The sequence below is a fragment of the Streptococcus sp. Marseille-P7375 genome, from assembly GCF_902460365.1.
In the GTDB taxonomy this organism is placed as follows: domain Bacteria; phylum Bacillota; class Bacilli; order Lactobacillales; family Streptococcaceae; genus Streptococcus; species Streptococcus cristatus_I.
The window spans coordinates 1-57,671 of record NZ_CABPTR010000003.1; the positions used below are offsets into that span (position 1 = coordinate 1).

Consider the following 57,671-nt stretch of genomic DNA (forward strand, 5'->3'; position numbering starts at 1 on the left):
AGCGTCATTGAGCGCAAGCCAGTCTGTATCAGTAAGCACAAGTGCCTCAGCTTCGTTGAGTGGCAGCCAATCTGTCTCAACAAGCGCAAGTGCTTCAGCGTCAATGAGCTTGAGCCAGTCTGTCTCAGTAAGTGCCAGTGCTTCAGCATCAGTAAGCTTGAGTCAATCTGTTTCAATAAGCGCAAGTGCTTCAGCGTCATTGAGCGCAAGCCAGTCTGTCTCAGCAAGCACAAGCACTTCAGCATCAGTAAGCTTGAGCCAATCCGTTTCAACAAGTGCAAGTGCCTCAGCATCATTGAGCCTTAGCCAATCCGTTTCAGCAAGCGAATCAGCTTCAGCGTCATTGAGCTTGAGCCAGTCTGTCTCAGCAAGCGAATCAGCTTCAGCGTCATTGAGCGCAAGCCAGTCTGTCTCAGCAAGTGCCAGTACTTCAACCTCAATGAGCGCAAGCCAGTCTGTCTCAGCAAGTGCCAGTGCTTCAGCATCAGTAAGCTTGAGCCAATCCGTTTCAACAAGTGCAAGTGCCTCAGCATCATTGAGCCTGAGCCAATCAGTTTCAACAAGCGAGTCTGCTTCAAGCTCATTGAGCTTGAGTCAATCAGTTTCAACAAGCGAGTCTGCTTCAAGCTCATTGAGCACTAGCCAGTCAGTCTCAGTAAGTGCCAGTGCTTCAGCATCGTTGAGCCTGAGCCAATCCGTTTCAGAAAGCACAAGTGCTTCAGCGTCAATGAGCTTGAGTCAGTCAATTTCAGCAAGTGCAAGCGCCTCAGCTTCGTTGAGCTTGAGTCAATCAGTTTCAACAAGTGAGTCAGCCTCAGCTTCGTTGAGTGGCAGCCAATCTGTCTCAGCAAGTGCCAGTGCTTCAGCATCAGTAAGCCTGAGCCAGTCTGTATCAGCAAGTGAATCAGCTTCAACTTCATTGAGCACCAGCCAGTCTGTCTCAGCAAGCACAAGTTTGAGTACTAGCCTCAGTGCCTCAATTAGTGCGTCAGATTCAGCAAGTACCAGCTTGAGCACTAGCCTCAGTGCCTCAATTAGTTCAAGCGACTCATCAAGTACAAGTTTGAGCACTAGCCTCAGTGCCTCAATTAGTGCCTCAGATTCATCAAGTACCAGCTTGAGCACTAGCCTCAGTGCTTCAATTAGCGCATCAGATTCAGCCAGCACCAGCTTGAGTACAAGCCTCAGTGCCTCAATTAGTGCGTCAGATTCAGCCAGCACGAGCCTGAGCACAAGTCTAAGTGCCTCACTCAGTGCCTCAGATTCAGCCAGCACCAGCTTGAGTACAAGCCTCAGTGCCTCAATTAGTGCGTCAGATTCAGCAAGCACAAGTTTGAGCACAAGTCTCAGTGCATCAATCAGTGCCTCAGATTCAGCCAGCACCAGCTTGAGCACGAGCCTCAGTGCCTCACTCAGTGCCTCAGATTCAACAAGTACCAGCTTGAGTACTAGTCTAAGTGCCTCAATTAGTGCCTCAGATTCAGCCAGCACGAGCCTGAGCACAAGTCTAAGTGCCTCACTCAGTGCCTCAGATTCAGCCAGCACCAGCTTGAGTACAAGCCTCAGTGCCTCAATTAGTGCCTCAGATTCAGCAAGCACAAGTTTGAGCACAAGTCTCAGTGCATCAATCAGTGCCTCAGATTCAGCCAGCACCAGCTTGAGCACAAGTCTCAGTGCATCAATCAGTGCCTCAGATTCAACAAGTACCAGCTTGAGTACTAGTCTCAGTGCCTCAATTAGCGCTTCAGATTCATCAAGCACCAGCTTGAGTACAAGCCTCAGTGCTTCGATCAGTGCCTCAGATTCATCAAGCACCAGCTTGAGCACGAGCCTCAGTGCCTCAATTAGTGCTTCAGATTCAGCAAGTACAAGTTTGAGCACAAGTCTAAGTGCTTCACTCAGTGCCTCAGATTCAGCAAGTACAAGTTTGAGTACGAGCCTCAGTGCCTCAATTAGCGCTTCAGATTCAGTAAGTACAAGTTTGAGCACGAGCCTCAGTGCCTCAATTAGCGCTTCAGATTCAGCAAGTACCAGCTTGAGTACGAGCCTCAGTGCCTCAATTAGTGCAAGCGACTCATCAAGCACCAGCTTGAGTACAAGCCTCAGTGCCTCAATTAGCGCCTCAGATTCATCAAGCACCAGCTTGAGTACAAGCCTCAGTGCTTCAATTAGTGCCTCAGATTCATCAAGCACAAGTTTGAGTACGAGCCTCAGTGCCTCAATTAGTGTTTCAGATTCATCAAGCACGAGCTTGAGCACTAGCCTCAGTGCCTCAATTAGTGCTTCAGATTCATCAAGCACCAGCTTGAGTACAAGCCTCAGTGCTTCACTCAGCGCCTCAGATTCATCAAGCACCAGCTTGAGTACAAGCCTCAGTGCTTCAATTAGTGCCTCAGATTCAGCAAGCACAAGTTTGAGTACGAGCCTCAGTGCCTCAATTAGTGTTTCAGATTCATCAAGCACGAGCTTGAGCACTAGCCTCAGTGCCTCAATTAGTGCTTCAGATTCATCAAGCACCAGCTTGAGTACAAGCCTCAGTGCTTCACTCAGCGCCTCAGATTCATCAAGCACCAGCTTGAGTACAAGCCTCAGTGCTTCAATTAGTGCCTCAGATTCAGCAAGCACAAGTTTGAGTACGAGCCTCAATGCCTCAATTAGTGCTTCAGATTCATCAAGTACCAGCTTGAGCACGAGCCTCAGTGCATCAATCAGTGCAAGCGACTCAGCCAGCACAAGTTTGAGCACCAGCCTCAGTGCCTCAATTAGTGCTTCAGATTCATCAAGCACCAGCTTGAGTACGAGCCTCAGTGCCTCAATTAGTGCCTCAGATTCAACAAGTACAAGTGTAAGTACCTCTACATCGCTTAGTGATAGCCTTTCAAGCAGCTTGAGTACAAGTGTGTCACAAGAGTCAAACTCATTCAGCTACAGTAAGGGTGATCCAACCAGCGAGTCTAAGCCAGAGTTTAACCTGCCAAGCTACCTCGCATCTGTAAGTGCAAGTACTTCAGCTTCTGTAAGTGATAGTCAGTCTATCTCTACTTCATTGAGTACAAGTGCAAGCATTTCAGGTTCAATCAGTGCCAGTCATGCCATCGCCGACGATTCACTTTCAGCAAGTGCCTACTTGAGCATGAGTGTTTCTGCTTCATTGAGCACATCTGAAAGTGTGTCACTGAGTGATAGCGCAAGCATCTCTACTAGTCTGTCTGAAAGTGCAACTGTATCTAGTGCGACAAATCACTCTCAAGCACCTAAGCCACAGCCTGCACAACCAGAAAAAGTCAAGGTTACTCCAGACACTAAAGCTTTGCCAAATACAGGAACTGCCAATAATCCATTAGCAGCGCTTGGATTAGGAATAGCAACGTTGGCATCAGCCTTTCTTAAGAATAAAAAGAAGAAAGAATCAACATCTGATGTGAATTTGGAAGACTAATCTTAAAACCTAGCTAAAATGATACCAGCACTTTAGCGATGGAAAGCAAATCCCAGATAGCCATAGGCTATCTGGGATTTTTGCTTTTTGCATGCATAGAATGTGAGTTATGCTGAGATAAAAGATAAACTGGGCAATTTAGATGTTTTGAGCCTGAGACTAGAAAGCGATGAACCAAGCTAAATATTTTGAAATTTAGCTCTTCCTGCTTGTCTTTTATTGTGGTGAGAGGGGCTTGCCGCCTGTTCTAGTTTGCTCTTGAGTATGAAGAAAATAAAAGTTTCAAAATGAGCAAAAATAATTCAATTCTTTTTTAGAAAAGGCTTGTGAGATTAGGCTGGATGTTTTAAAATAGTATAGGAGATTATCCGCTATTTATTTTTCGGAGGAAAAGAAATGTCCATTAATTGGCAAGAAATTATATTTAGCTTTTTAGGAGGCTTGGGGCTGTTCCTGTATAGTATTCGTATGATGGGGGACGGCTTGCAGCAGGCAGCGGGAGACCGACTGCGCTATTTCATTGATAAGTACACGAGCAATCCTTTTTTAGGTGTGCTAGTTGGGATCGGGATGACAGCCCTAATCCAGTCTAGTTCAGGTGTGACGGTGATTACAGTTGGGCTGGTTAGTGCGGGGCTGTTGACCCTGCGTCAGGCTATCGGGATTGTTATGGGGGCCAATATTGGTACGACCGTGACTTCCTTCATCATTGGTTTTAAGTTGGGTGATTATGCACTTCCCCTGCTCTTTATCGGTGCGGTTTGCCTCTTTTTCACCAAAAATCGCTCTGTTAACAATATCGGGCGCATCTTCTTTGGTGTTGGCGGGATCTTTTTCGCCCTAAATCTCATGAGTGGAGCCATGGAGCCGCTTAAAGATCTGCAAGTCTTTCGCGACTATATGGTTCAGCTGAGTAAAAATCCAGTTTTAGGTGTCTTTGTCGGAACGGGTTTGACCCTGCTCATCCAGGCATCATCAGCGACTATTGGTATTCTACAAAATCTCTATGCCAGCAATCTCATTGATTTGCATGGAGCCTTGCCTGTTCTCTTCGGTGACAATATCGGAACGACGATTACAGCGATCATCGCTTCCTTGGGTGCTAATATTGCAGCCAAGCGTGTTGCTGGCGCCCATGTGGCCTTTAACGTTTTGGGGACAATCATCTGTATGATTTTCTTGTTGCCTTTTACATCGCTGATTCAGTGGTTTGAGACAGCCTTACACTTGTCACCAGAAATGACCATTGCCTTTGCCCACGGAACTTTTAATATTACCAATACCATTATCCAGTTTCCTTTTATTGGCTTTTTAGCATATTTGGTTACCAAGTTGATTCCGGGTGAGGATGAGACCGTTAAATACGAATCTCTCTACCTAGATACGATTTTGATTGACCAAGCGCCATCATTGGCTCTGGGAAATGCTAAAAAGGAACTCCTTCACTTGGGTGGCTACGCGGCTAAATCTTTCGAATTGGCCTATGATTATATTATTAATTACGAAGAAAAATCAGCTGAGAAGGGCCATAAGACTGAGGAAGCTATCAACGCTATTGATGATGAATTGACTCGCTATCTGATTGTCCTATCTGGTCAGCAGCTCAATCCAAAAGAGAGTGAAGTCTTGACCAGCATTCTGGACTCTAGTCGTGATTTGGAGAGAATCGGTGACCACTCAGAAGCTTTGTTGAATTTGACAGACTACTTGCACCGCAAGAAGGTGGAATTCTCACCGGCTGCCTTGGAAGAGTTGGAAAACATTTATCAACTGACCTTGGACTTTATCAAAGAAGCTTTGACTTCTGTGGAAACAAATGATGTAGAATTGGCCAATACTTTAGAAGCCAAGCATGCAGCTATTGACAAGCTAGAACGCAGCCTGCGCAAGACCCACATTGCCCGTCTCAACAAGGGAGAATGTACGCCTCAAGCTGGGGTCAACTTCATCGATATTATTTCCCACTATACCAGAGTTGCTGACCACGCCATGAATTTGGCTGAGAAAGTACAGATGGAACAAATTTAAGACAGAAAGAGGCTGGGACAGAAGTCCTAGCCTCTCAATTGTCTTTGGATTGTCGAGTAAGACGCAGTGGTTGAGTGGGCTCTACTACGCTGATTTCATCAGCTTTTACAGCCCTACTCAACTGTGCGGAGGTGGGACGACGAAATTGAATTCTAACGAATTCCCGATTTCTGTCCCCCTCTCTTTTCTTGCTTTACATAATATAATAAATTTTTCCAAAAAAGAGGTATAGACCATTTACAAATAAAATAGAAAGCGTTATAATAGAGTCAATAGAAATAGAACAAGAGGAGGCAGTCAAATGCCTAAATATATAAAAGCCGATCAGTTCTTCTACCCTCAAGGGATTCGCAAGGGTGGATTTTTGGAAGTGATTGATGGAAAATTTGGAAAATTAGTACAGGAAGTCCCTGCGGATGCGGAAGTGGTGGATTACACAGGCTACTCTGTCGCACCGGGTCTGGTGGATACCCATATCCATGGTTTTGGTGGGGTCGATGTCATGGACAATAACATCGAAGGTACCCTCCATACCATGAGTGAAGGTCTTTTGACGACTGGGGTGACCAGTTTCTTGCCGACTACGCTGACATCATCTTACGAGCAACTCTTGGCTGTGACAGAAAATATCGGTGCTCGCTATCAAGAAGCAAGTGGTGCCAAGATTCGCGGTCTCTACTTTGAAGGGCCTTACTTCACTGAAAAGTACAAGGGTGCCCAAAACCCAGCCTACATGAAGGACCCTCGTATGGATGAATTTCGTGCTTGGCAAAAGGCAGCCAATGGCCTGCTAAATAAAATTGCTTTGGCACCTGAGCGTGATGGCGTGGAAGAATTTGTCCGCACCATCACTGATGAAGGTGTGACAGTTGCTTTGGGGCACTCTAATGCGACCTATGACGAAGCAAAGGCAGCAGTAGAAGCAGGAGCCAGTGTCTGGGTACATGCCTACAATGGTATGCGAGGCTTGACCCACCGTGAGCTAGGTATGGTTGGGGCTATGTACGAGCTGCCCCACACTTATGCAGAGTTGATTTGTGATGGTCACCACGTAGATCCCAAGGCCTGTGATATTTTGCTCAAGCAAAAGGGCCATGAACATGTAGCCCTCATCACAGACTGTATGACTGCAGGTGGGCTAGAAGACGGCGACTATATGCTGGGAGAATTTCCAGTGGTGGTAGCCAATGGCACAGCTCGTCTCAAATCGACTGGCAACTTGGCAGGATCAATCCTGCAGCTCAAAGACGGTCTGAAAAATGTAGTTGAATGGGGCATCGCAAATCCTCACCAAGCAGTCATGATGGCCAGTCTCATACCAGCAAAATCCGTCCACATTGACGATGTCTGTGGCCAGATCAAGGAAGGCTATGATGCTGACTTTATCGTGCTGGACAAGGATTTAGAGCTGGTTGCTACTTATCTGGATGGCGAAAAACGCTTTGAAGCTGCCTCCAGTGTTCTTTAATTGAGTCTCCTTATATTTTTAGAAAGGATGGGGTAACCTGTCCTTTTTAATGTGGGGTTGCTGCTTTTTCCCTAGGATTTGCTAGAGGGACTTAGGCAAAGCTAGAATAGTTGGTGCAACTAGAAAGTCTCTGAGAAATTTTTCTTAACAGATGGTAGGGCTTTCTCAATGAAAGAGAAGATGTTATAATAGGGTTATCACAGACGAGGAGGACAGGATGAAAAAGATTGATTATAAATTTATGGGAATGGGCTTGGTGTTCCTCTTCTTTGGATTGCTACTGCATCGTTTCTTGATATTTATTGCTGGGTTGGCCTTTATCATTTACAGCTTTTTCAGCCGAGGCATGGCTCCAACCAAGGAAAATATCTTTAAGCCAAAATTGTCCAAAAGAAAGAAAAAATAAGGAGAACAGATATGCAAAATTATACCCTTAACAATGGCGTCAAGATTCCAGTCTTAGGCTTTGGTACTTGGAAGGCTCAGGACGGAGAAGAGGCTTATCAGTCAGTCTTAGCCGCTCTTAAGGCTGGCTATCGCCATATTGATACGGCAGCTATCTACAAGAATGAGGAGAGTGTTGGTCGAGCAATTAAAGACAGCGGCATTCCGCGTGAAGAGCTCTTCATCACAACTAAGCTCTGGAATAGCAAGCATACCTATGAAGAGGCCTTAGAAGCCTTTGACAGCTCTATGGAGCGGTTGGGGCTGGATTATCTGGATCTCTACCTCATCCACTGGCCAAATCCTAAGCCTGTACGAGAAGACGGGGCTTGGCAAAAGCGCAATGCAGAGGTTTGGCGGGCTATGGAAGACCTCTATCAAGCTGGTAAGATCCGAGCGATCGGCGTCAGCAATTTCCTGCCTCACCACCTAGAGGCTCTCCTAGAAACAGCGCGCGTCACTCCAGCCGTCAACCAAATCCGCCTAGCGCCAGGTGTCTATCAGACAGAGGCAGTGGACTTCTGCCGTGCCCATGATATCCTCCTTGAAGCTTGGGGACCATTTGGCCAGGGCGAACTCTTCCAAAATCCAGCCGTGCAAGCTATGGCAGATAAGTATGGCAAGACCGTTGCCCAAATCGCTCTAGCTTGGAGCTTGCAGGAAGGCTTCCTGCCTCTGCCTAAGTCAGTCACTCCGAGTCGGATTGCTAGCAATCTGGACTGCTTTGACATTGAATTGAGTCCAGCTGACCTAGAGATTCTCAAAAATATCAGCGGTTTGGAAGGCGGAGCACCTAATCCAGATGGGATGGATTTTTAAGCGATAGACGAACATCTTTTTAGTTGAAATCAAGCTACTCGATATGTTAGTTATTAGTCTTTAATGAAGTTTTATAGTGACCTAGGCCTCGGCCGGTCACTTTTCCTATAGTTTCGTGGCAACTTAGGTCTCAGCCGGTTACTTTTCCTATAGAATAATGGCAACTTAGGTCTCGGCTGGTTACTTTTCCTATAGATTCATGGTAATCTAGGCCTCGGACGATCTTTTCATTGCTATTTATAAGAACCATCGCCCCTCGGCCATTTGTCGTCAAAAACAAGTGCCAGATGAGGGTCTCTCAAGAGACTATAGTTTCTTGAAAAGAAGAATTAGTTTTTATAGGTTCTTTTGAGGATTATAAGGGTATTGCTATTGCAGTTATACCGAATCGGAAGTTATGATTTTTTATCATAGGTTTAAAACAAAAGTATTGATAAAATATGGTTACAAAGCATAGTTGTCTATTTCGCTAACCTTGCTAATCTTATTAGTTCTCACAAAGATAAAAACTGTCCTCATTGGCACCAATAAGGGCGCTATTTTCGAATTATATAAATGAGTCCCCTTTTGAATATTTCAAAGGGGACTTATCAGTATTTGATAACTTAAAAGTATTTACTTTCGATAGCTTTTGAGTTATAATAAATTCGAAAAGAGGATGCTTTTTGCACACTATTTATTTTTATAAAGATAAACATGGGAATCAACCAGTTTTGGACTATATGAAGGAGCTGGCTAGTCTCAATAGCAAGGATAGCCGGATCAAACTCAATAAGCTCAATGACTATATCGAGCTCTTGAGTCAACAGGGAACTCGTGCCGGTGAGCCCTACATCAAGCATCTAGAGGCAGAGATTTGGGAGTTAAGACCCTTACGGGATCGGATTTTGTTTGTGGCTTGGATAGATGGAAGCTTTGTCTTACTGCATCATTTTGTTAAAAAGACGCAAAAGACTCCCAGACGGGAGATCGAGAAAGCCAAACGTGAGTTGCAAGATTTGAAAGAAAGAGGGCTAAAAGATGAAGAATAGTGCCATCGGTAGTAATTGGAAAGAAGCGAGAGCAGAGCTTTTCACTAAGGAAGAAATCCTAGAAAGTGATCTGCGGGTAGCGATTATGACAGAGTTGATCGAGGCCAGACATGAAAAGGGCATTAGCCAAAAGAAGCTTGAAGAACTCAGTGGGGTCAGTCAACCTGTCATCGCTCGAATGGAGACAGGAAAGACCAACCCTCAATTGGATACGGTATTGAAAGTATTAGCAAGCCTTGGCAAGACCCTAGTCGTCGTCCCACTAGAGCAAGAAAAGGCTTAATAGAAAGTAAGAAATAAATATTAGAGAAACAAGTCAAACTTACCAGAGGCTTTGTCTAATCCATGCCATAGAGCCAGCTTAGATACACTCTGATTAAAAACCACACCCCAATCGTTAGATTTAATGTCTAACTTTTGGGGTGTGGTTTTTAATTATAAATTGCTTTATTTATCAATACAATTTCAAATCACGAGGGTCAACTGGGAAGGTTGGATTGTATGGATTGTGGCGTAGTTTGAAGTGTTTGACATCTTCGATGGTCTGAGTTCCAGATAGTTGCATAACGGTTTTTAGTTCAGCATTTAGGTGTTCAAAGACTTGGCGAACACCAACGCTACCTCCAAGGGCTAAACCATAAATGACAGGACGTCCAATGGCTACCAAGTCTGCTCCTGAAGCCAAGGCTTTAAAGACGTGTTGGCCGCGGCGAATACCAGAGTCAAAGACAATCGGTACCCGTTTATCAACTGCTTCAGCGACTTCTTGAAGCGAGTCAAAGGCAGCTGGTCCACCGTCGATTTGGCGACCACCGTGGTTGGTTACCCAGATTCCAGAAGCACCTGCGGCAAGCGAACGTTCGACATCTTCACGGCATTGAGGGCCTTTGACATACACAGGGAGCCCTGAGTATTCAGCGATAAATTCTACATCTCGTGGCGACAGGCGTTGTTTCGCTGATTTGTAGACAAAGTCCATGGACTTACCAGCACCTTCTGGTAAATATTCTTCAACGATCGGCATGCCAACTGGGAAAACAAAACCATTGCGCTTATCGACCTCACGATTGCCTCCTACAGTCGCATCCGCAGTTAAGACAATGGCTGTGTAGCCTTCTGCCTTGACACGATCCATGATATGGCGGTTAATGCCATCATCTTTGCTGAAGTAAAATTGGAACCAGTGCGGTGTTCCTTGGAGGGCTTGAGAAATTTCTGGAAGATCAACAGTGGAGTAGGAGCTGGTTGTATAAAGAGAGCCAAACTCATGTACACCACGCGCAGTAGCCACTTCCCCCTGTTCATTTGCTAATTTATGGGCTGCAACAGGCGCCATGATGATTGGTGAAGACAGTTTTTCTCCTGCAAATTTAATCTCAGTGCTTGGATTTTCCACATCACAGAGTGTATGAGGAACAATGAGTTTATGATTAAAAGCTCTAATGTTCTCGCGTAAAGTGAACGTGTCCTCAGCTCCGCTCGCGATGTAGCCAAAAGCAGCTTTAGGAATGACTTGCTGCGCAATGGGCTCCAGATCATAGGTGTTGATAAAATCCACGGGGCCTTCGGCATTGCTTGTTTTGTATGACATAAAATGTCCTCCTTGATAAAAGTAAACGTTTACTTTTTTGATTTACAGGAACATCTTAACTCTTTTTCATGTCATTTTCAAAAATTTTGTCTGGAAGTTTCAGATTGCGATAGAGATGATAAATATTTTTTATCATTGTGATAGAAAATACATATTATCCAAACATGTCTTTTAGTGCTACAATAGCTGTATTATTCCTAGATGGGAGGTTCTCTTTTGGATTGGTCCATTGTTGAACAATATCTACCATTATATCAAAAGGCATTTTTTCTAACCCTGCATATCGCAGTTTGGGGCATTTTAGGAGCTTTTCTAGTTGGCTTACTTGTTAGTATTATCCGACATTATCGCATCCCTGTTCTGGCACAACTAGTCACAGCTTATATTGAATTGTCGCGAAATACGCCTCTTTTGATCCAACTCTTCTTTCTCTACTTCGGGCTTCCTCGGATTGGGATTGTCCTTTCCTCAGAGGTCTGCGCCACCCTTGGTCTCATCTTTTTAGGAGGCTCTTATATGGCAGAATCCTTCCGAAGCGGGCTAGAAGCAGTTAGTCAAACCCAGCATGAGATTGGCTTAGCGATCGGTCTGACACCCGCTCAAGTTTTTCGCTACGTGGTCTTGCCACAAGCCACAGCAGTGGCTCTGCCATCCTTCAGTGCCAATGTGATTTTCCTGATCAAGGAAACCTCTGTCTTCTCTGCGGTTGCTCTAGCCGACCTTATGTATGTTGCTAAGGACTTGATTGGGCTTTACTATGAGACAGACATTGCACTGGCTATGTTGGTAGTGGCCTATCTTATTATGCTCCTACCTATATCATTGCTTTTTAGTTGGATAGAAAGGAGGCTCCGCCATGCAGGATTCGGGAATACAAGTACTCTTTCAGGGAAATAATCTCTTGCGGATCTTACAGGGATTGGGAGTCACGATTGGGATTTCCATCCTCTCTGTCCTCTTATCCATGATTTTCGGTACGGTCATGGGAATCATCATGACCTCTCATTCTAGAGTCATTCGTTTCTTGACACGTTTTTATCTAGAATTTATCCGTATCATGCCCCAGCTGGTGCTACTCTTCATTGTTTATTTCGGCTTAGCTCGAAACTTTAATATCAATATATCGGGAGAGACTTCTGCAATTATCGTTTTTACACTCTGGGGAACAGCTGAAATGGGGGACTTGGTACGCGGAGCTATCACTTCCCTTCCTAAACATCAGTTTGAAAGCGGACAGGCGCTGGGCTTAACGAATTTCCAACTTTACTACCACATCATCATCCCGCAGGTCTTGAGAAGACTGCTTCCGCAGGCCATCAATCTCGTTACCCGGATGATCAAAACGACTTCTCTGGTTGTTTTGATTGGAGTCGTTGAAGTTACCAAGGTGGGACAGCAAATCATCGATAGCAATCGCTTGACTATTCCAACAGCTTCCTTTTGGATTTATGGAACCATACTGGTTCTGTATTTCGCAGTTTGCTTTCCTATTTCCAAATTATCCACTCACTTAGAAAAACACTGGAGGAACTAAATGTCTGATACCATATTAGAAATCAAGGATCTAAAAAAATCCTTCGGAGACAATCCCATCCTCCAAGGACTTTCCCTAGAAATCAAAAAAGGGGAAGTAGTGGTTATTCTAGGACCATCTGGTTGTGGGAAAAGCACCCTCCTTCGCTGTCTCAATGGCTTGGAAACCATTCAGGGTGGAGATATTCTTCTGGATGGCCAGTCCATTATTGGAAACCAGAAAGACTTTCACTTGGTTCGTCAAAAGATTGGCATGGTCTTTCAAAGTTATGAACTCTTTCCCCATCTGGACGTTTTGCAGAACCTTATCTTAGGTCCTATCAAAGCACAAGGACGGGATAAGAAAGAAGTGACGGAAGAAGCCCTACAATTATTGGAACGCGTCGGACTGCTCGATAAAAAACACAGTTTCGCTCGCCAATTATCTGGTGGTCAGAAACAACGGGTTGCCATTGTCCGTGCCCTGCTCATGCATCCAGAAATTATCCTCTTTGACGAGGTGACGGCTTCGCTTGATCCAGAAATGGTGCGTGAGGTCCTCGAACTCATCAACGACCTAGCTCAAGAAGGTCGTACCATGATCTTGGTGACCCACGAAATGCAGTTTGCCCAAGCCATTGCGGACCGGATTATCTTCCTCGACCAAGGGAAGATTGCCGAAGAAGGAACGGCTCAGTCCTTCTTTACCAATCCACAAACCAAACGAGCACAAGAATTTTTAAACGTTTTTGACTTTAGCCAGTTTGGCTCATATTTATAAAGGAGATTCTTATGAAACTACTCAAATCACTCTTAACTATTTTGGCACTTGCCTTTGCCCTTATCTTTGTTACAGCTTGTGGTTCAGGCGGAAATTCTACTTCTTCATCTGGCAAAACCACTGCTAAAGCTCGCACTATTGATGAAATCAAAAAAAGTGGTGAACTTCGAATTGCTGTATTTGGAGACAAAAAACCTTTTGGTTATGTAGACAACGACGGTTCTTACCAAGGTTATGACATCGAACTGGGAAATCAGCTGGCTAAAGACCTCGGTGTTAAGGCAAAATACGTGTCTGTTGATGCTGCCAACCGTGCGGAATACTTGATTTCTAACAAGGTGGACATCACACTTGCCAACTTTACCGTCACAGACGAACGTAAGAAACAAGTTGACTTTGCCCTTCCATACATGAAGGTTTCACTGGGTGTTGTGTCTCCTAAGAAAGGTGTCATCACAGATGTTAAACAGCTTGAAGGCAAGACTTTGATTGTCACAAAAGGAACTACCGCTGAAACTTACTTTGAGAAAAATCATCCAGAAGTTAAACTTCAAAAATACGACCAATACAGTGACGCCTACCAAGCTCTTTTGGATGGACGTGGAGATGCCTTCTCGACTGACAATACTGAAGTTCTAGCTTGGGCTCTTGAAAATAAAGGATATGAAGTGGGAATTGCTTCGCTTGGTGACCCAGATACTATCGCGCCAGCAGTCCAAAAAGGAAACAAAGAGTTGCTTGATTTCATCAATAAAGACATTGAAAAATTGGGCAAGGAAAACTTCTTCCACAAGGCTTATGAAAAGACTCTTCACCCAACCTACGGTGATGCTGCAAAAGCAGATGACCTCGTCGTTGAAGGTGGAAAAGTAGAGTAGAAGCGTTGGTCAAGTAGAACAATCTGCCTTAAAAAATGAACCGCATCTCAATAGTTAGACAGAAAAAGTCTAGCAGTTGAGGTGCGGTTCAAATTATGTTTGTTTGATTTATTTTATTTCTACAAGTAGAGCTCAGTTAGCTTGTGGGCTACACCGTCTTGGTCGTTGGTGAGTTCAAGCTGCTGGTCGGCATAAGGCAGCAGGGTTTCGCTGGCATTTTTCATGGCATAGCCTGTTCCTGCAAATTCCAGCATTTCAGTATCATTATGCTCGTCACCAAAAGCAATTAGGTCCTTGCGATCGACATTGAGGATATTGAGCAGGTACTGGAGGGCGAAGGCCTTGTTAACACCTTTAGGACCGCACTCAAGGATATTGAGCGGACCGCCCCAGGTATTGATGGAGAGTTCATGCTGGTAAAAGGCATTCATCTCTTCAGCCAGAGCATATTTGTCTGTGGCATGAGTTTGCAGCAAAATAGCATTTGGATTTTTAGTGACCAGCTGGGCTTGAAATTGATTTTCTGGCTTAAAGTTATCAATGCCAAAGAGCTTGGGATCTGCGATTTCTTCGTTTGTATTGGTGATGTAGAATTTCTTACGGTATTCACCAGCGATGAAATCGGCTTCAATTTCTTCTTTTCGTTGGACCATATCCAGCAAAAAGGCTTTGTCTACCGTCAAGGATTGCTCAAATTCCCACTTTTTCTCAGGAATATGGGTCAAAGAGCCGTTGAAATTTATCATGGGAGTATTCAGCTCTAACTCTTTATAGAAATCCAGAGCCATGCGGTAAGGACGGCCAGTTGTGATGATGACCTTGTGCCCTTTAGCCGATATTTTTTTGATAGTTTCTTTGGTAAAATCAGAAATCTTACTCTCAGAATTGAGCAAGGTTCCGTCCAAATCTACAGCAATTACTTTATTCGTCATTCTTTTTCCTCGTACAGTATCAATCAGTATAGTAAGTCTATTATAACAGAATTAAGAATAAATGACACAAGTTGTGGTATAATGTTTCCTCAATGGCTAAGACGAAAGATGTCTGTTGATAGTCTATGATCGAAGAGAGTTAAAGTAAGGGGAGGATCTTGTATGCGTAAACCAATTTTCATTCACATTTTTTTCCTACTAATTGCATTTGTTGTGTATATTCAGGGGATTACGGTTCAGGGGCCAGACCTGATTTGGAATATGACTCTGGCCTTAATTGCCTATGACGCTGCGGTCTTAACGACGATATCTAAGAAGCAGAAATGGCTTTATCCACTTTTGTTAGTGGTTTGGCTGGCCTTTTATCCTAATACTTTTTATATGCTGACGGACTTAGTGCACATGACTTGGGTGGGAGACACCCTGTGGAACCCTGTCAGCATGCGCCTATTTATGGCTTTTGTGTCGAGCATTTTATTTGGCGTTTACTGCGGGATTGAAAGCTGGAATATTTTGCGCGAGCGCTGGAAGTGGACTTGGTGGTTGGATATGCTTGTGGTAGCAGGGCTGTCTTATCTGTCGAGTCTAGCCATTTATATCGGTCGTTATGATCGCCTCAATTCTTGGGATCTGGTGACGCGGCCCCAGCTAGTCGTCCAAAAGCTACTGGAAACCTTTCAGAAGGATCGTCTGGTATTTATCCTTGGATTTACCTTTATCCAAATCATGACTTTGCTCTTTTTAAGCAGAGAAAATAAAAAATAAGACACTTTAAAGTATTTTTTAGAGCAATGGACTTGAAAAAGTGAATGTTTTTGAGTATAATCATATTATTGTTCGTAAATAACGAATAAGCAGCACTGTTTTAAAGAAAATCAGGAGTTCTCTTTTAATCAGTTGCCATAAAACAATTTAGGAGATTATCTATAATGGATAAATTATTTAAACTCAAAGAGCACGGTACGGATGTTCGTACGGAAGTTCTCGCTGGGTTAACAACTTTCTTTGCTATGAGCTATATCCTCTTTGTCAATCCAGCCATGCTGTCGCAAACGGGTATGCCAGCTCAAGGTGTCTTTCTGGCTACGATCATCGGTTCCGTTGCTGGAACACTCATGATGGCCTTTTATGCCAACCTCCCTTATGCACAGGCGCCGGGGATGGGTCTCAATGCTTTCTTTACGTTCACGGTTGTCTTTAGTTTGGGCTATACTTGGCAAGAAGCTTTGGGCATGGTCTTCATCTGTGGTCTGATCTCGCTCTTCATTACCCTGACTAAGATTCGGAAGGCTATTATCGAGTCTATTCCATCAGCTTTGCGTTCAGCTATTTCCGCTGGTATCGGTGTCTTCCTAGCTTATGTAGGGATTAAAAATGCCGGACTGTTGAAGTTTTCGATCGATCCAGGCAACTATGTAGTAGCTGGTAAAGGAGCTGATCAAGCGAAGGCTGCTCTTACAGCAAACTCAGCTGCAACTCCGGGATTAGTTGATTTTAATAATCCAGCAGTTTTACTCGCTTTACTTGGTCTAGCGATTACAGTTTTCTTTGTTATCAGGGGCATCAAAGGTGGCATTATCTTGTCTATCTTTGCAACAACAGTCGTAGCGATTGCTGTTGGCTTGGTAAACCTGTCTGCGATTGACTTTGGTCAGCACAATCTGTCAACAGCTCTGAAAGAACTTGGACAAGTGTTCGGGGTTGCGGTTGGTCCAGAAGGCTTGGGAGCTCTCTTTGCTGATACGGCGCGCCTGCCTCAGACATTTATGGCTATCCTAGCCTTCTCTCTGACGGATATCTTTGATACTATTGGTACCTTGATCGGAACTGGTGAAAAAGTTGGTATCGTCGCAAGCTCTGGTGAAAACCATGAGTCAGAAGGTTTGGACAAGGCTTTGTACTCAGACTTGATCGGTACGACTATTGGCGCAATCGCCGGAACATCTAACGTTACTACTTACGTAGAGTCTGCAGCTGGTATCGGAGCTGGCGGACGGACAGGTTTGACAGCCTTAGTTGTAGCGGTCTGCTTTGCAGTATCTAGCTTCTTTAGCCCGCTTTTGGCAATCGTTCCAACAGCGGCAACTGCACCAATCTTGATTGTTGTTGGGATCATGATGCTTGGCAGTCTGAAAAATATCCAGTGGGATGATATGGCAGAAGCTGTCCCAGCTTTCTTCACCTCTATCTTCATGGGCTTCACTTACAGTATCACGAACGGGATTGCAGCAGGATTTATCATGTATGCTCTTGTGAAAGTTATCAAAGGTCAAGCTAAGGATGTGCATCCAATGATTTGGATCTTAAACCTGCTCTTCATCCTTAACTTTATCAGCCTAGCTCTTTCTTAAGAATCAGTATTAAGAAGTTGGAAATCTTCCAGCTTCTTTTTTATGCAAGAAAAATATTTGTGGATGATCTTAGTTTCTTTTTGATAGAAGTGAGTGGCTTGTTTTCGACAAAAGATTTGGAGGGCTCATCTAATTTTTTCAAACATTTTGCTCTCTCTATTAGAAAATTGAGCGCAAACGCAAATCTTCTGGTATAATAAAAGAATGTTTAGTTATAATGAGGAAGAATTAATCAACTTGGGTCAGCGTCTCGGCAGCTTGCTTCAGGAGCAAGATGTTTTGGTTTTGACAGGAGACTTGGGTGCGGGTAAGACGACCTTTACCAAGGGTTTAGCCCAAGGTCTGGGCATCAAGCAGATGATCAAAAGTCCGACCTATACAATTGTTCGCGAGTATGAAGGGCGTTTGCCGCTTTATCATTTAGATGTCTATCGGATTGGTGAAGATCCAGACTCGATTGACTTGGATGATTTTCTCTTTGGTGAGGGAGTTACGGTCATCGAGTGGGGAGAATTGCTAGGTGAGAGTTTACCAGATGATTATCTGAAGCTGACTCTTCTAAAGAAAGAAGACGGCCGCGAGCTAGTCTTTGAAAGTCAGGGGCGCCGTTCTCAGGAACTGCTGGAGGAATTGCTGCATGGCTGAGTTTGAATTAGCCTTGCGGGAGGCCGAAAAGGCGGATGCTGCTGACTTGATTCGCTTTTTAAATCAAGTCGGTGCCGAGTCAGACTACATGACCTTGGATGAGGCTGGGATTTTGATGGATGAAGAGCAGATGGCTCAGTTCATTCAGCGTCAAGCTGAGTCAGATAATCAGCTTTATCTTTTGGCCTTGCTTGATAATGAAATCGCTGGGATTGTCAGTATCACAGCGGATTTTCATGAGCGGATTCGCCACATTGGGCAAGTCTTTATCGTTGTCAAAAAAGCCTTTTGGAATCAAGGTCTCGGTCGTATTCTGCTAGAAGAGGCTGTGGATTGGGCAGAGAATGGGAGCAGTCTCCGCCGTTTGGAGTTGACTGTTCAGGTCAGAAATGAACGAGCTGTTCATCTCTATAAAGAATTAGGATTTGAAATCGAAGGCCTGCAAAAAAGAGGGGTCTATTTAAGAGAAGGGATATTTCTGGATGTTTACCTGATGGGAAAACTGATAGATTGATGAAATATGTTAAAAAAAATTGTACGAATGTTTTTGAGTCTGTTCCTTGTAACAGCCATTGGAGTAGGAGGCTATGCTTGGACCATTTACAATCAGTCAACGGATGCCTTGTCCCGTACCTACAAAGGTTTTGGGAATGAAACGAACGTGATTGCCGAAACCAAACCCTTGACAATCCTGTTGATGGGGGTCGATACAGGGAGTGGCTCGAGGTCCGATGCTTGGCAGGGAAATAGCGACTCCATGCTCCTCCTATCCGTCAATCCTCAGACAAAAAAGACGGTCATGATGAGTTTGGAGCGGGACATTCTGACTCAAATCGATGAAAAAGGCGAAACGACAGAAGCCAAGCTAAACGCAGCCTACGCTTATGGCGGCGCAGAATTAGCCATCGCGACCATTGAGAAAATGATGAATATCCATATTGACCGCTATGTCATGATCAATATGCAAGGGCTGGTTCAGCTAGTTGATGCAGTTGGCGGTATTGAAGTCAACAATACCTTTGATTTCCCAATTTCCATCGAAGAAAATGAACCGGAATATACTGCGACTGTCGAGCCAGGTAAGCATTTGATCAACGGAGACCAAGCTTTGGTCTATGCCCGCATGCGTTACCAGGATCCAGAGGGGGATTACGGTCGTCAGAAACGTCAGCGTGAGGTGATCCGAAAGGTCGTTGAGAAGGTGCTCAGTCTTAATAGTATCAGTCATTATCAAGCTATTTTGCGAGCAGTCAGCAAGAATATGCAGACCAATGTAGCGCTGGATGCGGGAAGTATCCCTCAGTTATTGGGCTACAAAGATGCCTTTAGAAGCATTCAGTCTGAACAATTGCGCGGGGAAGATGCTACCTTGGCTGATGGCGGTAGCTATCAGCTGGTTACGTCTGATCATTTGCTGGAAATGCAAAATCTCATTCGGAAAACGTTGGGCTTGTCTTCAGTTAAGACTCTGAAAACCAATGCAGTACTGTATGAAGACTTGATGGGAGGTCGGAGCTTGCGCTCTTCTAATTCTAGCTCTTCAACAACTTATCAGCATGATGAGCAGCCGATTTACAATCAACCAACGGAGAGCAATTATGGAGGTGCCAACTATAGTAGTTCGACACCGACCCCTCCTGAGCCGAGCGCTAGCAGTGAACCGCCAGCAAGTTCTGCGCCTGCATCTACGCCAGCTCCGACACCATCAGCATCATCTGCCGATCATCCCACAACATCAGCATCTTCAGAATAAACAAATCGCCCAAGCTTTCTAGCTTGAGCGATTTTTAATGCCCGTGGTTCTTATTTTGCGAGCCACTTCCAGAAGAAATCAATAATATAGGTCAGTCCGTAAGTGTAGATGATGAGGGTGATGGGTTTGCAGAGCACGATAATCAGCATATACTTTTTGAAGGTCATCTTGGTCAAGGCGGCTAGCATACAGAGAAAATCAGCGGGACTGATGGGCCAAATCATCATAAAGATAAAGAAACGCTCAAAGCGATTGCCCTCATCCAGCCACCCCACATACTTGTCATAGGTCCGCTTGCTGACGACGGACTGGACAAAGGCTGGTCCGTAGGTGCGAGCCAGATAGAAGATGATGGCGCAGCCGATGACGATGCCGACATAGTTGTAGATGGTGCCGATGATATGCCCGTAGATAAAGATGCCCGCTACAGAGGTCAAGGCGCCAGGGATAATGGGTACGACAGTCTGCAAGATTTGTAGGAAGATAAACAGAGGTGGTCCCCAGATGCCTGCTTGTCTGATAAAGGCAGACAAGGTTTCCTTGGACTGGAGGATTCCTGCATAGTAAGCCCAGATACAAAAGGCCACTGTCCCTACAGCTCCGATGATGGACGACCAGTTGATGATTTTTTGCAAAAAGGGAGAAACAGTTTTCATTTCTCGATCCTTGCTTACCATAGACACCTCCAAGAGAATTATTCTCATATCTACTATAGCATCTTTTGCTTTTTTTGTAAGCTTTGAAGCTATAGGTGCTAAAAAGTATGAAAGATGATATAATGATGTGACTGGTGAGCAATAATCTATGAGTATTCAAAAACCAAGGAGAGTGCTTGTGCTCGAACTAAAAATTCTATGAGTTAGGAGAGTTATAGTGGAAGAATATTTAAACTTATATCATCGAAAAATGTGGGAGATTGCTTTCGGTCATGTTGAGAAAGTATTTGGCGTTTTTCTCGTCATTTTGTTAGTTCTATCCATTTTTCCTATTTATATTTACTTTAACTCCTTGGTCAAAAGAAAAAAGCTCGTATTATCGCTTACATGTATTCCGTTGTGTCTCATTTTCCTTCTTTGTATGGTTGCGGAGTATGCCCACAGTTATGATAAAATTATGAATCCATCTTCTCCATACAACGATTCTTTAAGAATTGCTTCAGTAAAACCTGAAAACGCTCTTCCGATACTTAAGCATGTAGATGAAATCCCCTTAGCTAGTATTGATGGGGAGCTTAAGAGAGAAGATATTATATTATTTGCGGTATCTAATCCTATTTATTATGATGGTCTGTTTGAAGATGTGGCAAACTCTTTGGCGGGTGATCGGACAATAGGAGCAGCATTTCTAGTTGCTTTAGTAGGCTACGAAGAGAAAAATGGTCAATGGCAATCTGTTGACATTCGCATTGCCCCAGGTATTGAGGAGAAGGATTTTCAGAAATTTTCTAAGGTTCTTCACATAAAAAAAGATGAAGCAGAGGGTGCTACCAGTATTATTTATAAACTTCAAAATTTTTATGAATTAAAGTTATGGGTAGAAAAAAATGGTTACGGGCCTAAACTATGAGTAAGTTTGTGTCCAGACTCAAAATTCTATAAGTTAGGAGAGTTATAGTGGAAGAATTTCTAAACTTATATCATCAAAAATTGTGGGAGATTGCATATGAGAATCTCATAAGAACATTTTTTCACCCTCATACAATTATTTTCTTTGTATTATTTTTAATTATTTCTTCCTTAATCTGTAACGTATATTTCGAAAAAAAATGTACTTTACTATTTATAGTTAGTTATTTCTCCTTGTTCCTTTTGGGAGGAGTCGCAGAGTTTGTGAATAGCTATGGCAAAATTATGAGTCCAGATTCAAGTTATAACCAATCCTTTTGGTTATTTCCAGTAGAAATGAGCTTACAGATTGAAGATGAGCAACCCTTATCTAGTGTTGATGGAGAACTTAAGAAAGAAGATGTTATACTGTTTGCAGAAGCTAATCCTCAATATCACGATGGTCTTTTTAGTGCTACAGCGTATTTTTTTTCACGTGGTCATATAGAGGGGAAATTATTTCTAGTTGCTTTAGTAGGCTACGAAGAGAAAGATGGTGAATGGCAATCTGTTGATATTCGCATTGCACCAGGTATTGAGGAGAAGGATTTTCAGAAATTTTCTAAGGTTCTTCACATAAAAAAAGATGAAGCAGAGGGTGCTACCGGTATTATTTCTAAACTTCAAAAATTTTATGAAAAAAAGTTAGAGAGCGAAAAAAATAGATAGTGGTCTTATGAGCATGAATTTTGCCCATTTTAAAATGAAGCTTCCCGCTTGGGGAGCTGTTTTCATTTGTTTGGGAAATAGGAAGTGGGAATCTCCCAATGGCTCTTGGAAGAAATGGGGTTATAGGTGCCAAAAAGCCTATTTTATGCTATAATAGTGCGAATATGATTTTTGGAGAGAGATGTGGCGATTGAAGATTACATGCCCGACTTTGCGGTCGAGGCGGTTTACGATTTGACAGTAGAGAGTTTGAAAAGGCAGGGGATCAAAGCGGTTTTGGTGGATTTGGATAACACCTTGATTGCTTGGAATAATCCTGACGGGACCCCAGAGATGAAGAAGTGGCTCCATGATTTGCGGGATGCGGGTATTCGGATTATCGTGGTGTCCAATAATAACCAAAAACGGGTCAAGCGGGCTGTTGAAAAGTTTGATATTGACTATGTCTACTGGGCCATGAAACCTTTCACTTGGGGAATTGACCGGGCGCTCAAGCTTTTTCACTTTGAAAAAAATGAAGTGGTCATGGTGGGCGACCAGCTCATGACGGATATTCGGGCAGCGCATCGGGCTGGAATTCGTTCGATTTTGGTCAAACCGTTGGTCGAGCACGACTCTATTAAAACCCAGATCAATCGGGCGCGTGAACGTCGTGTGCTCAAGAAAATCACTGAAAAATACGGTCCAATTCAATACAAAAAAGGAATTTAAGCATGGAAGAACTTCTCTGTATCGGCTGCGGAGCCACTATTCAGACAGAAGACAAGAGCCAGCTAGGCTACACGCCCCAGTCAGCTCTAGAAAAAGGCTTGGAGACAGGCGAACTCTATTGCCAGCGCTGTTTCCGCCTGCGCCATTATAATGAAATCAGCGACGTCCAGCTGACGGATGATGACTTTCTGCGGCTTCTGCATGAGGTTGGAGATAGCGACGCCTTGGTCGTCAATGTTGTCGATATTTTCGACTTTAATGGCTCGGTCATCCCTGGCCTGCCTCGCTTTGTCGCAGGAAATGATGTTCTCTTGGTCGGGAATAAAAAGGACATTCTGCCTAAGTCAGTCAAGGATGGCAAGGTGACCCAATGGCTGACAGAGCGGGCTCACGAAGAAGGCCTGCGTCCAGTTGATGTCATTCTGACCTCTGCCCAGAACAAGCAGGCCATTAAGGACTTGATTGACAAAATTGAGCATTGCCGCAAGGGACGTGACGTTTATGTGGTCGGCGTGACCAATGTCGGCAAGTCTACTTTGATTAACGCCATTATTCAGGAAATCACGGGCGATAAGGATATTATTACGACTTCGCGCTTCCCGGGAACAACTCTGGATAAAATCGAGATTCCTTTGGCGGATGGCAGTCATATCTATGATACACCAGGCATCATCCATCGTCATCAAATGGCTCACTATCTTTCTGCTAAGAATCTCAAATATGTCAGCCCCAAAAAGGAAATCAAGCCCAAAACCTATCAGCTCAATCCAGAGCAAACTCTCTTTTTGGGTGGTTTAGGTCGCTTTGACTTTGTGGCAGGTGACAAGCAGGGCTTCACAGCTTATTTTGACAATGAGCTTAAGCTCCACCGGACCAAGTTGGAAGGTGCTAGCGGCTTTTATGACAAGCATGTCGGCAGTCTCTTAGTGCCGCCAGTTGGCAAGGAAAAGGAAGAATTTCCAGCCTTGGTCAAGCATGAATTTACCATCAAGGACAAGACAGATATCGTCTTCTCTGGTCTGGGTTGGATTCGCGTCAATGACAGAGCCAAGGTTGCGGCTTGGGCTCCAAAAGGAGTGGACGTGGTCTTGCGCAAGGCGATTATCTAAGAAAGGTAGGATGTATGACCCAGTCAACTTTTATCACACCAGAAAAATATGTGGAAGCTATTCAGCAAATACCATACGGCAAAGTGGTTACCTTGGCTGATTTGCGTACTCACTTTGGACAGGATAATAGTGCTCCATTTTTTTCAGGTATTGCTGCTTTGATTGTCGCTTGGTCTGAGGAAGATGCCAAAATCCCCTATTGGCGAGTGCTCAAGTCAGGCGGGGAAGTCAATGCGAAGTATCCTGGAGGCCTTGAAGTACAAAGAGGGCTGCTGGAAGCGGAAGGACATAGCATTATTCAAAAAGGGAAAACAAAGATGAGGTACTATGTCCAAGATTTTCAAAAGAAACGGTATTCATTTGATTTGGAAAGAAATCTCATGTGCGGGCAAGACTAATACTCTTTGAGTATAAGCTCTGCTATTTTTAAAAGAATAAGGAAAACTATGGCATTAACAAGTAAACAAAGAGCCTTTCTCAACAGTCAGGCCCACTCACTCAAGCCCATCGTTCAGATTGGCAAAAACGGTCTCAATGACCAGATTAAAACCAGCATTCGTCAGGCACTGGATGCGCGAGAACTGATCAAGGTTACGCTCTTGCAGAATACAGATGAGAATATCCATGAAGTTGCGGAGATTCTGGAAGAAGAAATCGGAGTGGATACAGTACAGAAGATCGGCCGGATCTTGATTCTCTACAAGCAGTCCAGCAAAAAGGAAAATCGCAAACTTTCTGTCAAAGTCAAACAAATTTAAGGAAAAATTTCTGTGGAGATGTCAGCCTATGGCTATTGAATTACTGACCCCCTTTACCAAGGTGGAATTAGAACCAGAAGTTAAAGATAAAAAACGCAAGCAGATTGGGATATTAGGCGGGAATTTCAACCCTGTTCATAATGCTCATTTGGTCGTGGCGGATCAGGTCCGGCAACAGTTGGGCTTAGATCAGGTCCTGCTCATGCCAGAGTACGAGCCACCCCATGTGGACAAGAAAGAGACCATCGATGAAAAGCATCGGCTGAAAATGTTGGAGCTGGCTATCGAGGGCATTGAAGGCTTAGGAATTGAAACCATTGAGCTGGAACGCAAGGGAATTTCTTACAGCTACGACACCATGAAGCTCCTGACAGAGCAACATCCAGATACGGACTATTACTTTATCATCGGTGCGGATATGGTGGACTATCTGCCCAAGTGGTACCGGATTGATGAGCTGGTTGAGCTGGTTCAGTTTGTCGGTGTTCAGCGGCCGCGCTACAAGGCGGGGACTTCTTACCCTGTCATCTGGGTGGATGTCCCTCTTATGGATATTTCCTCCAGTATGGTGCGGGATTTTCTGGCTCAGGGACGGACTCCCAATTTTCTGCTGCCTCAGCCAGTCTTAGACTATATTGAGAAAGAAGGGCTTTACCTATGACCTATGAAAGCTATATCCGCATGGGCCGTGAGGCCTTGCTGGCTAAGATGGAAACAGTCATGCCTGAGAAACGCCTACGGCATTGTCTAGGTGTGGAAAAGGCTGCCCGTGAATTAGCGGAGCGCTTCGGTCTTGATGTCGAAAAAGCGGGTCTGGCAGGGCTTCTACACGACTATGCAAAGAAGGTCTCGGATGAGGAATTTCTAGCCTTGATTGACAAATACCAGCTGGATCCTGACCTGAAAAACTGGGGCAACAATGTCTGGCATGGCATGGTGGGCATTTACAAGATTCAAGAAGATTTAGGTGTGAAAGACGCTGAGATTCTGCGAGCCATCGAGATTCATACAGTGGGGAGTAGCACCATGTCTGAGCTGGACAAGGTGGTCTATGTCGCTGACTATATCGAGCACAACCGAGATTTTCCGGGAGTGGACAAGGCCAGAGAGTTGGCTCAGCGCTCGCTCGATCTAGCTGTGGCCTACGAAACAGCAAGGACAGTGGAGCATCTAGCCCATAAGGGAATGCCTATCTATCCGCAGACCTTGGAGACTTATAATGCCTTTGTAGGATATTTGAAGGAAATAGAAGAAAATTAAAGAGGAACTATGAAAGAACAAGAATTATTGGAACTGGTCGTGAAGGCGGCCGATGAAAAACGTGCAGAAGATATTGTGGCTTTGGACTTGCAAGGCCTGACCACCGTGACAGATTACTTTGTCATCGTCAGCTCTATGAACAGCCGTCAGCTGGATGCAGTCGCTGAAAATATCCGTGAGAAAGCTGCTGCGGCTGGTGTTTCTGCTGGGCATGTTGAGGGCGACGCAGCAGGTGGCTGGGTGCTCCTAGACTTGGGCGGCATCGTTGTCCATGTCTTTTCTGAGGAAATGCGGGCGCATTACAATCTGGAAAAGCTCTGGCATGAAGCAACTGGTGTGGATGTTGCTGCCTTATTGGAAGAAAAAAACAAGTGATTTTTTGCCCTTAGGCAAGAAAGCAGAATTCGGCTCAGTCAGCCTGCTGGCTGGGCTATTTTTGAAAGGAAAAGTATGGTAACTTATGAAACCTTCGCATCGGTTTATGATGCGATTATGGATGATTCTTTGTATGAGAAGTGGACGGATTTCAGCCTGCGCCATTTTCCCAAGGATAAGAAAAAGCTGTTGGAGCTGGCCTGTGGTACAGGCATTCAGTCCATTTATTTTAAGCAGGCAGGGTTTGATGTGACGGGGTTGGATCTGAGTCAGGAAATGCTGGATTTGGCAGAGAAGCGCAGCAGAGAGGCTGGTTTGGACATTCCCTTTATCCAAGGCAATATGCTGGATTTGAGTGGCGTTGGTCAGTTTGATTTGGTGACTTGTTATTCGGACTCAATTTGCTACATGGAGGACGAAGTCGATGTCGGTCAGGTCTTTACTCAAGTTTACCAGCATCTAAATGAGGGTGGCCGCTTTATCTTTGACGTGCACTCGATTTACCAGATTGACGAGGTTTTTCCGGGCTATTCTTATCATGAAAATGCTGAAACCTTTGCCATGGTCTGGGATTCTTATGCGGACGAACCGCCTCATTCCATCGTGCATGAGCTGACCTTCTTTGTCCAAGATGAGGATGGGCGTTTCACGCGCCATGATGAGGTGCATGAGGAGCGGACCTATGAGATTCTGACCTATGATATCTTGCTGGAGCAGGCTGGCTTTAAGAATGTCAAGGTTTACGCGGACTTTGAGGACAAGGAGCCGACTGACAAGAGCGCTCGCTGGTTCTTTGTGGCGGAGAAATGAGATGACAATCACTGGTATTATCGCAGAGTTTAATCCATTTCATAATGGGCATAAATACCTGCTGGAGCAGGCTTCTGGTCTGAAAATTATCGCTATGAGTGGCAATTTTGTCCAGCGAGGGGAGCCGGCTATAGTTGACAAGTGGACTCGGGCGCAGATGGCTTTGGAAGCTGGAGCGGATTTGGTCCTTGAGCTGCCTTTCTTGGTCAGCGTTCAGGCGGCGGACTTTTTTGCTAAGGGGGCAGTAGACATCTTAGAGAGACTGGGCATTGATCATCTAATGTTTGGAACTGAGGAAGTGCTGGATTATGAGAGTATTTCCAAGATCTATGGTCAAAAGGCAGAGCAGATGGAGGTTTATCTGGCTGGTTTGCCTGATTCCCTATCCTATCCCCAGAAGACTCAGGCCATGTGGCAGGAGTTTGCAGGGCTCAATTTCTCAGGCTCTACGCCCAACCACATCTTGGGCTTGGCCTATGCCAAGGCTGTGGCGGGAAAGGCGATAAAACTGTGTCCAATTCAACGTCAGGGGGCTGGTTATCATTCCTTGTCAGCTGATCAAGAATTTGCCTCCGCAACGGCTCTTCGCCAGAATCTGGATCAGCCGGACTTTCTCAAAAAATTTACACCCTCCCATCATTTGCTCGAGACGGCTCCCAAGGTGACTTGGTCGGAACTCTTTCCTTATCTCCGTTACCAGATAGTGACCTGTCCGGATCTGACAGATTTTTATCAGGTCAATCAGGAGTTGTCCGTTCGGATTAGGGAGGCTCTGAAAAGCAGTGAGACCATAGAAGAGCTAGTTGAACAGGTGGCGACCAAGCGCTATACCAAGGCTCGGGTCCGGCGTCTGCTGACCTATATCCTAGTCGGAGCTAGACAAGAAGAGCTTCCGTCAGGGATTCATATCTTAGGTTTTTCCGAGCAGGGACGCCAGCATTTGTCCAAGCTTAAGGGAAAGGTGGAACTGGTCAGCCGAATCGGCAAGGAACCATGGGACAGTTTGACCCAGCAGGCTGACAAAGTTTATCAGCTGGGCAATCCTGCACTGGCGGAGCAGAATTTTGGACGCTTTCCACTACAAAATACCCTCTGATAGTATAGATAGATTTGAGAAATTTACTTGTAAATAGAGAGTGGGACAGAAATAGGTCATTCGTTAGAATTCGATTTCGTCGTCCCACCTCCGCACAGTTGAGTAGGGCTGTAAAAGCTGATGAAATCAGCGTAGTAGAGCCCACTCAACCACTGCGTCTTGCTCGACACTCCAAAGACAAGTGAGGAGTTTGGGACAAAAAGATTTCAATTTTTAAAAATCTTAATTATTAAGCCCTTCAAATCTATAATTAAATGCGAAAAGCGAACAAAGTAGAATTCTGATTACCAGAAAACTAGTTTTGTTCGCTTTTTATATTTGAGGTCGGACTTTTGTCCCAAACTCTTTTTTCTTATTCACTAAATCGTAGAAAATATCCATCTGGATCTAAAACCGCAAATTCATGTGGGTAGATAAAGCTATCTCCTACGCGAAATTTCCTTTTCGTTAGCGGACGATGGATGGGATAGTTAGCTGCCAGCAGTTTTTGATAGAGCTGGGGGACATCCTTGATGCCAAAGGAAATATTGACACCACGCCCGAAAGGATAGGTCAGTTGGCCTAATTCTTCGGCGCTGCCTTCCTCTAACATGAGCTGGCAGTCTTCAAGCGAGAGGAAGAGAAATTTGTCCTCTGGACGCTCGTATTCGACAGAGAATCCCAGCAAGTCGCAGTAGAAGTGGCGTGACTTGTCGATGTCAGATACCACGAATTCGGGAATGACAGCTTGATAGTCCATCGGCTTCCTCCTTAAAGCTCAATTTCCATGACAATCGGTGTATGGTCTTGACGTGCACCAGAGTCAATCATAGCAGACTTTGTTACCTTGTCAGCCACGCGATTGCTGGTCAGCCAGTAGTCGATTCTCCAGCCTGTGTTGTTGATTTTAGAAGTCTTGCTGCGCTGCGCCCACCAAGTGTATTGGTTAGGGATATCACCGTGCAAGTGGCGGAAGGTATCGGTGAAGCCTTTAGCCAGTAGGTTGGTGAAACCAGCACGTTCTTCATCGGTAAAGCCTGGTGAACGGCGGTTGCTGGCAGGATTTGCAAGGTCGATTTCCTTGTGGGCTACATTGTAGTCGCCAGTTGCGAGGACTGGTTTTTGTTCATCTAGTGAAGCCAAGTATTCAGCGTATTTGACATCCCAGACTTGACGCTCTTCCAAGCGTTTGAGACCATCGCCAGCATTGGGCGTATAGACCTGAGTGACGAAGAAGTCGTCAAATTCCAGCGTAATGATGCGACCTTCAACATCCATGGTTGACGGAGCGCCGATTTCTGGGAAGGTCACGATTGGTGTTAGCTCTTTTTTGTAGAGAAACATAGTTCCAGCATAGCCTTTGCGGGCTGGCTCTTGAGACGAGCGCCAAGTATTTTCATAGCCTGGGAAGAACTCTTCTAAAATCTCAAGATGTTTTTTAGTCGGGCCTTTAGCGGAAAGCTTTGTTTCCTGAATAGCGATGATATCCGCATTTTCTGCTTGCAAGGTCCGAAGGACAGCCTGAGAGAGCTGAGCGCGGGCAGAATCACTGGTCAAAGCAGCGTTTAAAGAGTCAATGTTCCAAGAGATGAGTTTCATAAAATGTCCTTTTCTAGTAGAAATTTCCTGAATTTATTATACCAAAAGATAGAGTTGATTTATAGCAAAGTGATTGTAAAGCTACAAAAAGGCTAGAAGAAGGAGGAGTCCCCTCTTTCAATCGCTAGGAAATATGATATAATGAAGTGTTATCAAAAAAGGTTTCATTAGCCTTGAAAGGATTAAAAAATGACTACAAAACAATCGTTTTATATTACGACACCTATTTATTACCCGTCTGGCAAGCTCCATATCGGGTCTGCCTATACGACCATTGCCTGTGACGTTTTGGCTCGCTATAAGCGCCTTATGGGCTATGATGTCTTCTATCTGACTGGTCTTGATGAGCATGGTCAAAAAATCCAGAAAAAAGCTGAGGAAGCTGGTATCAGTCCGCAAGCTTACGTCGATGGTATGGCAGTTGGGGTCAAGGATCTCTGGCAGCTCTTGGATATTTCTTATGATAAATTTATTCGGACAACTGATGACTACCATGAAAAGGTTGTGGCTGATGTCTTTGAACGTCTCCTAGCTCAAGACGATATCTACTTGGGTGAATATTCAGGCTGGTATTCTGTATCTGATGAGGAATTCTTTACTGAAAGCCAGCTGGCTGAAGTCTTCCGTGATGAAAATGGGAAAGTGACTGGCGGAATTGCACCATCCGGACATGAAGTGGAGTGGGTTTCTGAAGAGTCTTACTTCCTCCGTCTCAGCAAGTACCAAGACCGCTTGGTAGAATTTTTCAAATCTCATCCTGACTTCATCACTCCAGATGGTCGTCTTAATGAAATGTTGAAAAACTTCATCGAGCCAGGCTTGGAAGACCTAGCCGTATCTCGGACAACCTTTACCTGGGGTGTGCCTGTGCCATCTAATCCAAGACATGTTGTCTATGTTTGGTTCGATGCCCTGCTCAACTATGTGACTGCTCTTGGTTACGGTCAAGATGAGCACGGTAACTTTGATAAGTTCTGGAACGGAACGGTCTTCCACATGGTTGGGAAAGACATCCTTCGTTTCCACTCCATCTACTGGCCAGTCCTCCTTATGATGTTGGATGTGAAATTACCAGAACGTTTGATTGGCCATGGTTGGTTTGTCATGAAGGATGGCAAGATGTCCAAGTCTAAGGGCAATGTGGTCTATCCTGAAATGCTGGTCGAACGCTATGGCTTGGATGCCTTGCGCTATTACCTCATGCGCAGTCTTCCAGTCGGCTCAGACGGAACTTTCACACCAGAAGATTATGTTGGCCGCATCAACTACGAGCTAGCCAATGACCTTGGAAACCTCCTCAACCGTACTGTTTCCATGATTAACAAGTACTTTGACGGTCAAGTGCCGGCCTATGAAGAAAATGTAACAGACTTTGATGGGGCTTTGGCTCAGGTAGCAGCTGAATCCATCGCTGACTACTACAAACACATGGATGCGGTGGACTATCCACGCGCGCTGGAAGCAGTCTGGACGCTCATTTCTCGCACCAATAAATACATTGATGAAACCGCTCCTTGGGTTCTGGCAAAAGATAAAGCCAAGGTCAAAGAACTGGCAGCAGTCATGAGCCACTTGGCAGCGAGTCTTCGTGTTGTAGCGCACTTGATCGCACCTTTCATGATGGAAACCAGCAAGGCTGTCCTTAGTCAACTCGGCTTGCCTCAAGCAACTTCGCTGGAAAACCTAGCAATTGACCAGCTCCCAGCAGGTCTGACAGTTGTAGAAAAGGGCACACCAATCTTCCCTCGTCTGGATATGGAAGCAGAAGTCGACTATATCAAAGAACAAATGGAAGGCAACAAACCTGCGGTTGAAAAAGAATGGAATCCCGAAGAAGTCGAGCTTAAACTTAACCGTGAAGCGATCAAGTTTGACGACTTTGATAAGGTAGAAATCCGTGTTGCAGAAGTCAAAGAGGTTTCTAAAGTTGAAGGTTCTGATAAGCTTCTTCAGTTCCGCTTGGATGCAGGGGACGGAGAAGACCGTCAAATCCTCTCTGGTATTGCCAAATACTATCCAAATGAGCAAGAACTGGTCGGCAAGAAAGTCCAAATCGTAGCCAACCTCAAACCACGCAAAATGATGGGCCGCATCAGCCAAGGTATGATTCTATCAGCCGAGCACGGCGACCAACTGACTCTCCTAACTGTGGACGAGAAAGTACCAAATGGAAGTTTGATTGGGTAATGTTATTTAGAAAAATTTCTATAATAGGAAATGTCGATTAACAAACCAACCTAATAAGTAATGAATCCCGGCAAGATGCTGGGATTTTTTGTGAATAATTTTTTAAAAACACTTGACAATTCATATATATATATAATACCTAATGAAAAGGTTTTAGGAGTTAAATGATGAAAATAGTAAAAATTGCATCACTTGTTTTGTTGTTGCTTTTAATTGTCGTTCTTTTTCCGCTGAATCCCTATTTATCAGCTATCCTTGCTATAATTAGTCTTGGAACAGCATTTTTGATTCGGAGGAAATAGGATAATGAAAATAGTTAAGAATTTCATAAGAAAAGTTTTGGGAGCTAAGATTTACGTTTGGATTGTGGTAGCCGTTCTCGCTATCTTTTTTGTTGTTGCAAAAACGTATAATATTATTGGGTACTTCCAAGGGAAAAATACTTCAAATGAACAGACCCAAGTCTATACTCGAATCACTCACTTAGAACAAGTTAACCAAAGTGTCTTTTTAAATGTTGGAATTCAAAAAGTTGAAACGATTGAGAAAGATAAAAAAATACCTGGTACCAATATCAGTATTCCATTATCTGTCAAGAAAGCAATCATCATTTTTAATTATACGGCTAAATTCGGAATTAAAGAAGGAGTCAAGGTTAGGAAAATCGCTGAGCATGAGTATGAGTTGATTATCCCTAAATATGAAGTTATAGGAGTTAAGGTTCCAGATAATCCCAAAGATCGATATAAACTATATAATACAAGCGGAGAGTTGTTAAGCGGAGCAACAGAAAATATTGATACTGGAGAGCATGTTAGTAAGGAGCTCAGCAATAAAGAACAAGAAGAATATCTTAAACAATATAAAAATCTTATCACACAATCAGCCGAGCAATATTATAGAGCTATTGTAACTGGTATTGACCCAGAAGCTAAAGTGACCTTTAAAAATGTGAATGAATAAGTCAATTTCAAAATCGGATAATTATTTCTAATACCCAAAAATCAGGAACAGTATTCATACTGTTCCTGATTTTTCTTGGTTAGCTAGGGTTTGACGCACCCATATTTAAGAGGGTAAAGTATCCTCTTCAGTAGTCTCAGAGTTGTTTTCTTTTGGCTTTTCAGTATTGACAAAAGGTAGTTGATTGACAAACTGAGAGATATTTTCTCGGATTTCTTTTTGGATTTCTGCAGGCTTCAGCAGATTTATGTCTTCTTTCCAAGATTGGTAGCGCATGTCTACCAGTAGTTTGGCGAGGTGTGTCAGCATTTCCCGCTCCTGGTCTGTGAGAGCATTGGCATTTTCAAAAACAGCTAAGATTTTGTTGAAATTTTCCAGCTTGGTGAGGTCATTGATGGAGCTGATGCCAGCATCTAGGATGAGGCCAAAAAAGAGATCGAAAAAGTCTTTTAATTCCTCATCAGAAACGCTATCCACCCAGTTTTTCAGAGTTTTATCTACTTGAAGGCTGTCTGGATTGAGGTTGTCCAGTAGGACAAAAGTCTGGTCACTGATCTGCCAAGTGAAGGTATCGTGCTGGGCCAAACCGCCGAAAGCTGTACTTTTGACAATCTGAGCCTGCTTAGGCGTTTCGAGCATCATTCCGACGATAGATCCTTGCGGGATGTAGCGCTTTATCTTGTCTGAAATAGTCTGGTAGCCTTGACTGGTGATGACTGAGTGATTCAGTCCGGGAGCATCAAAGCTGTAAATGCTCTGAATCCGCTCTTGATATTCTGGCTCAATCTGACTAGCAGCGTAGGAAGCCAGATTGCCTCCTTTCGAGTGGCCCGTCAGTATGAATTGCCCAGGCAGAGCATCCATGGCTTTTCGCAGATAATTGACCGCCGTTTTTTGAGCTGGGACCTGATCCATATAGGTCATGTGGAAGTCCTCTTTCCAGCCGATAATGGAATCATCAGTTCCGCGGAAGGTCAGGACATAACTATCGGGCTTGATTTTGAAAATCATAGCTGCAAACTGCTTTTGAACATCAGGGTCAATATCATTGACATAGCCTATGAGTTTGATATTTTTGAAACGGGTGGAACTGGCTGCTTTTTCCAAGAGCTTCAGCCGATTTTTAGTCACTAACATGGACAAATCCTGTGGTACTTTTTCAGCAGCTTCAAACAAGCGGCAAGTACAATCAGGGGACATCTGGTCAGACAAAATCTGGTCAAAAGGCAGATAAGTTATCTCGGTCAGCATCAGCATATCCAGTTCGTTAAAGGGGGTGTCGTAGATACTGTCGTAAGCTACTTGGTCTAGGTAATCAAAAATTATTCCCATATTTATCTCCAATATTCTATCTTCTTCCAGTATAGCATAAGTGGACGTAGATTGTCAGAAAGGAAAAAAGAAAAGAGCGGAAACCTGAAGATATCCTTCAGGTTTCCAGCTCTTTTGATCTAGTAAGCCTTACCGATTAGGATGGCGTAGATAAAGAATAAGGCGAAGCCAAAGAGGAAGATTAAACCAAGGATGGAAAGACCTTTTAGCCATTTGCTCAGATGTTTATTCTCGCTCGTAACGAGGAGATAGTTTAGAAGGGCAAAAAATGGAGTAGTCAGGAAGGAAGCAATCATGGCGAAACGAAGCATGAGGGCCACACTACCTTGGAAGAAGTAGATGATAACGCCACCGATAATAGCTGTAGCTGTCATCCAGATATGCAGAGTTTTTTGAGAAGTCTTATCTTCATTGAGAAGGAGGCGTAGGGATTCAGCATTTACACGGGAATAGCCATCGATAACGGTAATAACCGTACCAAAGATACAGAGAAAGGCAATGAATGTGATCAGAATCCGTGACCAGTCGCCAAGAACAGATGCGTACATCCCAACGAATTGCTGGATGTAGGCAGCACCAGCATCTTGAACTGCTTGGCCAGTTGGATACTGGATGAGAGCGCCCATAGCGACGAAGAAGATAGCCAGAATAGCCGTACCGATATAGCCAACATTAAAGTCAAAGAGTCCGTCCGTGACAGAGATATTGACAGATTTTCCTTTCTCAGCAGTCCAGAGGGAGTTGATTGCTGAAATCTCGATTGGAGCTGGCATCCAGCCCATTAGAGAAACGATGAAAGGCAAGGCAGCCATTTGCCAAGGGGTCTTTTCAACGAAGTTTGCTCCGTACTCAGGATGCTTGATAATGGCAACGATGACCGCAATAACGGTTGCAAAGGTTAGAGCAGACATGATCCATTTGGCAAGGCCGTCCAGGAACTTGTAGCCACCAAAGAGTAGCATTGCCCAGATCAGGATGATGAGAATCAGAGACCATTGAGTAATGCTGAGTCCAAGGGCGTTTGGAAAGGCGCTAGCGATGATAGCAGCACAGAGAATTCCGACTCCTGCTGTATTGACCAAGGCGGAGAAGACATTTAAAACGAAGAAGATGCCTAAGTAGACTTTTCCTTTTTGGGCATAGCCTTCAACCAAGCTGTGACCAGTTTCCAAGGTGTACTCAGCACCGAAGCGAAAGAAGGGATATTTGAAGAGGTTGGCCAAGATGACCAGTCCCATCAAGGCCCAGCCATACTTGGCGCCCGCTTGAGCAGAGGAAACAATATGAGAGCCACCAACAGCAGCAGAGGCCATGAGGATCCCAGGGCCTAGGGCTTTTAGTTTGGACTGCCAGGTAGATGTCTGAGTTTGTTCTAGCATAATAATCTCCTTATTATAAAAAATGAATTTTCAGACAATTCTGAATGTAGTGTTATTTTATCTTTTTACTCTGTCTTTGTCAACACTTATTGAAGGATTTCTTGAAACTTTCTGAAAAACAATCTTATTCATCCTCATTCTGTCGTCTATAAGGACATTTAACTTGGGGATACCTCATCTATTAATATATGGCGGTGTTCAGTTCCATAAAACTGTTTGCTTTTACAGCCATAAGTGAACTTGGATTGTTTTGCTATGATCTTTCCTTTATAGTTTCGTGGCTCAAACAGTCTGTTTCTGGATTGTTGTAAATTGATTCATCGTGACAATCGGACTTGTAAGTCACTATTAGATTTGCCGGTATCAGGAATTTACAGAGGTATTGAACTTTTGATAGATGATATGATAATCAGACTATAAAAAAAGTGGACAATTGTCCACTAGTTAAATGAATCCGATTCGTATATATCTAGTTCTAATAAATTTTGAATATCACTTTTCTGACTTTTTTCAATTTGAATAAATTTTCCATTGTTTAATTCGTATGTATGATTAGTTTCACTATTTGTTTCTAAAAAATAGTTTTCATCATTATGTCTAAGGAATATAGTTACTTCTAGCTCATTGTTAGTGATTGGTTCTGAGAACTTTTTATTATAAAATTTGGCTCCATTCTTCTCATGACATGGATTAAATTTTCTATACTCATCACTCCCAATTTTGATAAGTTTTATAGTTTTATGATTTTCTATAATTAGGTTTATTTTATTATCATTAACTTTTGCTATACATCCAATTTTTTCTTCTTTATCATTAAATATGATAAAGTCTTCATCAAGAAAGAATGTTTTATCAAAATATTTTATTCTTCCTCCATCAATATTTATATAAGATTTCCGAATAATAATATCTTTCTTTGTAAAATTATTAGATGTTATTATATTTCAATTCCCAATTAGATATTTTTGATTGGGCGGAAAACCAAGGTATGTTTGGAAAAATTGCCTCGATTTTGGAGCATAAATAAAAAACAGAAATATCGGAAAAAATATTAATGTTATCATAAATCTACGAAGTCCAACGGATAAAATACCATAAATGTTAGATGCATCAGGGTGAATACATATTGATGAAATATATATGATTGGAATCAGAAACATTAAGGAAATTTTTATTAATGAGAGTTGCTGTTTCTTAGATTTTGTTACTTTTATGTTGAATATATCTTCCAGAGTATCAGCTTGTAATAATAAAGATGCTATTGCTACAATTGCCGAAACCATAGCGGATTGTGACGTATCTATACGAGATAAAATTATTGAAAATGTAATGATAAATGGAATCAACAATATAAAAGTTTTTTTATATCCAGAGTCAGATTTTTCTTTTAGATAATTTTCGCACAATACCATTATTATCAAAATCAACACCAAAATCCAGTATAGATAATTCCTAGAGCTGAAAATGTTAATTAGTACAAGACTTAAAATTGCAAACTCTATAAGTCCAAAGGACACTGTTACAATTACATTGAATATCCATTCAACTATATTTTTTGACTTTCGGCAAGCTAAGTACAATTTAGTTATTGTAAAGAGAAAAACAAATAAATAAAATGAAGCATCATTATCTTTACCAAAGCTTAAAATAAAAAATAAACCCAGAAAAAAAAAGCAAGTATGAATACCAATTTCAATCATATTGGATTTGAAAAAATTATTTTCTTTCAATATATCTCTCCTTCAGTGAAATTAATTCATTAGGTAAAACTTCTTTAGTAAATCTATCCTAATTAAACAAACCTTGAGTCACGTGGATTCAAAAGCAGTATCAACTAAAAATTAAATAAATATTATGTATGATAGCTATATAAGTAGCTGATAAATATAAAATAAATATTATTATAGCTATTGTATCACATATGCTAAAGTTGTCAATTTTTTATGTGGCATTTTTGGTATACAGGGTACTTTCAACATCATGAAGTTTTTAATGAAAAATATCTATAAATCTACGTAATTATTCATGAAGTAGCCGAAGTATTTGAAATAGATGCTGAAATGGAGTTAGTTAATCTAATCTTTTATTCTGATGCTATTAATGAGTTGATATAGTCTCGTACCTTTAAAACTCTTGATTGAAAATTTTATTGTTAAGGAGTGACCGTAAAAGATTAGAAGAGAACATAATAAATTAAGGGAACTATATACTTGTTTACACAACCGTAAAGTTTAGCTGTGAAATTTACAAGAAGCCTGTTCGGAAACAATACATCATGTGATTGGTGTAAACTGCTAAATAGTTCCCTAAATTGAAAACAATATTGTTATAGTAAAAAACTCTCTGTGATTTAAGGGAGAATTTGATATAATAGCAGTAAGAAAAATGAGTGAGGAAATGGGATGCACAAGATTTTACTGGTCGAGGATGATGCGGTCATCCGTCAAATGATCAAAAAAATGCTGGAGCAATGGGGCTATCAGGTTGTGGCGATTGAGGATTTCATGCAGGTTTTGACGACCTTTGTCAAGGAGGAGCCCCAGCTGGTGCTGATGGATATTGGCCTGCCCCTCTTTAACGGCTACCATTGGTGCCAGGAAATTCGGAAGATTTCGACGGTGCCGATTATGTTTCTGTCTTCGCGCGACCAGTCCATGGATATCGTCATGGCCATCAATATGGGGGCAGATGACTATGTGACCAAGCCTTTTGACAATAATGTCTTTCTGGCCAAGGTTCAAGGCCTGCTGCGACGTTCGTATGAGTTCGGGACGGATCAAAGCCTTTTGGAATATCAGGGTGTGATTTTAAATCTTAAATCCATGGATTTGGTTTATGAAGGCGAGCTTGTAACGCTGACCAAGAATGAATTTCAGATTTTGCGGGTGCTCTTTGAGCATTCTGGCAGCATCGTGGCGCGTGATGACTTGATGAAGGAGCTCTGGAACAGCGATTTCTTTATTGATGACAATACCTTGTCCGTCAATGTTGCCCGCCTGCGCAAGAAGCTGGAAGAGCACGGTCTGAAGCATTTCATTGAGACGAAAAAAGGGATAGGATATGGTTTGACCAATGGACATGCAGGATAAATTTTTCTTTTTGAAGCATCATTTGTATTCCCGTCGCTTCATCTTGTTGCTCTTGCTGATTGTCTTTTCGATTATGGGGATGTTTGCCTTTATTTTTGAAGACGGGCGCAGCCTGCTAGAGTATCAGCTGCTCTTAGCCTTTCTCCTTGCTAGCTTTTTCTTGGGAATGGATCTAGCTAGTGCCTATAAGGAATACCGCAACCAGCTCTTCTATGCCTCAGGTCGGCCTCAGACTGCCTTAGAGGTTCTCCTTTTTGAGAAACTGGCTCTTTTGGAAATGGACAAGAAGAACCGTGCGATTGAGGAGAGGGAGAAGCTAAATGACCTGATGGATTATTATACGCTCTGGGCTCATCAGATCAAGACGCCTATTGCGGCTAGTTCATTGCTGGTCGGAGAGATTGAGGACAAGAAGGTCAAGAACCAGCTGGAGCAAGAACTCTTCAAGATCGAGTCCTATGTCAATATCGTCTTGCAGTATCTTCGCTTGGAGAGTTTCCACGAGGATTTGGTCTTGAAAAAGGAAAATGTTGAAGATTTGGTCAAGGAGATTGTCAAGAAGTATGCGATTTTCTTTATCCAAAAGGGCTTGAGCCTCAATCTGCATGATCTAGACCGAACCATCATCACAGACAGAAAGTGGTTCGTTGTTATTTTGGAGCAAGTGCTGTCAAATAGTCTGAAATACACCAGTCAAGGCGGGATTGAGATTTATTTTCAGGAGGATGCGCTTTATATCAAAGACAGCGGTCTCGGGATTCAAGATGCGGATTTGCTAAGGGTTTTCGAGCGAGGTTTTTCGGGCTATAATGGCCGTTTAACTCAGCAATCGTCTGGCTTGGGACTTTATTTGTCCAAGAAAATTGCAGATGAGCTGGGGCATCAGATCAGCATCGCTTCGCAGGTCGGACAAGGAACAACTGTCATGATTAGTTTTTCAGAAAAGAAAATGATATTTGAATAAGGCATTCTTACAAATTTGTAAGGTTGGCCAGTGAAATTGAAAGGTTAGGTTATGGTACCGACCTTTCTTTTTTTGTAAGATAGATGTATAAAGAAGACAAGGAGATATGAAATGAAAACAAGAGGATTAAATGCTTTCCAACTCAAGCTTTTCATGGCCTTTTTAATGGTTTTTGATCATATTGGTAAGATTCCAGGGCTTTTGCCGACAGGCTGGGACGGGATTTTTCACCTGCTGACTCGCTGTGTAGCTGCTTGGTTTGCTTTTAGCGCAGTAGAAGGCTTTCTGCATACGCGCAACCGCTTGACCTACAATGCCCGCTTGTTTATCTGGGCGGCTATCATGCAGCTGGGCAATACCATCTTGACCATGCTCTTTCATAGCAAGGGGATTCATCTTGAGAATAATATCTTTCTCAGCTTAGCCTGTGGCGTTCTGGTGCTTAATCTTGTATTTGGTCTTTCCAAAAATAGTGAAGAGGTTATGGATGAGAAGCGCTATTTGCGGATTGGAGCGGCAGTCTTAATTGGTTTGGCAGGAGTTTTTTTGACAGAAGGTGGCATGACCATTATTCCTTTGATGCTGATTAGCTATATCTTCCGCAATCAGCCTGCTCTCAGAACTTTTTCTTACATGGTCTTGGCTTTTCTACTCTTCTGTCTGAGCATTGAAATCTACCCAACCATGGGAGCCACCATTTCGATGATGCTCTACAATTCAGACTGGGCCTTTATTACCGTCTTGCCCTTCCTCCATCTCTACAATGGCGAGCGAGGCTATAATGGCAAGTGGGGCAAGTATTTCTTCTATATCTTTTACCCAGCCCATCTCTGGATCATCGCACTGATTGCATATCTAGTGCAGAGATAAAAATATTGGCATTTAAAAATTAGTAAAATATGGAAATAAAGCTGTTTCTGTATTAAAATGGAATTATAGAAAAGGAGATCATGATGACCTTATTAGATGTACAACACGTGAAAAAGATTTATAAGACCCGCTTTCAGGGCAATCAAGTAGAGGCGCTAAAGGATATTCACTTTACGGTAGAAAAAGGCGAATATGTCGCCATCATGGGGGAATCAGGTTCTGGGAAATCCACCCTGCTCAACATCCTAGCCATGCTGGACAAGCCGACAGAGGGCCGCGTCTTTCTCAATGGAACGGACACGGCAACCATCAAAAACAGCCAGGCTTCCAGCTTCCGTCGAGAAAAATTAGGCTTTGTCTTTCAAGATTTCAATCTGTTGGATACCCTATCGGTCAAGGATAATATCCTCCTGCCCCTGGTGCTCTCTCGGCGTCCCATTACCGAGATGATGCAAAAGTTGGTCACCACCTGCAACGAGTTAGGGATTAACAAACTGCAAGAGAAGTTCCCTTATGAAATTTCTGGTGGCCAGAAGCAACGGGTGGCCGTTGCCCGCGCCATTATCACTGAGCCTGAGATTTTACTGGCGGATGAGCCAACAGGAGCCTTGGATTCTAAGTCCTCGGCTGCTCTCTTGGATGTCTTTGATGACATCAATGACCGCGGTCAGACTATTCTCATGGTAACCCACTCGACCTCGGCAGCTAGTCGGGCCAAGCGGGTGCTCTTTATCAAGGACGGGATTCTTTACAACCAAATCTTCCGCGGCAACAAGACCGAGCGGCAGATGTTCCAAGAGATTTCTGATACTCTGACAGTTATGGCAAGTGAGGTGGGCGATTATGTTCAAACTAACGAGTAAACTGGCCTTATCAAATCTGGTTAAAAATCGCAGTTTGTATTATCCATTTGCCTTGGCAACGGTACTGGCAACAGCGATTTTGTATAGTTTTGTCTCACTGGCTCACAGTCCAAATATGGAAACTTCTTATGGTGGTACAGCAGCTCGCATGACTTTGCAGTTTGGTATCCAAGTCATTCAGATTGCGGTGCTCATCCTTATCACCTATGCCAATAGCTTTGTCATGAAGAACCGTTCGCGGGAGCTCGGTGTTTATAGCGTGCTAGGGATGGAAAAGCGTCACTTGCTACTTATGACCTTCTTTGAGCTCTGTGTCTTTTATCTAGCTACAGTTGGTCTAGGTATCTTGTCTGGCCTAGCTTTGGACAAGATGCTCTACGCCGTTCTTTTGAAATTGATGGGAATGCCGGCCGTTCTTGCCTCGACCTTCCAATGGCAGAATGTTTGGGTGACTCTGGCCAGTCTGGGTGTCGCTTTTGCGGTGATTTTGTTGCTCAACTCTACGCGTCTTCTACGTTATAGCTCTCTTAGCCTAATGAAGGAAAAGAAAGCAGGCGAGAAGAAGGGACGCTTCCTTTTACTGCAAACCTTGCTGGGGCTCCTGCTCATGGGTGTGGCTTATTACATGGCTTTGACTGTCACCAAACCTGTCGCTGCTATTGGCAATTTCTTTATAGCTGTGATCATGGTTATCCTAGCAACCTATCTGCTTTTTAATGCCGGTTCGATTACACTATTGCAATTTCTCAAAAAGCGCAAAGGCTACTACTATAAAACGCAGAATTTCATTTCTGTTTCCAATCTTATATCGCGGATGCGTAAGAATGCGGCAGGATTAGCAACTATCTCCATTCTATCTACCATGCTCCTTGTGACTCTGGTTGGTACAATCAATATCTATGTTGGTGGTCAGGATTATATTACTACCTTACATCCAAAGGATTATAATGTCAGCGTCGTCTTGCCGAAATCGACTGATCAGACGGAAGCTCTGTTGGATAAGGTTCAGCAAGTCGCTCAGGACACAGGCCTGAAGAAGCCAAGCTATACTACCTATCTCTATCAATCAGCCTTCATCATGAAACTGGCTGGTAATGATGTGACGGTTCCAATGCAAAGCGAGCTGGATTCGGATCCAAGTATCTTGACCAAGTCTGCTGGCACGATTACAGTTATCAATCGCCAGGATTATGAAAAAATGACAGGGAAAAAGATAGACTTGGCAGATGATGAAACTCTTGTCTATGGAAAAAATGTTTCCTTAAATAAGGATAAGCCTCTCCGAGTGAATGGCAAGGACTGGAAGATTAAGCAGATTTTACCGTCGAATTTCACGCATGGGGAAATCCCTAATCCAAACGACGTGGCCATGGAACAGGGCCTCTATATGGTGGTCAATGATAGTAAAGAAGTAGGGCTTAATGTTGCACACTATTACTACATTGGAGTTGTTTCAGAGACTAAGGGCAGTAAGAAATTTGTCGAGCAAGTCCAGCTGGGACTGCGGGACACTTTGGATCAGGAACAGGCCCAAGATGGTAGCTACGCAATGGCTAGTGATCGTCATAGCGCAGAAAAGAGCTATCAGGAACTTACCGGAACCTTGCTCTTCATCGGAGTCTTCCTCTCCGTTATCTTCCTTCTAGGAGCTGTTCTCGTGATTTACTACAAGCAAATCTCTGAAGGCTATGAAGATCGTGATGGCTTTATCATCTTACAAAAGGTTGGTTTAGACGAAAAGCAGACTAGAAGTACCATTCGCAAGCAGATTTTGACCGTTTTCTTCCTACCTCTTATCTTTGCTTTTCTACATATAGCAGCAGTCTTTCATATGTTGCGCTTGATTGTTGCTCTATTGGGTGTGACCAATCTTCCTCTCTTAATCCAGACAACACTTGCAACTTGCGGCGTCTTCCTCCTGACCTATATTTTAGTATTCTTACTGACTTCTCGCAGTTACCGCAAGATTGTCGCCCGCTAAGAGCAAATCCCTGACCTATAGTCGGGGATTTTTTGATGTCTGGAATTTTACCTCTCATCTCCCTCATTTTACCGCTTGTCCCAAAAGCCGAGATTTTTCAAAAAAGACTTGCTATCATAGTCTCAGAAGTTAAGACAGGAGAAAAGATCATGTTAGTCCAAGTAAAAAATCTGACCAAAGTTTATGGAGACAAGGTAGCAGTTAATGGCCTGAATTTAGAAATTGAGGCAGGTAGTTTTACAGCCATTTTAGGGCCAAATGGAGCAGGAAAATCGACAACGATTCAGATGCTGATTGGGCTTTTGCAGCCGACATCAGGACAAATCATTTATGCAGAACAAACCAAGCTGGGTGTAGTCTTTCAAAATAGTGTGCTAGATGCCAATTTGACAGTAGTTGAAAATCTGCAAATCCGTGCCAAGCAGTACAAGCAGGTGGAAACTGGTAAGATTGAGCAATTGATCGAGCAACTGGGGCTGACTAGTTTTGCTAAACAACGCTACGGGACGCTTTCTGGTGGACAAAAGCGACGGGTGGACATTGCGCGAGCCCTGCTCAATAGCCCTGACCTACTTTTTCTGGATGAGCCGACGACAGGCCTGGATATTCAGACTAGAGAAAGTATCTGGAAGCTGCTTAAAGACCTGCAGCAGAAGGAAAAGATGACCGTAGTTTTGACCACCCACTATCTCAATGAAGCCGATGATGCGGATAAGATTTATATCGTAGACCATGGTCAAGTCATTGCGCAAGGCTCTGCTGACCAGATCAAGGAGCGCTATGCCCGCAATGTTTTGCGGATTCTGACCTCGGATTCAGAGGACTTGAAGGTTGCTTTGCAGACTCGCTGCGAATGGGAGCAAGGCAAGGAAAATGAGTTCCTCTTTTATCCAGAGACGACCCAAGAAGCGCTGACGTTGCTGAGCCAGCTTAGCTCCTATATTGAACAATTTGAATTTCAACCAGGAACGATGGATGATGCCTTTATGGCTCTGACAGGAAGAGAGGTACGTTAAATGTTAATGTTGATCAAACGAAACTTTTTACTTTATTTTCGCAATCATAGTGGGGTGATTCTCTCTCTCTTTGGAGCCATTATTCCCTTTGTTTTATATCTGGTTTTTCTAAAGAACAACATGAAAGGCTCTTGGTCAGACAGTAGCCATGCGACGGAACTTCTCGACTTTTGGTTGATTAGCGGAACGATGGCTGTCACCGCCTTGACAACTACCCTATCAGCTTTTTCACAACAAACTGAAGACCGAGAAAGAAAGGTGACCGCCGACCTCTTTATCACAGATTTAGGGCAATGGGGCTTGCGATTTAGCTACTTAATCAGTGCCTTTGCGATTGGCTTTGTCATGCAAGTCTTCATGTTTGCCGTCATGCTGACCTACTTTATCCTAGCGGACAAGATTTCCTTTGACTGGGAGCTGCTTCCCCAGCTGGTCTGCCTCATGCTGCTCAATAGCTTGCTGGCAAGTCTCCTCAATGCGCTAGTTGTTCCTTGTTTCAAATCGGTGAATTCCTTGGGGCAATACGCAACGGTCATCGGTGCCGCCTCTGGTTTTCTAGTGGGAACCTATATTCCGATTGGGACTCTGCCCAGCCTTGCTCAAAATCTCATGAAACTGACTCCCTCAACCTACATGGCTTCCCTCTTCAGACAAGTCCTGATGAAGGATTCACTGACTGAAGTTTTTGCGGACCAGAGTCAGCTCCAGCAAGAATTTGAGAAGCTCCTAGGTATCCGTATCGAATGGCAAAAGCTCTTGACAAGCCAAGAAACATACTATATAGTTGGAGTAGTGCTCACGGTAGCGGCCCTGTTCTGGCTAGGTCAAAATTGGCTGCTGAATCGACGGATGAGCTTCAAGTAAAGAAAGTAGGAGGCTTAGGTTTGCAGACAAGATTTGAAGAAGATGCTCAGATTTCTTCCCAAGACCCGCTGGTCGTCGTGAAAGCGGATCAGCTGGTTGGTGAGGCCAAGGCTGTCCTAGATTATTTGGAAAACTTCAAGGCTGGACCAAGTGGTGTCCTGCCTATTAAGTCGGATGATCAGCTGGTCATGCTCAAGACGGAAGACATTATCCTAGCAGACATCAACCAGACAACATTGATGATTTACAGTACCGAGGGCATTTACACAACGACAGAAACGCTGACTCGTTTTCAAAATCGTCTCAATAGTCGCAATTTCATTCAGGTATCTCGCCACGCAGTCATTAACATCGATCATCTGGAATCCTTGTCGGATAGCTTTTCGGGCAATATGACTGCTAAGCTGACCAATCAGCTCAAAACCGACGTCAGTCGCCGCTATGTCAAGCTGCTTATGGACTATTTGGGAATTTAGGAGAGAAATTATGACCTTTAAAAAAATTCTTATCGGTATGCAGGATGGTCTAAGAACAGGTAGCTTGGTCTTTCTGCTGGTAGGCCTGTTCTCAGGAAAAACATTTTCGTTGACTCCTAGCTCTATTCTCAGTGTTCTCCTTGTCAGCGCCTTGATTGGAGTTGCAAGCTATATCTTTGATGCGACAGATCGCTTTCCATTTCCTTTCCTACTTTTCTGCCACTTTGTAGTGACAGCGACCATCGTTAGTCTAGCTATGATCTGCAATGGCTGGGGGACTATGCTCCTTGGTTGGTCCTTCTGGCTAAGTTTTGTTTTGATTTACCTCTTGGTTTGGTTTCTTGTCACTATTGATTCGATGATTAAAACCAAGAAAATCAACGAGGCCTTAAAAAATCGTAGAAAACACTAATGTATCCAAGACGCAAGCAAGTTTTATCGAGAACTTGTTTGTTTTTTTATTTAACAAAGGAGCTATTATCTCAAACTGCCGTCTTCCTTTCAAAGTACGATTTCCGCTTTTCTTGACAAAGATTTTTAAAGTGTTATAATTTGAATGAATAGAAAATTTAATTCATTCATAAAAGGAGAAGGTCATGGACAAAAAAGCTGAATTATTGGCTGAGGCTAGGCAGGTGTTTGCTGAGAAGGGTTATAAAAAGACGAATATTTCAGATATTACCAAGCGTGCTGGCATGGCTGTTGGCTCCTTTTATAAGTATTATGAGTCCAAGGAAGCTATTTTTTTAGAGGTCTATGTAGCTGAGAATAACCGCATACGTGAGGAAACCATGCAGCGCGTGGATTGGAAGGGTGAGCCAGAGGCAGTCGTTGAGCAGCTTTTTGCAGTCACTTTTGAATTGATTTCGCCTAATAAAATTTTGGCTGAGTGGACCAAGCCGGGCATTTCTCAGATCTTGCACGACTACTATAATCAGGATGCTGGCCGCGCAGCCAATGCCTTTCATCAGTTTCTGATTCGGACTTTCAGCCAGCGCTTGCAGGAGAAGGGCTTTTCACAGGAGGAAGTCGCCCAAATCATGAAGTCTTACGATTTGATCTACTACATTGATATGCATGTGACAGAGCAGGATTTTCCAGGTTATTTTGAGAGTATCGAGACCTTGGTGAAATATTTTTTAAAGGGAATTTTTGCTAAATAAGAATTTCCTTTTCTTGAAGAATTATATGAATGAACAATTTAAGATATTCATTCATATTAAAAAAGGAGGTGATTGATATGTCAGACACTTTAAAAATAGAAGGGAGATAAATCCGATTAAACAAGAAAAAAGGAATTGTTTTTTTAAATGAATCATGCATTCAGAATAGGAAGTGAGGAAAATAATGAGCAAACAAGGAGGATATACCATGAGTGGGATGACTATTTTGGGTATCTGTATGATAATAATAGGAATTTTGATTGTTGCCTATGGTGGAGTGACGGTCGGTTTTAGTTTTAGTTTGGACTTTCAGAGTTTTTTATTGGGAGGGTTGATTGTTGCCTTTCTTGGGATGACTTTGATTCCAGCTCTTCCGCTTGCTTGTAAAGTAGGTGGTCTGGCTTTAGTAAGCTTATTATCTATTGTCTATATTCATAGTATGCCAAATGATTTTGAGTTGATGATGAAACTTATTGCGGATGTAGCAATCTTAGGGTTTTCAACTTGGATTATGATGTTGTTTTTGAGAAAGTAGGAGAAAGATATGATTGTTGTCTATGATTCTAATACAGGTGTTGGGAAGCGATTTGCAGAATCGCTAGGCTATCCGACACAAAGCATCAAGGAAAAGTTGGAAGAACCCTGTATTCTCATTACGCGAAACGCAGGTGCTGGGAAAATTCCCTGGTCAAGTAAACGCTTCATCAAGAAACATTCAAGCCTGATTAAAGGTTTTGTCAATAATGGAGATTCGGTGAAGCATGGACGGACCTTCTGCGGAGCTACACCTTTGATTATCGAAAAATATGGGCTGCCGCATATCTGCGATATTGACCGAGGTGGCAAGGAAGACGACATCAAACTTGTACAGGAATACTTGGCTAAACTTTAAGACTGGATGATTTATATGATAAATTTATAAGGAAAGGATGGGTGATAATCACTCATCTTTTTTGTAGGAATGTTCGATAAAGTTTGTTTTTCTCCTAATTTTAGGAAAAACGCTCAAAAATATAAAAAAGATTCTTGCCTTATTGAGATAAGCGATCTTGTTTTATAAAATAGGAGGGAAACGATTATAAAAAGTAAAACGTTTTCTCTGAAAATAGAAGCGGTTACTAAAAGAAAAAGAAGGATGATCCTATGGGATAGGATCATTGGAATCGAAAGAGAGTTTATAGCATAAGAAAGTTTTCTATTGGTGTTTGCTCGATAGTGATTGGGACTTGCTTCCTCTTATTTGGAGTGAGTGTTGCGGGAGTAAGTCCAGTTTATGCAGAGGAGACAACTGCGTTGGTTGCTGCAGAAAAGTCCACGGAGGAAAAGCCCGTTGAGGAAGAAGTAACTGCTGAACCAGTGACACATCAGGCAGAGGAGTCTGTTGTGCATTCTCAGGAGGAGCAAAAAGAAGAAAGTCCTCAGCTTTCTAAAGCGGCGGAGGACATTTCAGTAGCATCTCAAAATGGAGCAAAAGAGAATGGCCAAGAAGCTACTCAAGAAAAAGCTGCGCAGCCTGAGATAAAATCTGCGACCAAGGAAGAAGTGAGCCAAATGATCGAAGACAGAAAAGTGAATTTTAATCAGAATTGGCACTTTAAATTAAATGCTAATGCTAAGGAAGCTGTCCAAGCTGAGACGGATGTCACATCGTGGAAGAAGTTAGACCTGCCTCATGACTGGAGTATCCATTTTGATTTTGACCATGAGTCGCCTGCACAGAATGAAGGTGGCCAGCTCAATGGTGGAGATGCTTGGTATCGTAAGCCTCTGAAATTAGACGAAAAAGACCTTGATAAAAATGTTCGTCTCACATTTGATGGTGTCTACATGGATTCGCAGGTCTTTGTCAATGGCCAGCTGGTCGGGCATTATCCAAATGGTTATAACCAATTTTCATACGATATTACTAAATACCTCCACAAAGATGGTCGGGAAAATGTCATCGCTGTGCACGTTGTCAACAAGCAACCAAGTAGCCGTTGGTATTCAGGAAGCGGGATCTACCGTGATGTGAGTTTGCAAGTGACAGATAAGGTTCATGTTGAGAAAAATGGTACAACTATCTTAACGCCAGAGCTTGAGAAACAACAAGACGGTAAGGTCGCTACTCATGTGACGAGTAAGATTGTCAACACAGACGATAAAGACCATGAAATGTCTGCGGAATATCAGATTGTCAGACGTGGTGGTGAGGCAGTTACTGACCTTATCCGCACTGCTAGCCAAAAAATAAAAGCCCACGAAAGCAGTACCATTCAGGCAAGTTTAGAAGTAGAAAAGCCGGAACTGTGGACCGTGTTTAATGACAATCCTGCCTTGTATGAGCTGGTGACACGGGTCTATCGTGATGGTCAGCTAGTCGATGCTAAGAAAGACTTGTTTGGCTATCGTTATTACAACTGGACGCCAAACGAAGGCTTCTCTCTCAATGGCCAGAAGGTCAAGTTCCACGGAGTATCCTTGCACCATGACCACGGGGCTCTAGGAGCAGAGGAAAACTATAAGGCAGAGTACCGTCGCCTCAAGCAAATGAAGGAAATGGGTGTCAATTCCATTCGTACGACCCACAATCCTGCCAGCGAACAGACTTTGCAGATTGCGGCAGGGCTGGGTCTGATGGTCCAAGAAGAGGCTTTTGATACTTGGTATGGAGGCAAGAAGCCTTATGACTACGGTCGTTTCTTTGAAAAAGATGCGACTCACCCAGAAGCTAAAAAGGGTGAAAAATGGTCTGACTATGACCTGCGGACCATGGTTGAAAGAGGAAAAAATAATCCTGCCATCGTTATGTGGTCGATCGGAAATGAAATCGGTGAAGCAAACGGTGATGCTCATTCTTTAGCGACGGTTAAACGCTTAGTCAAGGTCATCAAGTCAGTTGATAAGACCCGTTATGTCACGATGGGAGCCGACAAATTCCGCTTTGGTGATGGTAATGGTGGTCATGAAAAGATAGCAGATGAACTGGATGCAGTTGGCTTTAACTACTCAGAAGACAATTACAAGGCCTTACGTGCCAAACATCCAAACTGGTTGATTTATGGTTCTGAGACGTCTTCAGCAACTCGTACGCGTGGCAGCTACTTCCATCCAGAGCAAGAATGGGTTGGAAGCAATCAGTATTGGCGCAACTACGAGCAGTCTGACTATGGGAACGACCGTGTTGGTTGGGGTAAAACAGCAACTGCTTCTTGGACTTTTGACCGAGACAATGCGGGCTATGCAGGACAATTTATCTGGACAGGTACAGACTATATCGGAGAGCCAACTCCTTGGCACAACCAAAATAACACACCTGTGAAGAGCTCTTATTTTGGAATAGTAGACACGGCGGGTATTCCGAAAAATGACTACTACCTTTACCAAAGTCAGTGGGTTTCAGCTAAGAAGAAACCTATGGTTCACCTGCTTCCTCACTGGAACTGGGAAGATCAAGACTTGGCAGACAATGTTGCAGATGCTGAAAATAAAATACCAGTCCGTGCATACTCCAATGCAGCTAGTGTCGAATTGTACTTGAACAACCAATCTTTGGGAGTCAAGAAATTTAATAAAAAAGAAACCAGCGACGGCCGCAGCTACCAAGAAGGAGCAAATCCTCAAGAGCTCTACCTTGAGTGGAAAGTGGCTTATCAGCCAGGCACTTTGGAAGCTGTAGCCCGTGACGATCAAGGTAAAGAGATTGCCCGCGACAAGATTGTCACTGCAGGTCAGCCTGCAGGTGTACGCTTGGTCAAGGAAGAGCATGCTATCGCAGCAGATGGAAAAGACTTGACCTATATCTACTATGAAATCGTTGACCGTGACGGCAATGTCGTGCCAACTGCCAATAATCTCGTTCGCTTCCAGTTGCATGGACAAGGCCAGCTTGTCGGTGTAGACAATGGTGAGCAAGCCAGCCGTGAACGTTACAAGGAACAAGCAGACGGTTCCTGGATCCGCAAAGCCTTTAACGGTAAGGGAGTTGCCATTGTCAAATCAACAGACCAAGCCGGTAAATTCACTCTGACTGCCCATTCTGGTTTATTAAAATCAGACCAAGTGACGGTCTTTACCGGTAAGGATGAGCAGAAAGAAAAGACCGTTTTAGGTACAGAAGTGCCAAAAGTTCGCACAATTTTGGGACAAGCTCCAAGCTTGCCCGCGACAGTTCCTTTTGTTTACAGTGACGGTAGTCGTGCAGAACGTCCTGTGACTTGGTCACAAGCAGACGTTAGCCATTCAGGTATTGTAACCGTCAAAGGAGAGGCAGACGGCCGCCAAGTAGAAGCACGTGTGGAAGTTTTAGCCGTTGAAAGAGAATTGCCAGTCATCAAACGAGTAGCTCCTGGAACGGACTTGAGCAGTGTAGATAAGTCTATCCCGCTTGCTCTAACTGACGGCAGTGTTGAACATTATGATGTAGATAAATGGGAAATCGCGCCAGAAGATCAAGCTAAATTGTCTGTGGCAGGTTCTCGTATTCCAATGACAGGTCATCTAGCAGGCGATACCATTTCTGCTACCTTGCTCGTGGAAGAAGGGGAAGCAGTTGGACCTGTGACGCCACTAGTGACTGTGGGTGGTGAGGCAGTATCGGATCTGACTAGTCAAAAACCAGTCCATTATCAGAGCCTTGCTTATGGAACTCCTCTTCCTCCAGTGGCAGCTACAGCTGAAAATGCGGATGTGACAGTGGTTCAAGCTAGTGCTTCAAACGGTATGCGTGCAAATATTTATGTCCAGCCGAAAGATGGCGGAACCCTGCAAACTTATGCTGTGCAATTCCTAGAAGAAGCGCCGAAAATTGATCATTTGAGTCTCCAAGTGGCAGAAGCTGATAAGCTCCATGAAGACCAGACTGTTCAATTGACTGTTTTGGCACACTATCAAGATGGCACTCAGGCAGTTTTACAGGCTGATAAGGTGGCCTTCTCTACGCAAGGTGAAGGAGAAGTTGCCGTTCGTAAAGGAAGCTTAGAGCTACACAAGCCAGGAAATGTGACTTTGAAAGCAGAGTATGACGGTGCTGAAGGGCAGGTGGAGTTAACAATTCAAGCCAATACGGAGAAGAAAGTGGTTCAAGCAGTCCGCCCAGTTCATGTGGTAACAGACTTGCATCAGGAACCAAAACTGCCAACAACTGTGACGGTTGAGTACGATAAAGGCTTCCCTAAAGTTCATAAGGTTACTTGGCAGGCTGTAGAAAAAGAAAAACTTGATCGCTATCACACTTTTGAAGTGGTCGGAAAAGTTGAAGGTATTGAGCAGGAAGCGCGTGCTAAGGTGTCTGTGGAAGGCATTGTCGCAGTAGAGGAAGTCAGCGTGACAACTCCACTTGCGGAAGCACCACACCTGCCAGAGAGTGTCCGAACTTACCATTCAAATGGTCAAGTTTCCTCAGCAAAAGTTACTTGGGACGCTATTTCGCCAAGTCAATATCAAAAAGAAGGCGTCTTTACGGTCACTGGTCAGGTAGAAGGTACTCAGTTGCCAACCAAACTCCATGTCCGTGTCTCTGCTAAGACTGAAAATGGAGCCAATATTTCTGACCAATGGACAGGTTCAGAGTTGCCACTGGCCTTTGCTTCGGACTCTAATCCAAGTGACCTAGTATCTTATGTCAATGATAAGGTGATTTCTTACAATGACCAACCAGCCAATCGTTGGACAAACTGGAACCGTCAAGATGAGGCTTCAGTGGGCGTTCTCTTTGGAGATTCTGGTATTATGACCAAGCGAGCGGTTGACAATCTGAATGTAGCTTTCCACGAAGATCACGGGGTTGGGGCTCCGAAATCCTACGTGATCGAGTATTATGCTGGCAAGACCGTGCCGACTGCACCTAAGAATCCTAGCTTTGTCGAAAGCGAAGAGCATGTCTTCAATGATAATTCCAACTGGAAACCGGTGACCAATCTCAAAGCTCCAGATCAGCTCAAAGCTGGGGAAATGAATCACTTTAACTTTGATAAAGTCGATACTTATGCGGTTCGGATTCGTATGGTGAGAGCGGATGACAAGTGGGGAACCTCGATCACAGAAGTCCAAATCTTCTCTAAACAAGTGGCTGCAGCGAAAGAGGCAGAAACCCGCATCCAAGTGGCTGGTCAAGACTTGCCAAACTTTAATCCAAGCTTGACTGACTATTATCTCCCAGCTAATGACGGAAAAGTACCAGCAGTAACTGCTAGTGTCAGCAATAATGGTCTGGCAACAGTCGTGCCAAGTGTCCATGAGGGAGATCCTGTCCGTGTTGTTGTGAAGGCTGAAAATGGGGATATCCTCGGGGAATACCGTATCCACTTTACAACTGATAAAGACTTGCTGGCTCGCAAACCGGTAGCAGCAGTGAAACAGTCTCGCTTGCTTCATCTAGGTCAAAGTCTAGACTTGCCAAACAAAGTTCCTGTTTACTTCACTGGTATATCAGACTATGAAGTCAAAGACCTAACTGATGAGTGGGAGCCAGTTCCGGCTGAAAATCTGGCAAAAGCTGGTGAATTCACTGTTCGAGGGTGCTTTCTAGGTAGTGATCTACCAGTCGAGCTCTCTGTCCGAGTGACCGATAAGCAAGGCGCGTCTGTGTCAGACAATCCATATTATGATGAAAATGGCAATCAGGCCTTTGCTTCAGCAACCAATGATATTGACCCAGGTTCTTATGACCGTGTGGACTATATCAATGATGGGGATCATCATGACAGTCGTCGTTGGACCAATTGGTCTGCCACTCCGTCAGAGAATCCAGAAGTCTCAGTAGGTGTCATCTTCAAGAACCAAGGCAAGATTGTCAAGCGGACGGTCGTTCAAGCCAAACTGCGCTTCTTTGCCGATAGCGGAACAGATGCACCATCTAAGCTTATTTTAGAGCGCTATGTTGGACCAGATTTTGATGCTCCTGTCCATTACTCAAACTACCAAGCCTACGAACCAAATCATCCGTTTAACAACCCTGACAACTGGGAAGCTGTTCCATATAACATCAACCAAGAAATCCAGGCGGGTACTGAACTTACGGCATGCTTTAACGCTGTCAAGTCGAAAGCGATGAGATGGCGGATGGAAAGAAAAGATGACAAGAATGGGGTTGCTCTGACGGAGATGACTTTCTTGGCACCAAGTGAATTAGCTAAGGAAAGTACAAATTCTAAGATTTTGGTAGATGGAAAAGAACTGCCAGACTTCTCTCAAGAGCGTCAGAATTACCAAGTGACTTATACCGGTCAACGTCCGAAGATCACAGTAGCAGAAAGCGACCAAGTAGCTTCAACGGTTGTGGATAGTGGAGATGATCATTTGCCAGTCTTGGTGCGTCTTGTTTCAGAAAATGGTAAGCAGGTCAAGGAGTACCGCATCCAATTGACCAAGGAAAAACCAGTGACTGGGAAAACTGCAGCCGCTGTCCAAGAGGAACTTCCAAGTCTAGAAGTCCTCGAACAAGAGCTCAACTTCCAAACAGTTGAAAAAGAGGATCCGACGCTCAAACTAGGAGAAAAGCGTGTGGCTCAAGAAGGCCAAAATGGTCAGGAACGAGTTCTCACAGAAGTTTATCCAGATGGTAAGCGAGAAAAGAAGCTACGAGAAGTTCTTCAAGCTCCGACAGATCGAATCGTACTGGTCGGAACGAAGAAAGAAACGCCTCAGCCATCACCTGATAATCACCATGTGACTCCTCAAAAACCAGAAGAGACTGGTAAGGGCGAAACACGGATTGTAGAAGTTGAGAAAGGTCAAAGTCCGACTCGGCCAGCTACAGAAAGACCTGCTCAAGCACCGGCAAAAGCTGAAGAAGCAAAAACAAAGGCTGAAGAAACAAAATCGGAAGCTAGAAAAGCAAGTCAAACCGACAGTGGTCGTTTGCCAAACACAGGGAACCGTTCTGCACAGGTGGTAGCACTGGCAGGAATGGGACTGTTAGGCTTAGTAGCTAGTCTTGTAGCAAAACTAAAGAAAAAAGAAGATTAAGTCTCGTAGAGGATTAATCTTGACAACTAAAACTGTCGAATGAAGAGAGTGGTACAGAAATCGGTAATTCGTTAGAATTCGATTTCGTCGTCCCACCTCCGCACAGTTGAGTAGGGCTGTAAAAGTTGATGAAATCAGCGTAGTAGAGCCCACTCAACCACTGCGTCTTGCTCGACAATCCAAAGACAATTGAGAGGCTAGGATTTTTGTCCCAGCCTCTTTTGCTATTTTTCCTAGGGAATTGTAGAAAATAGAGCAACTGAACTATCAATCGTCAAATTTCTGTTTAAGATGACAAAAATGTAAGTTTAAAGCTTAAAATGAAAGGTTATTCGATGGTAGGAGGACGAGGAATTTTATATCATATAGGTGTAAGAAAAACAAATCATAAATAATATTCAAATAAAAGGAGGCCCACTATGAAAACAAATCTCTTCAACCATAAACAAAAGACACAAATAGCGCAAAAGATTTCTAAGGAAGAAATCGAAAAAACCAGACTGGGCTGTGCATCAAGCCAGTATTATTTCTGGTTACAATATAGTCATTAAGAAGCAGATGCAGTGAAGGTGGCTGGAGAGTGGGACAGAGATCGGTAATTCGTTAGAATGCGATTTTGTCGTCCCACCTCCGCACAGTTGAGTAGGGCTGTAAAAGCTGATGAAATCAGCGTAGTAGAGCCCGCTCAACCACTGCGTCTTGCTCGACAATCCAAAGACAATTGAGAGGCTAGGACTTTTGTCCCAACCTCGTCCCACCACCTTTTTGCCCAAATGGAACTGAAAGTTTAGAGAGGCCCACTTGCAAAGCAAGCCAAATCATACAGCAAGCTCCCTCTAATGAACATCAGGTTTTTCCATAACTGGAAGAACGCTAGGTGACAAAAATGTAAGATTAGCGTCCAAAATGAAAGATTAGCTTATGGAAACTTGTCGGGCTTTTCGGTATGATAATAGTATCGTTTTTAGTTTACTTTCAGTAGGAGTCAGCGAGCTCAGGCAATAGTAGAGTAGGGTAAGTTGAGAAAGCATTGAAAGATAAGCTAAATAACCATTTCAAACATAAATAAAAAAGAGGTTCAAGTAATGACATTATTAGATGTACAACATGTGAAAAAGATTTATAAAACCCGCTTCCAGGGCAGCCAAGTAGAGGCGCTGAAAGACATTCACTTTACAGTGGAGAAAGGCGAGTATGTCGCCATCATGGGGGAGTCGGGCTCTGGGAAGTCCACCCTGCTCAACATCTTAGCCATGCTGGACAAGCCGACTGAGGGCCGCGTCTTTCTCAACGGAACTGACACAGCAACTATCAAAAATAGCCAAGCTTCCAGCTTCCGCCGGGAGAAATTAGGCTTTGTCTTTCAGGATTTCAACCTGCTGGATACCCTGTCGGTCAAGGATAATATTCTCCTGCCGCTGGTTCTCTCTCGCCGCCCCATTACCGAGATGATGCAAAAGTTGGTTACAACCTGCAACGAGCTGGGGATAAATAAACTCCAAGAGAAGTTCCCTTATGAAATTTCTGGTGGTCAGAAGCAACGGGTGGCAGTTGCCCGCGCCATTATCACCGAGCCTGAGATTTTGCTGGCAGATGAGCCGACAGGAGCCTTGGATTCCAAGTCTTCGGCTGCTCTCTTGGATGTCTTTGACGATATCAACGACCGCGGCCAGACCATTCTCATGGTAACCCACTCGACTTCAGCAGCCAGTCGGGCCAAGCGGGTGCTCTTTATCAAGGACGGGATTCTCTACAATCAAATCTTCCGCGGCAACAAGACCGAGCGGCAGATGTTCCAAGAGATTTCCGATACGCTGACGGTCATGGCAAGTGAGGTGGCAGCTCATGCTTAGATTAACTAGTAAGCTTGCGCTTTCTAACTTAATCAAAAATCGTAAGCTTTATTATCCTTTCGCACTGGCGACCTGTCTGGCTATCGCCATCTCCTACATCTTTTTCTCCCTGACTTTTAATCCTAATTTAGTAAAGATGACGGGTGCAAGCGCTGTTTCTATGGTGCTATCTTTTGGGATGGTGATTGTCAGCATCACGACCAGCATTATCGTCTTTTATGCTAATAGCTTTGTTTTCAAGAATCGCTCCAAAGAACTGGGCCTTTATAGTGTGCTAGGGCTCAATAAATTCCACCTCTTTGTCATGGTGGTGATCGAATTACTGGTATTTGGTCTGGTTACCCTTATCCTCGGACTAGGGATAGGACTTTTGTTTGACCAGCTGATCTATGCTCTCTTGCTAAAAATCATGGCGATAAAGGTCGTATTGGTGTCAACTTTTCAGCCTGCCGTAGTTATCGCGGTTGCAGTTTTCTACGCTTTTGTCTTTTTCTGCTTGATGATTAGCAATGGTCTGCGGCTGAGGAAGCTTGATGCATTGCAATTGGTCAAAGAAAAGAATAGCGGAGAAAAGAAAAGTCGCTTTTTATTCCTGCAAACGATACTTGGAATTGCAGCCTTGGCATACGGTTACTTCCTTGCATTAGGAGTGACCAATCCCTTATCAGCAATTTTTACATTCTTTGTCGCGGTACTTTTTGTGATTCTGGGAACCTACCTGCTCTTTAATGCTGGAATTACGGTCTTTCTGCAATTTTTGAAAAAGAGGAAGTCCTATTATTACCAACCTAATAACATGATTTCCGTTTCCAACCTGATTTTCCGCATGAAGAAAAACGCGGTGGGGCTAGCGACAATTGCTATCCTATCAACCATGGTTTTGGTAACCTTATCTGGCGGAGCTAATATCTATGCCGGCGGTGACTACATGCAAAAGGCTATGTTTCCTCATGACTTTAGCATTCAAGGAAAAGGAACCACAGGTGAGCAGATGGACCAAGTGCTGACAGAGTTTGTGAATGAGCAGCAGTTACCAGTCACAAAGAAAGGTGTCTATCCATACTATACGATGGGAGTGACAA

The 57,671-nt window shown here is 43.6% G+C and carries 55 protein-coding genes and 2 pseudogenes (1 of these 57 running past the window's edge); 46 read left to right on the plus strand and 11 right to left on the minus strand.

Annotated elements, in window-relative coordinates; all coding sequences use genetic code 11:
• The 3 genes and pseudogenes from FZ954_RS12095 to FZ954_RS12105 all read right to left on the minus strand — a co-directional run.
• A pseudogene (locus FZ954_RS12095) lies at nucleotides 1-275 on the minus strand (hypothetical protein); the annotation flags it as partial.
• A 27-nt stretch (nucleotides 276-302) separates the two neighbouring features.
• Nucleotides 303-632: a hypothetical protein gene (locus tag FZ954_RS12100; protein WP_316246109.1), complete on the minus strand. Its 330-nt coding sequence runs from the start codon at nucleotides 630-632 to the stop codon at nucleotides 303-305.
• Between the two features lie 154 nt (nucleotides 633-786).
• Nucleotides 787-2,787, minus strand: coding sequence for a hypothetical protein (locus FZ954_RS12105; protein WP_316246110.1), 2,001 nt, complete (start codon nucleotides 2,785-2,787; stop codon nucleotides 787-789).
• A gap of 112 nt (nucleotides 2,788-2,899) precedes the next feature.
• On the opposite strand from FZ954_RS12105, the gene FZ954_RS12110 reads away from it, so the two are divergent.
• The 7 genes from FZ954_RS12110 to FZ954_RS07325 all read left to right on the plus strand — a co-directional run bounded on the left by FZ954_RS12110 (nucleotide 2,900) and on the right by FZ954_RS07325 (nucleotide 9,512).
• Entirely contained in the window at nucleotides 2,900-3,439 is a 540-nt protein-coding gene (locus FZ954_RS12110; RefSeq protein ID WP_316246111.1) for an LPXTG cell wall anchor domain-containing protein, read from the plus strand.
• Nucleotides 3,440-3,835: 396 nt separating this feature from the next.
• Entirely contained in the window at nucleotides 3,836-5,467 is a 1,632-nt protein-coding gene (locus FZ954_RS07295; RefSeq protein ID WP_148877887.1) for a Na/Pi cotransporter family protein, read from the plus strand.
• Nucleotides 5,468-5,768: 301 nt separating this feature from the next.
• The gene (gene nagA / locus FZ954_RS07305) at nucleotides 5,769-6,935 is read left to right on the plus strand and encodes an N-acetylglucosamine-6-phosphate deacetylase (RefSeq protein ID WP_148877888.1); all 1,167 of its coding nucleotides are present in this window, start codon (nucleotides 5,769-5,771) and stop codon (nucleotides 6,933-6,935) included.
• Nucleotides 6,936-7,152: 217 nt separating this feature from the next.
• Complete coding sequence (locus FZ954_RS07310; RefSeq protein ID WP_125388213.1) at nucleotides 7,153-7,341, plus strand: hypothetical protein; 189 nt, start codon at nucleotides 7,153-7,155, stop codon at nucleotides 7,339-7,341.
• Between the two features lie 11 nt (nucleotides 7,342-7,352).
• Complete coding sequence (locus FZ954_RS07315; RefSeq protein WP_148877889.1) at nucleotides 7,353-8,198, plus strand: aldo/keto reductase; 846 nt, start codon at nucleotides 7,353-7,355, stop codon at nucleotides 8,196-8,198.
• Between the two features lie 665 nt (nucleotides 8,199-8,863).
• Entirely contained in the window at nucleotides 8,864-9,229 is a 366-nt protein-coding gene (locus tag FZ954_RS07320) for a type II toxin-antitoxin system RelE/ParE family toxin (protein WP_048763986.1), read from the plus strand.
• Nucleotides 9,219-9,512 (plus strand): helix-turn-helix domain-containing protein, encoded by a 294-nt coding sequence (locus FZ954_RS07325; RefSeq protein ID WP_125373894.1) that lies wholly within the window; start codon nucleotides 9,219-9,221, stop codon nucleotides 9,510-9,512. The genes FZ954_RS07320 and FZ954_RS07325 overlap by 11 nt, the downstream gene beginning before the upstream one ends.
• Before the next feature lie 171 nt (nucleotides 9,513-9,683).
• On the opposite strand, the gene lctO is transcribed toward FZ954_RS07325, so the two are convergent.
• Entirely contained in the window at nucleotides 9,684-10,820 is a 1,137-nt protein-coding gene (gene lctO / locus FZ954_RS07330; RefSeq protein ID WP_148877890.1) for an L-lactate oxidase, read from the minus strand.
• 216 nt (nucleotides 10,821-11,036) lie between these two features.
• Between lctO and FZ954_RS07335 the strand changes: the two genes are divergently transcribed.
• From FZ954_RS07335 to FZ954_RS07350, 4 genes are read left to right on the plus strand one after another with little or no spacing between them, the layout of a single operon-like run.
• Nucleotides 11,037-11,717: an amino acid ABC transporter permease gene (locus FZ954_RS07335; protein ID WP_148877891.1), complete on the plus strand. Its 681-nt coding sequence runs from the start codon at nucleotides 11,037-11,039 to the stop codon at nucleotides 11,715-11,717.
• The gene (locus FZ954_RS07340) at nucleotides 11,677-12,354 is read left to right on the plus strand and encodes an amino acid ABC transporter permease (protein WP_148877892.1); all 678 of its coding nucleotides are present in this window, start codon (nucleotides 11,677-11,679) and stop codon (nucleotides 12,352-12,354) included. Before FZ954_RS07335 ends, FZ954_RS07340 begins: the two co-directional genes overlap by 41 nt.
• Nucleotides 12,355-13,113, plus strand: coding sequence for an amino acid ABC transporter ATP-binding protein (locus FZ954_RS07345; protein ID WP_005591017.1), 759 nt, complete (start codon nucleotides 12,355-12,357; stop codon nucleotides 13,111-13,113). It begins immediately after the preceding gene.
• An 11-nt stretch (nucleotides 13,114-13,124) separates the two neighbouring features.
• Nucleotides 13,125-13,991 carry a cysteine ABC transporter substrate-binding protein gene (locus tag FZ954_RS07350; RefSeq protein WP_148877893.1) on the plus strand — a complete coding sequence of 289 codons (867 nt, stop codon included), beginning with the start codon at nucleotides 13,125-13,127 and terminating at the stop codon, nucleotides 13,989-13,991.
• Between the two features lie 119 nt (nucleotides 13,992-14,110).
• On the opposite strand, the gene FZ954_RS07355 is transcribed toward FZ954_RS07350, so the two are convergent.
• Complete coding sequence (locus tag FZ954_RS07355) at nucleotides 14,111-14,923, minus strand: Cof-type HAD-IIB family hydrolase (protein WP_148877894.1); 813 nt, start codon at nucleotides 14,921-14,923, stop codon at nucleotides 14,111-14,113.
• Nucleotides 14,924-15,085: 162 nt separating this feature from the next.
• On the opposite strand from FZ954_RS07355, the gene FZ954_RS07360 reads away from it, so the two are divergent.
• The 5 genes from FZ954_RS07360 to brpA all read left to right on the plus strand — a co-directional run bounded on the left by FZ954_RS07360 (nucleotide 15,086) and on the right by brpA (nucleotide 19,672).
• Nucleotides 15,086-15,688: a DUF1361 domain-containing protein gene (locus FZ954_RS07360; RefSeq protein WP_148877895.1), complete on the plus strand. Its 603-nt coding sequence runs from the start codon at nucleotides 15,086-15,088 to the stop codon at nucleotides 15,686-15,688.
• Nucleotides 15,689-15,852: 164 nt separating this feature from the next.
• Complete coding sequence (locus FZ954_RS07365; protein ID WP_148877896.1) at nucleotides 15,853-17,274, plus strand: NCS2 family permease; 1,422 nt, start codon at nucleotides 15,853-15,855, stop codon at nucleotides 17,272-17,274.
• 204 nt (nucleotides 17,275-17,478) lie between these two features.
• Entirely contained in the window at nucleotides 17,479-17,919 is a 441-nt protein-coding gene (gene tsaE / locus FZ954_RS07375) for a tRNA (adenosine(37)-N6)-threonylcarbamoyltransferase complex ATPase subunit type 1 TsaE (protein ID WP_148877898.1), read from the plus strand.
• Nucleotides 17,912-18,433, plus strand: a complete 522-nt coding sequence (locus FZ954_RS07380) for a GNAT family N-acetyltransferase (protein WP_148877899.1) — start codon at nucleotides 17,912-17,914, stop codon at nucleotides 18,431-18,433. The genes tsaE and FZ954_RS07380 overlap by 8 nt, the downstream gene beginning before the upstream one ends.
• Before the next feature lie 6 nt (nucleotides 18,434-18,439).
• The gene (brpA, locus tag FZ954_RS07385; protein ID WP_148877900.1) at nucleotides 18,440-19,672 is read left to right on the plus strand and encodes a biofilm formation/cell division transcriptional regulator BrpA; all 1,233 of its coding nucleotides are present in this window, start codon (nucleotides 18,440-18,442) and stop codon (nucleotides 19,670-19,672) included.
• Between the two features lie 50 nt (nucleotides 19,673-19,722).
• Here the strand turns inward: brpA and FZ954_RS07390 are convergent, their stop codons facing one another.
• Complete coding sequence (locus tag FZ954_RS07390; RefSeq protein WP_148877901.1) at nucleotides 19,723-20,349, minus strand: TVP38/TMEM64 family protein; 627 nt, start codon at nucleotides 20,347-20,349, stop codon at nucleotides 19,723-19,725.
• 196 nt (nucleotides 20,350-20,545) lie between these two features.
• On the opposite strand from FZ954_RS07390, the gene FZ954_RS11945 reads away from it, so the two are divergent.
• From FZ954_RS11945 to FZ954_RS07445, 11 genes are all read left to right on the plus strand, one after another.
• Nucleotides 20,546-21,238: a hypothetical protein gene (locus tag FZ954_RS11945; RefSeq protein ID WP_262366233.1), complete on the plus strand. Its 693-nt coding sequence runs from the start codon at nucleotides 20,546-20,548 to the stop codon at nucleotides 21,236-21,238.
• A gap of 47 nt (nucleotides 21,239-21,285) precedes the next feature.
• On the plus strand, nucleotides 21,286-21,945 hold the full coding sequence (locus FZ954_RS11950; RefSeq protein ID WP_262366234.1) for a hypothetical protein: 660 nt from the start codon (nucleotides 21,286-21,288) through the stop codon (nucleotides 21,943-21,945).
• Between the two features lie 183 nt (nucleotides 21,946-22,128).
• Entirely contained in the window at nucleotides 22,129-22,656 is a 528-nt protein-coding gene (locus FZ954_RS07405; protein ID WP_185780854.1) for a YqeG family HAD IIIA-type phosphatase, read from the plus strand.
• Nucleotides 22,657-22,658: 2 nt separating this feature from the next.
• Nucleotides 22,659-23,765 carry a ribosome biogenesis GTPase YqeH gene (gene yqeH / locus FZ954_RS07410; RefSeq protein ID WP_148877902.1) on the plus strand — a complete coding sequence of 369 codons (1,107 nt, stop codon included), beginning with the start codon at nucleotides 22,659-22,661 and terminating at the stop codon, nucleotides 23,763-23,765.
• 14 nt (nucleotides 23,766-23,779) lie between these two features.
• Complete coding sequence (locus FZ954_RS07415; protein ID WP_005590997.1) at nucleotides 23,780-24,163, plus strand: MGMT family protein; 384 nt, start codon at nucleotides 23,780-23,782, stop codon at nucleotides 24,161-24,163.
• Between the two features lie 48 nt (nucleotides 24,164-24,211).
• Complete coding sequence (gene yhbY / locus FZ954_RS07420) at nucleotides 24,212-24,523, plus strand: ribosome assembly RNA-binding protein YhbY (RefSeq protein ID WP_005590995.1); 312 nt, start codon at nucleotides 24,212-24,214, stop codon at nucleotides 24,521-24,523.
• Nucleotides 24,524-24,551: 28 nt separating this feature from the next.
• The gene (locus FZ954_RS07425; protein WP_148877903.1) at nucleotides 24,552-25,184 is read left to right on the plus strand and encodes a nicotinate-nucleotide adenylyltransferase; all 633 of its coding nucleotides are present in this window, start codon (nucleotides 24,552-24,554) and stop codon (nucleotides 25,182-25,184) included.
• Complete coding sequence (gene yqeK / locus FZ954_RS07430) at nucleotides 25,181-25,783, plus strand: bis(5'-nucleosyl)-tetraphosphatase (symmetrical) YqeK (protein WP_148877904.1); 603 nt, start codon at nucleotides 25,181-25,183, stop codon at nucleotides 25,781-25,783. The genes FZ954_RS07425 and yqeK overlap by 4 nt, the downstream gene beginning before the upstream one ends.
• Nucleotides 25,784-25,792: 9 nt before the next feature.
• Nucleotides 25,793-26,158 (plus strand): ribosome silencing factor, encoded by a 366-nt coding sequence (rsfS, locus tag FZ954_RS07435; protein WP_002915774.1) that lies wholly within the window; start codon nucleotides 25,793-25,795, stop codon nucleotides 26,156-26,158.
• A gap of 75 nt (nucleotides 26,159-26,233) precedes the next feature.
• Entirely contained in the window at nucleotides 26,234-26,968 is a 735-nt protein-coding gene (locus FZ954_RS07440; protein ID WP_148877905.1) for a class I SAM-dependent methyltransferase, read from the plus strand.
• 1 nt (nucleotide 26,969) lies between these two features.
• On the plus strand, nucleotides 26,970-28,064 hold the full coding sequence (locus FZ954_RS07445; RefSeq protein ID WP_148877906.1) for a nucleotidyltransferase: 1,095 nt from the start codon (nucleotides 26,970-26,972) through the stop codon (nucleotides 28,062-28,064).
• Nucleotides 28,065-28,416: 352 nt separating this feature from the next.
• Here FZ954_RS07445 and FZ954_RS07455 read toward each other — a convergent pair whose 3' ends face one another.
• Nucleotides 28,417-28,803 carry a VOC family protein gene (locus FZ954_RS07455; RefSeq protein ID WP_148877907.1) on the minus strand — a complete coding sequence of 129 codons (387 nt, stop codon included), beginning with the start codon at nucleotides 28,801-28,803 and terminating at the stop codon, nucleotides 28,417-28,419.
• 11 nt (nucleotides 28,804-28,814) lie between these two features.
• Nucleotides 28,815-29,642, minus strand: a complete 828-nt coding sequence (locus tag FZ954_RS07460; RefSeq protein ID WP_148877908.1) for an exodeoxyribonuclease III — start codon at nucleotides 29,640-29,642, stop codon at nucleotides 28,815-28,817.
• Between the two features lie 189 nt (nucleotides 29,643-29,831).
• On the opposite strand from FZ954_RS07460, the gene metG reads away from it, so the two are divergent.
• From metG to FZ954_RS07470, 3 genes are all read left to right on the plus strand, one after another.
• On the plus strand, nucleotides 29,832-31,829 hold the full coding sequence (gene metG / locus FZ954_RS07465) for a methionine--tRNA ligase (protein ID WP_148877909.1): 1,998 nt from the start codon (nucleotides 29,832-29,834) through the stop codon (nucleotides 31,827-31,829).
• 164 nt (nucleotides 31,830-31,993) lie between these two features.
• Nucleotides 31,994-32,131 carry a hypothetical protein gene (locus tag FZ954_RS11820; protein ID WP_187759297.1) on the plus strand — a complete coding sequence of 46 codons (138 nt, stop codon included), beginning with the start codon at nucleotides 31,994-31,996 and terminating at the stop codon, nucleotides 32,129-32,131.
• Between the two features lie 4 nt (nucleotides 32,132-32,135).
• Nucleotides 32,136-32,792: a DUF4230 domain-containing protein gene (locus FZ954_RS07470; protein WP_148877910.1), complete on the plus strand. Its 657-nt coding sequence runs from the start codon at nucleotides 32,136-32,138 to the stop codon at nucleotides 32,790-32,792.
• Between the two features lie 105 nt (nucleotides 32,793-32,897).
• Here the strand turns inward: FZ954_RS07470 and FZ954_RS07475 are convergent, their stop codons facing one another.
• From FZ954_RS07475 to FZ954_RS07485, 3 genes are all read right to left on the minus strand, one after another.
• Nucleotides 32,898-34,124 (minus strand): DUF2974 domain-containing protein, encoded by a 1,227-nt coding sequence (locus tag FZ954_RS07475; protein WP_148877911.1) that lies wholly within the window; start codon nucleotides 34,122-34,124, stop codon nucleotides 32,898-32,900.
• 119 nt (nucleotides 34,125-34,243) lie between these two features.
• Entirely contained in the window at nucleotides 34,244-35,503 is a 1,260-nt protein-coding gene (locus FZ954_RS07480; RefSeq protein WP_148877912.1) for an NRAMP family divalent metal transporter, read from the minus strand.
• A gap of 944 nt (nucleotides 35,504-36,447) precedes the next feature.
• Entirely contained in the window at nucleotides 36,448-37,233 is a 786-nt protein-coding gene (locus tag FZ954_RS07485) for a hypothetical protein (RefSeq protein ID WP_148877913.1), read from the minus strand.
• Nucleotides 37,234-37,905: 672 nt separating this feature from the next.
• On the opposite strand from FZ954_RS07485, the gene FZ954_RS07490 reads away from it, so the two are divergent.
• The 16 genes and pseudogenes from FZ954_RS07490 to FZ954_RS07570 all read left to right on the plus strand — a co-directional run.
• Nucleotides 37,906-38,592, plus strand: coding sequence for a response regulator transcription factor (locus FZ954_RS07490; protein ID WP_037615348.1), 687 nt, complete (start codon nucleotides 37,906-37,908; stop codon nucleotides 38,590-38,592).
• The gene (locus FZ954_RS07495) at nucleotides 38,576-39,556 is read left to right on the plus strand and encodes a sensor histidine kinase (RefSeq protein WP_148877914.1); all 981 of its coding nucleotides are present in this window, start codon (nucleotides 38,576-38,578) and stop codon (nucleotides 39,554-39,556) included. Before FZ954_RS07490 ends, FZ954_RS07495 begins: the two co-directional genes overlap by 17 nt.
• 111 nt (nucleotides 39,557-39,667) lie before the next feature.
• Nucleotides 39,668-40,426, plus strand: coding sequence for a TraX family protein (locus FZ954_RS07500; RefSeq protein WP_148877915.1), 759 nt, complete (start codon nucleotides 39,668-39,670; stop codon nucleotides 40,424-40,426).
• A gap of 83 nt (nucleotides 40,427-40,509) precedes the next feature.
• Nucleotides 40,510-41,289 (plus strand): ABC transporter ATP-binding protein, encoded by a 780-nt coding sequence (locus FZ954_RS07505; protein WP_148877916.1) that lies wholly within the window; start codon nucleotides 40,510-40,512, stop codon nucleotides 41,287-41,289.
• Nucleotides 41,270-43,270, plus strand: a complete 2,001-nt coding sequence (locus tag FZ954_RS07510) for an ABC transporter permease (protein WP_148877917.1) — start codon at nucleotides 41,270-41,272, stop codon at nucleotides 43,268-43,270. The genes FZ954_RS07505 and FZ954_RS07510 overlap by 20 nt, the downstream gene beginning before the upstream one ends.
• A 149-nt stretch (nucleotides 43,271-43,419) precedes the next feature.
• Nucleotides 43,420-44,068 (plus strand): annotated as a pseudogene (locus FZ954_RS07515) (ABC transporter ATP-binding protein); the annotation flags it as partial.
• A 218-nt stretch (nucleotides 44,069-44,286) separates the two neighbouring features.
• A complete protein-coding gene (locus FZ954_RS07520; RefSeq protein ID WP_148877919.1) occupies nucleotides 44,287-45,150 on the plus strand; it encodes an ABC transporter permease in 864 nt (287 codons plus the stop codon).
• Nucleotides 45,151-45,170: 20 nt separating this feature from the next.
• Entirely contained in the window at nucleotides 45,171-45,626 is a 456-nt protein-coding gene (locus tag FZ954_RS07525; RefSeq protein WP_148877920.1) for a LytTR family DNA-binding domain-containing protein, read from the plus strand.
• Between the two features lie 10 nt (nucleotides 45,627-45,636).
• Nucleotides 45,637-46,038 (plus strand): DUF3021 domain-containing protein, encoded by a 402-nt coding sequence (locus FZ954_RS07530; RefSeq protein WP_148877921.1) that lies wholly within the window; start codon nucleotides 45,637-45,639, stop codon nucleotides 46,036-46,038.
• A gap of 184 nt (nucleotides 46,039-46,222) precedes the next feature.
• A complete protein-coding gene (locus FZ954_RS07535; protein ID WP_148877922.1) occupies nucleotides 46,223-46,789 on the plus strand; it encodes a TetR/AcrR family transcriptional regulator in 567 nt (188 codons plus the stop codon).
• 184 nt (nucleotides 46,790-46,973) lie between these two features.
• Nucleotides 46,974-47,324, plus strand: a complete 351-nt coding sequence (locus FZ954_RS07540) for a hypothetical protein (protein ID WP_148877923.1) — start codon at nucleotides 46,974-46,976, stop codon at nucleotides 47,322-47,324.
• 9 nt (nucleotides 47,325-47,333) lie between these two features.
• Nucleotides 47,334-47,681 (plus strand): class Ib ribonucleoside-diphosphate reductase assembly flavoprotein NrdI, encoded by a 348-nt coding sequence (locus FZ954_RS07545; protein WP_148877924.1) that lies wholly within the window; start codon nucleotides 47,334-47,336, stop codon nucleotides 47,679-47,681.
• A gap of 290 nt (nucleotides 47,682-47,971) precedes the next feature.
• Nucleotides 47,972-54,736: an LPXTG-anchored adhesin/beta-galactosidase BgaA gene (bgaA, locus tag FZ954_RS07550; RefSeq protein WP_398587646.1), complete on the plus strand. Its 6,765-nt coding sequence runs from the start codon at nucleotides 47,972-47,974 to the stop codon at nucleotides 54,734-54,736.
• A gap of 419 nt (nucleotides 54,737-55,155) precedes the next feature.
• Nucleotides 55,156-55,287, plus strand: a complete 132-nt coding sequence (locus tag FZ954_RS11955; RefSeq protein WP_260470300.1) for a hypothetical protein — start codon at nucleotides 55,156-55,158, stop codon at nucleotides 55,285-55,287.
• A gap of 534 nt (nucleotides 55,288-55,821) precedes the next feature.
• A complete protein-coding gene (locus tag FZ954_RS07565) occupies nucleotides 55,822-56,589 on the plus strand; it encodes an ABC transporter ATP-binding protein (RefSeq protein ID WP_125446135.1) in 768 nt (255 codons plus the stop codon).
• Nucleotides 56,582-57,671, plus strand: the 5' portion of a protein-coding gene (locus tag FZ954_RS07570) for an FtsX-like permease family protein (RefSeq protein ID WP_148877925.1). It continues 899 nt past the right edge of the window; the window shows 1,090 of its 1,989 coding nt (coding positions 1-1,090); the start codon lies at nucleotides 56,582-56,584; its stop codon lies beyond the right edge, outside the window. The genes FZ954_RS07565 and FZ954_RS07570 overlap by 8 nt, the downstream gene beginning before the upstream one ends.

Excerpts from the sequence above, each read along its gene's own strand:
- nagA (WP_148877888.1), top strand. The coding sequence starts at position 5,769 with ATGCCTAAATATATAAAAGCCGATCAGTTCTTCTACCCTCAAGGGATT.
- FZ954_RS07510 (WP_148877917.1), top strand. The coding sequence starts at position 41,270 with ATGTTCAAACTAACGAGTAAACTGGCCTTATCAAATCTGGTTAAAAAT.
- brpA (WP_148877900.1), top strand. The coding sequence starts at position 18,440 with ATGTTAAAAAAAATTGTACGAATGTTTTTGAGTCTGTTCCTTGTAACA.
- FZ954_RS12100 (WP_316246109.1), bottom strand. The coding sequence starts at position 632 with ATGAGCTTGAAGCAGACTCGCTTGTTGAAACTGATTGACTCAAGCTCA.
- FZ954_RS07455 (WP_148877907.1), bottom strand. The coding sequence starts at position 28,803 with ATGGACTATCAAGCTGTCATTCCCGAATTCGTGGTATCTGACATCGAC.
- FZ954_RS11820 (WP_187759297.1), top strand. The coding sequence starts at position 31,994 with ATGATGAAAATAGTAAAAATTGCATCACTTGTTTTGTTGTTGCTTTTA.
- FZ954_RS07295 (WP_148877887.1), top strand. The coding sequence starts at position 3,836 with ATGTCCATTAATTGGCAAGAAATTATATTTAGCTTTTTAGGAGGCTTG.
- FZ954_RS07325 (WP_125373894.1), top strand. The coding sequence starts at position 9,219 with ATGAAGAATAGTGCCATCGGTAGTAATTGGAAAGAAGCGAGAGCAGAG.
- rsfS (WP_002915774.1), top strand. The coding sequence starts at position 25,793 with ATGAAAGAACAAGAATTATTGGAACTGGTCGTGAAGGCGGCCGATGAA.
- FZ954_RS07315 (WP_148877889.1), top strand. The coding sequence starts at position 7,353 with ATGCAAAATTATACCCTTAACAATGGCGTCAAGATTCCAGTCTTAGGC.
- FZ954_RS07460 (WP_148877908.1), bottom strand. The coding sequence starts at position 29,642 with ATGAAACTCATCTCTTGGAACATTGACTCTTTAAACGCTGCTTTGACC.
- yqeH (WP_148877902.1), top strand. The coding sequence starts at position 22,659 with ATGGAAGAACTTCTCTGTATCGGCTGCGGAGCCACTATTCAGACAGAA.
- FZ954_RS07565 (WP_125446135.1), top strand. The coding sequence starts at position 55,822 with ATGACATTATTAGATGTACAACATGTGAAAAAGATTTATAAAACCCGC.
- FZ954_RS07445 (WP_148877906.1), top strand. The coding sequence starts at position 26,970 with ATGACAATCACTGGTATTATCGCAGAGTTTAATCCATTTCATAATGGG.
- FZ954_RS07365 (WP_148877896.1), top strand. The coding sequence starts at position 15,853 with ATGGATAAATTATTTAAACTCAAAGAGCACGGTACGGATGTTCGTACG.
- FZ954_RS07310 (WP_125388213.1), top strand. The coding sequence starts at position 7,153 with ATGAAAAAGATTGATTATAAATTTATGGGAATGGGCTTGGTGTTCCTC.
- yhbY (WP_005590995.1), top strand. The coding sequence starts at position 24,212 with ATGGCATTAACAAGTAAACAAAGAGCCTTTCTCAACAGTCAGGCCCAC.
- FZ954_RS07495 (WP_148877914.1), top strand. The coding sequence starts at position 38,576 with ATGGACATGCAGGATAAATTTTTCTTTTTGAAGCATCATTTGTATTCC.
- FZ954_RS07535 (WP_148877922.1), top strand. The coding sequence starts at position 46,223 with ATGGACAAAAAAGCTGAATTATTGGCTGAGGCTAGGCAGGTGTTTGCT.
- FZ954_RS07440 (WP_148877905.1), top strand. The coding sequence starts at position 26,234 with ATGGTAACTTATGAAACCTTCGCATCGGTTTATGATGCGATTATGGAT.
- FZ954_RS07355 (WP_148877894.1), bottom strand. The coding sequence starts at position 14,923 with ATGACGAATAAAGTAATTGCTGTAGATTTGGACGGAACCTTGCTCAAT.
- FZ954_RS07350 (WP_148877893.1), top strand. The coding sequence starts at position 13,125 with ATGAAACTACTCAAATCACTCTTAACTATTTTGGCACTTGCCTTTGCC.
- FZ954_RS07475 (WP_148877911.1), bottom strand. The coding sequence starts at position 34,124 with ATGGGAATAATTTTTGATTACCTAGACCAAGTAGCTTACGACAGTATC.
- FZ954_RS07390 (WP_148877901.1), bottom strand. The coding sequence starts at position 20,349 with ATGGTAAGCAAGGATCGAGAAATGAAAACTGTTTCTCCCTTTTTGCAA.
- FZ954_RS07340 (WP_148877892.1), top strand. The coding sequence starts at position 11,677 with ATGCAGGATTCGGGAATACAAGTACTCTTTCAGGGAAATAATCTCTTG.
- FZ954_RS07360 (WP_148877895.1), top strand. The coding sequence starts at position 15,086 with ATGCGTAAACCAATTTTCATTCACATTTTTTTCCTACTAATTGCATTT.
- FZ954_RS07545 (WP_148877924.1), top strand. The coding sequence starts at position 47,334 with ATGATTGTTGTCTATGATTCTAATACAGGTGTTGGGAAGCGATTTGCA.
- FZ954_RS07345 (WP_005591017.1), top strand. The coding sequence starts at position 12,355 with ATGTCTGATACCATATTAGAAATCAAGGATCTAAAAAAATCCTTCGGA.
- FZ954_RS07530 (WP_148877921.1), top strand. The coding sequence starts at position 45,637 with ATGACCTTTAAAAAAATTCTTATCGGTATGCAGGATGGTCTAAGAACA.
- lctO (WP_148877890.1), bottom strand. The coding sequence starts at position 10,820 with ATGTCATACAAAACAAGCAATGCCGAAGGCCCCGTGGATTTTATCAAC.
- FZ954_RS11955 (WP_260470300.1), top strand. The coding sequence starts at position 55,156 with ATGAAAACAAATCTCTTCAACCATAAACAAAAGACACAAATAGCGCAA.
- FZ954_RS07490 (WP_037615348.1), top strand. The coding sequence starts at position 37,906 with ATGCACAAGATTTTACTGGTCGAGGATGATGCGGTCATCCGTCAAATG.
- tsaE (WP_148877898.1), top strand. The coding sequence starts at position 17,479 with ATGTTTAGTTATAATGAGGAAGAATTAATCAACTTGGGTCAGCGTCTC.
- yqeK (WP_148877904.1), top strand. The coding sequence starts at position 25,181 with ATGACCTATGAAAGCTATATCCGCATGGGCCGTGAGGCCTTGCTGGCT.
- FZ954_RS07540 (WP_148877923.1), top strand. The coding sequence starts at position 46,974 with ATGAGCAAACAAGGAGGATATACCATGAGTGGGATGACTATTTTGGGT.
- FZ954_RS07500 (WP_148877915.1), top strand. The coding sequence starts at position 39,668 with ATGAAAACAAGAGGATTAAATGCTTTCCAACTCAAGCTTTTCATGGCC.
- FZ954_RS07480 (WP_148877912.1), bottom strand. The coding sequence starts at position 35,503 with ATGCTAGAACAAACTCAGACATCTACCTGGCAGTCCAAACTAAAAGCC.
- FZ954_RS07520 (WP_148877919.1), top strand. The coding sequence starts at position 44,287 with ATGTTAATGTTGATCAAACGAAACTTTTTACTTTATTTTCGCAATCAT.
- FZ954_RS07425 (WP_148877903.1), top strand. The coding sequence starts at position 24,552 with ATGGCTATTGAATTACTGACCCCCTTTACCAAGGTGGAATTAGAACCA.
- FZ954_RS07415 (WP_005590997.1), top strand. The coding sequence starts at position 23,780 with ATGACCCAGTCAACTTTTATCACACCAGAAAAATATGTGGAAGCTATT.
- FZ954_RS07470 (WP_148877910.1), top strand. The coding sequence starts at position 32,136 with ATGAAAATAGTTAAGAATTTCATAAGAAAAGTTTTGGGAGCTAAGATT.
- FZ954_RS07380 (WP_148877899.1), top strand. The coding sequence starts at position 17,912 with ATGGCTGAGTTTGAATTAGCCTTGCGGGAGGCCGAAAAGGCGGATGCT.
- metG (WP_148877909.1), top strand. The coding sequence starts at position 29,832 with ATGACTACAAAACAATCGTTTTATATTACGACACCTATTTATTACCCG.
- FZ954_RS07505 (WP_148877916.1), top strand. The coding sequence starts at position 40,510 with ATGACCTTATTAGATGTACAACACGTGAAAAAGATTTATAAGACCCGC.